Raw genomic sequence first — 56,546 nt, forward strand, 5'->3', positions numbered from 1 at the left:
CTGCGGCCCGGGAGGCCTCCCTCCCGGGCCGCAGCGTTCCGGTGTCCGGGCGCCCGTGCGCCCCGGATCCTCGGCGTCAGCGCGACGGGCGGAGCGTGACCACGGCGGTGACCCCGCCGGCCCGGACCAGCACCTCGCGCGGACCGGCCCCCTCCAGCAGCGCGGCGTCGTAGCGGTCGAGCACCGTGTCACCGTCGACGGCGGCCGAACCGGCGAGGCAGACCAGCAGGACGGTCGCCCCCGGCGGGACGTCCGCGACGGCCGGTGCGGACAGCACGTCCACGGCGGCGGCGACCCGGTCGCGACGGGTCATCACGTTGAAGTCGACCACCGGGCCGGCCGACAGCCGGCAGTCCGTCACGGCGTCACCGGGGAAGGCGAAGGGGCGGAAGGGCGCGTCGACCAGCTGCTCGGCGCCGTCGACGGTGAGCGTCATGCCGGGGCCCTCGACCAGGGTGATCACCCGGTCGACGCCGGGGAACGGCGAGAACGGCCCGGCCGACGCGACGTCCGCGAGGCTGACCCGCCAGTCGAAGGCGTCCAGCCCGGCCCCGACGGGGAAACCGGCGACCTCCCTGGTCACCCCGCCCCCGTTGAGCCACGCCGTGGCCGGGCGCTCGGCCGCCCGCAGTACCTGGATCCGTCCGCTGCTCGTCATGGCCCGCATCCTGCCACCACGTCCGCGCGCGGCCGCGTCGGGCGTCGCCCGGGGCCGTCGGCGGTGGGGTCGGTCGGACCGGCCGTGCCGACGACCCGGGTGCTCCCGTCAGCGCCGACGGACGGTCAGCGCCGGCGGGCGGCCAACGCCGACGGACGGTCAGCGCCGACGGACGGCCAGCGGTAGGAGCGCCGCCGCCGTGGCCGCCACCGCGACGGTGGCCAGGGCCATCGGCAGCCCCGCCGCGTCGGCGAGGAAGCCGATCACCACCGGACCGATCAGCATGCCGCCGTACCCGAGCGTCGAGGCGAACGCGACGCCCTGCGGGCCGCCCGCCGCACCGGCCCGGGCGATCGCGAGGGGGAAGAGGTTGGCGAGGCCGAGGCCGACCAGGACGAACCCGCAGACGGCCAGCGGCACCACCGGGGCGAGGGCGGCGACCAGCATGCCGGCCGCCGCGGTCAGGCCGCCGAGCAGCATCAGCCGGGTCTGGCCGAGCCGGATGGACAGCCAGGTGCCGCCGACCCGTCCGCTGGTCATGGCGAAGGCGTACGCGGCGTACCCGGCGGCGGCCGTCCCGGGGCTGGCGTGGACGTCGTCGGTGAGGTGGAGGGTGGTCCAGTCGGCGATCGCGCCTTCGCCGTACGCGGTGCACAGCGCGGTGAGGCCGAGCAGCAGGACGAGCAGCCGCAGGTGCGGGGCGGCGCGGCCGGCCGTGGCGCGGGTGCCGTGGCCGTTCGCGTCGTCGCCCGTGGCGTCGCCGTCGCCCGTGCGGCCGGGCGCGACCAGCGGCGCGGCCGGGCTGCGCAGCAGGACGACGCCTGCGGCGGCGGTGACGGCGAGGCCGAGCAGACCGCCGAGCGCGAGCGCCCAGGCGGTGCTCAGCGCACCGGCGAGGAGCCCGCCGAGGCCCGCGCCGAGCAGACCGCCGAGGCTGTACCCGGCGTGGAAGCTCGGCATGACGGGCCGTCGCAGCTGCGCCACCAGGTCGACGGCGGCGCTGTTCATCGCGACGTTGGCGCCGCCGTACCCGGCGCCGAAGAGCAGCAGCACGCCGCCGAGCGCGGTGACCGAGTGGGCGTGTGCGGGCAGCGGGACGGCGAGGCTGAGCAGGGCGAGCGAGCCGACGGTCACCGGGCGCGAGCCGTACCGCAGGCACAGCCGCCCGACGAGCGGCATGGTGAGGACGGCGCCGATCGACAGGCAGAGCAGGGCCAGCCCGAGGGCGCTGTGCGAGGCGTTGACCTGGCTGCGGATGTCCGGGATGCGGACCACCCAGGCGGCGAAGAGGAAGCCGTCGACGGCGAAGAACGCGGTGAGTGCGAGCCGTGCCGAGCCCCAGGGGCTGTCCGTGCCGGGGGGTGTGCTGAGAGACTGGGGGGAGGTCTGGTCGGGTCGAGGACGCGGGCGGATTTTGTTTCGAAGCGGCACAAAGTCACAATAGGGGCGTGCAGCTCTCACCTTCAAGTCCGCGACCAGGTTCCGGAACCGACCTCGAAGCGCAGCGCGACGCCCACCGCCGCGCGGCCCCCGATCGCGGTCGGACGCTGCTCGGCCCCGCGCTCTCGCTCATCCACACCGGACAGACGCCCACCCGCTCGGCGCTCACCCGCGCGCTGGACGTCACCCGGGCCACCGCCGGGGCCGTCACGGCCGAACTGGAGGCGCTCGGGCTGATCACCGTCGACTCGCGCCCGGCCGGCGGCGGACGCGGACGCCCCTCGCACCGGCTCGCGATCGACCCGCAGGGCCCGGTCGTGGTCGCCGGGCAGATCCACGCCGACGGACTGAGCGTCACCCTGGCCGGCCTCGGCGGCCTGCTCGACCCGCCCGTCCACCTGCCGCTGCCCGCCGCCACCGACCCCGTCCGGATGCTGCGCGCCGTCGCCGAGGCGGGCGCCGAACTCGCCCGCGCGACCAGCCGGCGCTGCCTCGGCGCCGCGCTCGCCCTGCCCAACCCGGTCACCGAACCCGACGGCGCCGCGCTCGCCGCACTGCACTTCGCCTGGCCCAGCGGCACCCCGGTCGCCGACCTGTACGACGTCGAGGTGGGCCGCGCCGACCACGGCCCCGGCGCCCGTCGGCCACTGCCCACCGCCCTCGCCAACGACGCCAACCTCGCCGCGCTCGCCGAGTACCGGCACGGTGCCGGGCGCGGTGCCCGTCACCTGCTCCTCGTCACCTCCGGCCACCGCGGCGTCGGCGGTGCGCTGGTGATCGACGGCCACCTGCACACCGGCAGCGCCGGGCTGGCCCTGGAGGTCGGCCACCTCACCGTCGACCCGCAGGGCCGGCTCTGCCCGTGCGGCAACCGGGGCTGCCTGAACTCCGAGACCGACCCCGACGCACTGTTCGCCGCCGCCGGGCTCACCCCCGAACCGGGGCGTCCGCTGCTCGACCAGGCGCGCGAACTGTGCCGGGCGGCCGCCACCGACGAGCGCGCGCGGGCCGCCGTGGAACACGTCATCGACCGGCTCGGGCTCGGACTCGCGGGCGTCGCCAACATCCTCAACCCGGACCGGGTGGTCCTCAGCGGGCTCCACCTCGACCTGCTGGAGGCCGCGCCCGAGCGGCTGCGCGCGGTGGTCGCCGAGCGCAGCCTGTGGGGGCGCAGCGGACGGGTGCCGATCGTCGGCGCGGAGCTGGCGCACGGTGCGCTCGCGGGTGCGGCGGAGCTGGGCTGGGGGCCGTACCTGGCGGACCCGCAGTCGGTGACGGCGGGCTGAACCCGGGGCCGGGCGTCGGGCTGGGGGCGACAGGTCGGACCAGGGGCGATAAGCGGAAGCTGGGACTGTGAAAACGGTCACTTATCGTGACTCTCATACACTCGTAGTGAGCAGTGGGGGGTCGTAACGAGGGAGAGTGGCCATGAGCACCCAACCCGGCGGGACCCAGTCCGGCGGAGCGAGCGGCATCGAGTCGACCGCGAGCGTCGAGCCGACCGTCGAGCCGACCGTCGACGTCGCGCCGACCACCGGCATCGAACCGACCGTCGACGTCGACCGGACCGACCCGCAGTACCGCGCCTGGCTCAAGGAGGCGGTGCGCAAGGTCCAGGCCGACGCCAACCGCTCCGCCGACACCCACCTGCTGCGCTTCCCGCTGCCGGGCGAGTGGGGGATCGACCTCTACCTCAAGGACGAGTCCACCCACCCGACCGGCTCGCTCAAGCACCGCCTGGCCCGCTCGCTCTTCCTCCACGGGCTCTGCAACGGCTGGATCCGCCCCGGCAAGCCGGTGATCGAGGCCTCCAGCGGTTCCACCGCCGTCTCGGAGGCGTACTTCGCGCAGCTCGTCGGGGTGCCGTTCATCGCGGTCATGGCCAAGAGCACCAGCCAGGCCAAGATCGACCTGATCGAGTTCCACGGCGGCGAGTGCCACCTGGTCGACCGCTCGGACGAGGTGTACGAGGCCTCCGCCCGGCTCGCCGAGAGCACCGGCGGGCACTACATGGACCAGTTCACCTACGCCGAGCGGGCCACCGACTGGCGCGGCAACAACAACATCGCCGAGTCGGTCTTCGCCCAGCTGCGCCTGGAGCCGCACCCCGAGCCGGCCTGGATCGTCGCCACCGCCGGGACGGGCGGCACCTCGGCGACCATCGCCCGGTACGTGCACTACATGCAGTACGACACCCGGATCTGCGTCGCCGATCCGGAGAACTCCTGTTTCTTCGACGGCTGGGTGCACCACGACCCGGACGCCGTCTGCGAGCGGGGCTCGCGGATCGAGGGCATCGGACGGCCCCGGATGGAGCCGAGCTTCGTCCCGGGGGCGATCGACCGGATGATGAAGGTGCCGGACGCCGCCTCCATCGCCGCCGTGCGGGTGCTGGAGCAGGTGCTCGGGAAGAAGGCGGGGGCGTCCACCGGGACGGGGCTGTGGAGCGCGCTGAAGATCGTCGCCGAGATGCGGGCGGCGGGGCGGCGGGGCAGCGTGGTCGGTCTGATCTGCGACCCGGGCGACCGCTACCTGGACAAGTACTACTCGGACGACTGGCTGGCCGGCGAGCGGATCGACATCGCGCCGTACCGGGCCGTGCTGGAGTCCTTCCTCGCCGGCGGTGCCTGGACGGGCTGACGCCGAGGTCGCCGGCCGCCCGCTCGCCCGCCTGCCCACCTGCTCGCGTTGGCGGCGGCGAACAAATGACCGCGAACAGATAACAGATAACAGCTTTCAGATAACAGATTTCAGACTCTGTTATCTGTTCGCCGCCCTCCCCGCCCGACGCCACAGCGCCGAGCCCCCCGGCGTCAGGGCAGCGGCGCGCCCGGCAGGTCGGCCGGGACGAGGAGTTGGAGCTCCTCCGTCGAGGGGTCCGCGAGGTGGGCGACCCGCATCGCGTGCCGCTCGACCATGGTCTCGAAGACCTGCCGCGCAGTGCGTCCGTTGCCGAAGTTGGGGCCGCGCTCCAGCCGGGCGAAGTGGTCCAGCAGCACGCCCTCGGTCGCCTCGGCGAGCGCGTACTCGTGCTCGGCGCACTGGGCCCGGGCGATCTCCAGCAGCTCGTCCGCCGTGTAGTCGGGAAAGGTGACGGTGCGTGAGAAGCGGGACGAGACACCGGGGTTGGCGGAGAGGAAGCGCTCCATCTCCAGGGTGTAGCCGGCCACGATGACGACCACTTCGTCCCGGTGGTCCTCCATCAGCTTGACCAGGGTGTCGATGGCCTCCCGCCCGAAGTCGCGCGCGCCGTCCTCGGGGGCGAGCGCGTACGCCTCGTCGATGAAGAGCACCCCGCCGCGCGCGCGGTCGAAGGCGGCGGCGGTGCGGATCGCGGTGGAGCCGATGTGCTCACCGACCAGGTCGACCCGGGCCACCTCGACCAGGTGTCCGCGCTGGAGCACCCCGAGTGAGGCGAGGATCTCGCCGTAGAGCCGGGCGACGGTGGTCTTGCCGGTGCCGGGGGCGCCGGTGAAGACCAGGTGCCGGCGCAGCGAGGGCGCCTTGAGCCCGGCCTGGCGGCGGCGCTTGCCGACCGAGATCAGGTCGATGAGTGTGCGCACCTCCTGCTTGACGGTGGCCAGCCCGACCAGCGCGTCCAGTTCGGCGAGCGCCTCGTCGGCGGGCCGGCAGTCCGGGATCGGGGCGATCGCCGAGGTGGCGGCCGACGCGGCGGCGGTGCCGGCCACCCCGGCCTTCCCGGCCCTCCCGGCCAACGGGGTGCTGGTGGAGGCCAGTTGGGCGGCCCGCGGGCCCGGCACCTCGGCCGCACCGGCGGCCGGTGCGACGTCGTCCGAGGTGCAGCCCTCGGCGACCGGCCCGGGCTCGGAGAACTCGAAGCCGGCCCGCTCGTTCTGCTCGGCCCGGCAGCGGGTCAGTTGGGTGCGGCAGCCGTCGATGATGTGGAAGCCGAAGCCCTTGCCGTGCGAGACCCGGCAGTCCTCGAAGGTGCCCCGCCCCTGCGCCGAGACGTACACGCCGGCGTCGGTGCTGGCCCGGACGGTGCAGTCGCGCAGCACCGGGTCGGCGCCCTTGGTGACGATCACCCCGGTGGCCACGTCGGAGATCTCGCAGCCGGTGAGCAGGCCGCCGCTGCCGTGGTCGCGGAACCACAGGCCGGTGCCGGCCTCCTGGACCCGGCAGCCGGTGAGGGTCACCGCCGCGCCGCCGCTGACCGAGACCGCCGAGCTGCGGATCCGGCTGAAGGAGCAGTCCGCGGCGGTGGCGGCGGAGTCCCGGTCGAGGACGAACAGCGCGTCCGGCAGGTCGTACAGCGAGCAGTCGGTGAGGGTGAGCCGGGCGCCGTCGCTGACCCACAGCGCCGGGTACTCGCCGGTGGAGCCGTGGATCTGGCAGGACTCGGCGACGGCCTCGGTGCCCTGGTCCCAGACCGAGAGCGCCCCGCGCCCGAAGTCCCGGACGGTGCTGTGGTTGAGGCTGAGCCGGGAGCGGCCGCGCAGGTCGGCGCCGTTCTCCGGCAGGTCGTGCACCCGGCAGCCGGTGAGGACGAGTTCGGCCTCGCCGTCCAGGGTCAGGCCGTTGCCGGTGACCCGGTGGATCTCGCAGTCGACGAGCCGCCCGCGGGCCTGTGATTCGGCCTGGACGCCGCTGCCGCGGATCTCGTAGATCTCGCAGCCGGTCAGTTCGGCGGCGCTGCCCGGGTCGGAGAGCAGGACGCCGGCGCCGACGGCGTGGTGGACCCGGCAGCGGTCGAGGGCGGCGGTGGCGCCGCCGAGGACGGCGAGTCCGGCCTGCCCGGCGGCGGCGACCTCGCAGTCCTCCAGGGCGGCGGCGGTGCCGGGGCCGCGCAGGCGCAGCCCGAGTCCGGCCGGGTTGGCGACGACGCAGCCGCGCAGGGTGGGCCGGGCACCGTCGGTGATCTCGATGCCGGTGGCGGAGCGGGTCTCGATCCGGCAGCCGCTGAGCGAGGGTGCGGTCTGCGGCCCGGTGATCAGGACGGCCGGGGTGGAGCTGTCGCCGCCTTCGACGACGAGGTCGCGGACGATGGCGTCGGCGGTGACGGTCAGCGCCACTCCGGACGGCGGGTCGATCCGGACGGTGCCCGGGCCCTGGGCCGGGACGATCGTCACGGGCTTGTCCAGCAGTACGTTCTCCCGGAACGTCCCCGGCCGGACGGTCACGGTGTCGCCCGGTTCGGCGGCCGCGAGGGCCTCCGCGAGGGTGTCGTACTCGCCTGCGCGGCGGCGCCAGCGGGATGCGCTGTCCTGGGTGACCCGGACCCTGTGCTCTGCCATGACGGTCTGTCGTCCCCACCTTCGTCGAGCCGGCGTTCAACGGGCCGTACGCGCGGGCCGCCCGCCCACCGTAGCGCGCCTCCATGGGTGGTCCGGTCGGCCGCGGTCGCGCGGGCACCGGGGGCTCGCGCCTTCGCCACAGGTTCCGACCACATGTTCAACGAGCGCGCACACCTGTGGTTCCGAGACGGGGACGCGCCGCAGGGGCGGCGGCGGGGGGAGCCGGTGAACCGGAGCGCCGCCGGTTCACCCCCGCGCGTCGGCGGGCCACTGCGCCCCGTCCTCCAGCACCTCGACCCGGTCGCCGACGCGCAGCGTGCCGAGCACGTCGCCGGTGGTGCCGGCCGGCCGCTCCGGGATCAGGTTCTGCCCGAACGCGGCCTTCTTCAGCAGCCGGTGGTGCCGGGCCAGGGTGCGCAGTGGTTCGGGGCCGCGCCGCTCGCCGCTCTCCTGGTCGGTGGTGGTGATGACGCAGCGGCCGCAGGGCTTGACGACCTTGAAGGTGAGGTCGCCGATCCGGATCCGGCGCCAGCCGTCCTCGGCCCACGGCTCGGCGCCGCCCACCACGGCGTTGGGGCGGAAGCGCTCCATCGGCAGCGGCTCGTGGCCGTCGGGGTGCTCGGCGGCGATCAGTTCGTTGAGCCGTTCCAGCGAGGCGGTGGTGGTGAGCAGCAGGGGGAAGCCGTCGGCCATCGAGACGGTGGTGCCGGGCTCGGCGTAGTCGGGGTCGGCCGGCCGGGCGTGCGGGTCGTCCAGGTGGACCAGGCGGTAGTCGCCGAGGTGTTCGGCGATCCACCGGTGCGCTTCCTTGGCGGCCTCGGCGGCGCGGAAGCGGGTGCCCCAGACCTCGACCTCGGCGAGCGGGTCGCCGGCTGCGACGGCGGGCGCGGGGACCTCGATCCGGGAGCCGTCGGGGGCGGTGAGGGAGAGCGCGCCGTCGGGGAGCAGGTCGGGCCGGATCTGGCCGAGGGCGGCGTTCTCGCGCTGGCTGACGAAGCGTCCGGTGGTGTCGGCGAGCATCCAGCGGCGGTCTCCGGCCAGGCCCCAGGGTTCGACGGCGGCGGTGTCGGGGCTCAGGCGGTACATGGACTTGACGGGGTAGACGTGGAGTCCGGTGAGCTGCATTCCCCCATCCTGCCAGCCGGTTCCCGGCGGTCCGCAGGGCCCCCGTACGCGCACGGACCGCCCGGGACGCCGTGGGGGGCGTTCCGGGCGGTCCGTGGATGACCCGTTTCTCCGTACGCCCGGCGCGGGGAGCGCGCCGGGTGGTGCTCAGGTGGTGCGGGTGCGGGCCGGGTGGGGTCCGGCCCTGGAGGTCAGTGGCTCAGTAGCCCTGGCCCTGCTGCTGGTAGCCGCCCTGCTGGCCCCCCGCGTTGTAGGCGTTGTGGCCGGGCTCGCCGTACGGGCCCGGGCGCTGCGGCTGCATCGGGCGGACCGGCGCCATGGCCGGGCGCAGCTGGGCGCCGCCGAAGCCCTGGTCGCCGCCCTGGCCCTGGAAGCCGGGGCCGGCCTGGCCGGGGCCACCGAAGGACTGCTGGCCGCCGAGGCTCTGCGGACCGCCCTGCGGCTGGCCGCCCGGCTGCCCGGGGCCGAACGCGCCCGGACCGCCGATCGGCTGGGCGCCGAAGGACTGCTGGCCGCCCTGGCCGCCGATGAAGGTGTTCTGGCCGCCGAAGCTCTGGCCGCCGGTCGGCTGGTAGCCGCCGCTGGCGGTCTGGGCGAAGGCCGGTGCGGCGGGCTGCGGCCGCTGGTACTGCTGGGGGGCGCCGTAGCCGGGGACGGGCGGCTGGGGCGCGGAGGCGTACGCCGGCGCGGGCTGCGCGGGGATGTACGCCGTGGCGGGACCGGCGGAGGGGCCGCTGCTCGGGCCGGGGCCCAGGGCGAGGCGGGCGGGCGGCAGCGCGGGGAGGTTGCTGCCGGCGCTCTCGTACCCGTTGCCGTACCGGTTCTCGTAGGACGGGCCGGCGCTGGCCCCGTAACCGGACGACATGGCCGGCGGAAGGGCCGCCGGCACGTTGATGGGTGCGATCTGGGGGACGCCGCGCTCAGCCACGAGGCTGTCGTAGATCGGCGTGCCGGAGGAGAAGGACGGAGAGGGGTAGCCGACTCCGTCGTAGGAGCGGGGCGAGGTCATGGGGCATACGGTAAGCCCACAACGCGCCTGCTGAGGAGAGCGGGAGGGGGAGCAGTTCGACTGTTTACACAGTCTTCGCTCGCACAAAGGTTTCGAAAGTAGGAAGAACGGACATACCGGCGTTCAGTTCCGGACAACCTTGGCGTGCCGTCAGTGATCGAACAGTACCCGGACGGCGGCGCGGCGAACCCTTGCGGTGACCGGGCGGTGGACGGTTCGGGGCCCGCCGGAGAAACTTTTGCGGACAGGGCGTGCGCCGGCGCATTCGAGCCCCCGCCGACGGTCCGACGAGGGCTCGTGAATGTTTCGGGAATAAAGTCCCCGTCAGCGGCCTCGGGCCAGTGGTCAGCTCGCCTGCAACGCCTGCGCCTGCGCCGGGAGGCCCGGCCGGCCCGCGACCTCCGAGGTGCAGAAGGAACAGCGGGTCGCCGCGGCCGGAATCGGGCTCAGGCACTCCGGGCAGTCGACCTTCACGACCGGCGCCGGCTTGGCCGACTCGAAGCGCGCCTGCAGCCTGCCGACCGGAAGCACCACGGCGAAGTAGATCACCGCGGCGACCAGCACGAACCCGATCAGCGCGTTGACGAAGACCCCGTACGGGAACCGGGTGCCGGCCACCTCGAAGGTCTTCTGGGTGAAGTCGCCGACGGCGCCGGTGGCGACCCCGATGAGCGGGGTGAGGAAGGCGGTGACGAACCCGGTGACCACGGCGGTGAAGGCCGCGCCGATCACGATGCCGACTGCGAGGTCCACCACGTTGCCGCGCAGCAGGAAGCTGCGGAATCCCTTGAACACCGGGTGACTCCAAATCCGTACGGGGAGGGGGGAGATGAGGCGGCGCGACGGGCGCCCCGGCCGGACATCCTGCCGACCGGGCCGGGCCGAGGTCCAACCGCCTTCACCCGATCCGCGTAACCGGCCGCAGGACGCGCCGGCCGGATCCGGGCGCAGCCCGGGCGCTCCGCGTACGGGTCGATCCGGCCGCCGCCGGGTCGCAGGGGTCAGAGCGGCCGCACCCGCAGCGCGCGCTCGTAGAACTCGACCATGTGCGCGGACACCTGGGACAGCGTGAACGAGGCCAGGAACCGTGCCCGCGCGGCCTTCGCCCGCACCCGCGCCGCCGCCCGGTCGTCCAGCGTGTCGACGACCGCCGCCGCCAGTTCGGCCGGCCGCTCCGGCGCCACCAGCCGGGCGTAGTCCTCCGAGCCGACCGTCTCGCGCAACGCCGGCACGTCCGCGCAGACCAGCGGCACCCCGACGCCCATCGCCTCGATCGCCGTGCCGCCCTGGCCCGCCCAGCGGGACGGCACGGCGAGCACGTCGGCAGCGGCCATCAGGTCGGCCACGTCCTCGCGCGGCCCGAGCAGGCGGACGCTCCCGGCGGACTCGGCGAGCGCCCGCAGCCGTGCGCTCTCCGGGCCCGCCGCGCCGGCGAGCAGCAGGACGGCCCCGGGCTGCGCGCGCCGGATCGCCGGCCAGGCCGTCAACAGCACGTCCAGGCCCTTCCGGTGGTGCTGGCCGGCGGCGGCCAGCACCACCGGCACGTCCTGCGCCAGCTCCAGCGCACCACGCACGGCGGCCCGCCGCTCCGGGGTGGCCGTGCCCAGCAGCTCCGGGTCGAGCCCGCGCGGCACCACGTCGATCCGGCGCCGGGGGACGCGCAGCCGCCGTGCCATCGTGCCGGCCACGTGCCGGGTGAGCGCGTGGAAGCGGCGGGCGCCCTGGGCGGTGGCCGCGTCCAGGGCCTGCGCGGTGCGCATCCGCCAGGGGCTCGCCCCGTGCGCCGCCGACTGCTCCGGTCCGTACGCCGGGTCGAGGAGGCTGGAAACCACCGGGGTGCGGGCGGCCAGGGCGGCGGCGCGGCCGAGCACGTCCGAGGCGTGGCGGGCGGTGTGGACGAGATCGGGCCGGCGTTCGCGGATCAGCCGGCGCAGCGCGGCGGCGGTGGCGGCCCCGGTCGGTCGGCCGACGCCGAACACGGCGGCGCCCGCCGCGGTCAGCTCCGGCTGCCAGCCGCCGGGGGAGTCGTAGAGGTAGGCGACGTCCAACGTGACGCCGGCGCGCACCAGTTGGGGAGCCATCGAGACCAGGGCGCGCTCCGCCCCGCCGGTCCGGTTCACGCTGTCGACCACCAGAAGCACCTGCACCGGCCACCCCCGCCCGCTGCGGGCGCGTCCGTTCTCCCGTGCCGGACGCCCCCTGACTGGTGATCAGCATCGCAGGTGGCCGTCAGGCCCGCCAGCCGTACGGCGGCCGGGGTCGGGCGCCGGGGTGCGGCGAGGCGAGGCAGGGCGAGAGGGGGCGGAACAGGGCGCACGACGGGAGCAACCGGCGCACGGCCGCAGTCGACCAGCGCACATCAGGTGTATTCACGCGGGCGCACGGGCCACCACCAGGTTGCGCGAAGGGGCTGTACGGCGCGGGGCGCTGTGCCAAGGTCGGTCCATGCCCGACCATACGTCGGCCGACCCGGCCGGAACCCGTCCCCGCGTCCTGCACCTGATCAGTGATCCACGCCGCGGCGGCGCCCAGAACTTCGCTCGTGACCTCCACCGGGAACTGCGCCGCCGGGGCCAGGCCTCCGCCCTGTGCGCCCTCGCCCCGCACCCGTCCCCCGGGCCCCCCGGTCCCGCCCTCCCCGGGCCCCGCGCCGCGGACCGCACCGGAGTTCGCGCCGGGGCCGGTCCGGGCGCCAGCCCCGACGGGCCCGACCGGCAGCCCGACCCGGACCCCGGCGCCTGCGCCGACGAGGAGGACTTACGCGCCGCCGTCCTCGGCTCCGGCCGCCTGCGCCCCGGCACCCTGCGGGCGCTGCGCGCGGCCGCCCGCGGCGCCGACGTGGTGCTCGCCCACGGCTCCGACACCCTGGCGGCCTGCGCCCTCGCCCTGGCCGGCACCCGCACCCCCTTCGTCTACGTCTCCGTCGGCCACCCCCGCTACTGGACGGCGAACCGGCTGCGCCGGGTGCGCGGCGGCGCGCTGATGCACCGCGCGGCCGCCGTCACCACGCTCACCGACGAGGCCCGCGCCGTCCTGGAGGGGCAGTTCCGGCTGCCCGACGGCAAGGTGCACGTGATCTCCAACTCCCGGGCCGCCGAGAGCTATCCGCCCGCCGACGGCCGGGCCGACCGGCGCGCCGCCCGGCACGCGCTCGGCCTGCCCGCCGACGTCCTGCTGGTCGCCTGGATCGGCGCGATCGCCCCGGAGAAGCGGCTCGACCTCGCCCTCGACGTCCTCGACCGGCTGCCGGACGTCCGGCTGGCCATCGCCGGGGACGGCCCGCTGCGCGAGACGCTGGCCCGCCACCCGGCCGCCTCCCGCGCCCACTTCCTCGGCGCCCTGCCCGATCCGGCGCCGCTCTACCGGGCCGCCGACGCGCTGCTGCTCACCAGCGACAGCGAGGGCGTGCCCGGCGCGCTGATCGAGGCGGCGCTGGCCGGCGTGCCCGCCGTCGCCACCGACGTCGGGTGGGTGCGCGAGGTGGTCCGGGACGGCGCGACCGGCGCGCTCGTCGCCCCCGGGGACCCGCTCGCCCTCGCCGAGGCGCTGGCCAAGGTGCTGGCGTGCAACCGTGCGGGCCTCGGCGCGGCCGCCCGGGCGCACGCGTTGGAGCACTTCGAGCTCGGCGCCGTGGTGGACGCCTGGCAGGGGCTGGTCGCCGAGGTGTGGGCGGGGGGTGGCCCGGGGGCGCGCACCGGTCCGTGACAGACCCGCGGCGGCGGGCCGGGCCGGGCGTCGGGTTGCGCGCCGGGCCGGGTGCTGGGCCGGGTGTCGGGTTGCGCGCCGGGCCGGGTGTCGGGTTGCGCGCCGGGCCGGGCGTCGGGCTGGGCCGATCGGGCGAATCCGGGCCAGCGTGCCCGGCCGAACTCGACGGTAACGAACCGCCGCCAGCACACTGCCCGGTGTGAACTCGAAGTCGCTGCTGCGGTCCACCGTCCTGCTCGCCATCGCCGCCGGGATCGCCGTATCCCCCCTCCAGGCCGGCGCGGTGAGTCACCAACCCCCCTCCGAGGGTGCCCAGTTCGTCAAGCTGGACCATCCGCAGCCGGTGCGCGAGAGCGTCCGCACGGAGGCGGCCGAGTTCTTCTGGTACGACTGCGTCCACTCCCAGCAGCTCGAACAGCCCTTGCAGGCCTGGGCCGAGAAGCACCGCGCGGACGTCGCCCTGCGGCGCGTCCCGGCGATCTGGCCGGGCGGCCCGGACGAGGGCGCCCAGCGCGGCCACGCGCGCCTGTACTACACGCTGGAGCGCCTGGGCCTGGTCGAGCGCCTGCAGAGCAGCGTCTTCCGCTCGGTGCGCACCGACCAGACCGACCTCACCACCGAGGCCACCGCCACCGACTGGGCGGTACGCCACGGCGTGGACGCCCAGCTCTTCCGCCGGACGTACCGCTCCGACGAGGTGGCGCGGTCGGTCGACGAGGCCGCCGTCGAGTTCGTCCGCTACGGCGTCAACGAGCTGCCGACGGTGGTCGTCCAGGGCGAGTACCGGACTTCGCCGAGCAAGGCCGGTGGCGTCGAGGCGATGCCCGAGGTGCTGGACTACCTGGTCCAGCAGGAGCAGCTGCGCGGGAACTGAGCCCGCCGCGGGCCGGGGTCGGACAGCCCTCCGGCGGCCCGCCCCGCCCGGCGGTTCAGTCCCGGCGCAGCAGGTACGTCACGAAGCCGAACGTCCCCCGGTAGCCGTGCAGCCACTCCCGCCGGTGCCGGTCCGCGGCCTCCCGGGCGGCCGCCGCGTCGGGGTCGTCCGGGTGCTCCAGCGCCCACTCGGCCAGCGCACCCGTCCACGCGAACTCGTAGTCGTCCCACTCCTGCGGGCTGCTCACGTAACCGGACACCGGTGTCCAGCCGTCCGCCAGCACCCGGTCCGTGGTGGTCGCCAGGTCCGCGTAGTCGTCCCGGGCCGCGCCCAGCCCGTCCAGGGCCGCCCGGGACGGCTCCCGCTCCCAGAAGCCCTCGCCGACCAGCACCCGCCCGCCCGGGGCCAGGTGCTCGCGGGCCGCCGCCAGCGTCGGCAGCAGCCCGCCGAAGGCGTGGGTGGCGCCCACGCACAGCACCAGGTCGAAGGGCTCGACCGAGTCGAACTCCCGCGCGTCCACGTGGTGCAGGCCGATCCGGCGCGCCACGCCGAGCACGGTCGCCGCCTCCCTGGCCCGGGTCAGCGCCGCCGCGTCCAGATCCACCCCCACCGCCCGCCAGCGCGGACGCGCCGCCAGCGCCCGGACCAGCCACGCCCCCTCGCCGCAGCCGAGGTCCAGCGCCCGGCCGTCCGCCGCCCCGGCGGTCGCGCGCTCCAGCAGCAGGGCCACCGACTCGTCCGTCAGCGGCGCCGCGATCGGGTGGTGGGCATGGGCGAGACGGGAGATCCTCTGGCGGTCCATTCGAGCAGTATGGAGCCAACCGGCCTGCCGTGCCCGCGAATTCGGGGCCCGGAACGCTCAGGCCCGCGAGTACGTCCGGCCCTTCCACGCCGCGCCCCGGCCCCGCCAGTGCTGCACCGCCGAGTCCACCGTCATCAGCAGGTACAGACCCGCCGTGAAGGGCAGCAGCAGCACGGCCGGCGCCGGCTGCCGGTAGTACCGCACCATCGGCAGGTAGGTGCCCGCCATCAGCGCCCAGGCCGCCCCGCCCGCCACCGCCACCGCCGGCGCCCCCGCGACCAGCCCGGCCGCTGCGGCCACCGGCGGCACCAGGTACACCAGCCCCAGCCCCAGCACCGTCCCGAGCAGTAGCAGCGGCGAATGCCGCAACTGGGCGTACGCGCTGCGCGACACCATCCGCCACAACTGCTCCAGCCGGGGGTACGGTCGGACGCTGTCCACCGCCCCGGCCAGCCCCAGCCAGGTCCGCCCGCCCGAGGACTTCACCGCCCGCGCCAGCGACACGTCGTCGATCACCGCACCCCGGATCGCGGCCACCCCGCCGGCCCGCTCCAGCGCCTCCCGCCGCACCAGCGAACAGCCGCCCGCCGCGGCCGCCGTCCGCCCACCGGGCCGGTTGCTCCAGCGGAACGGGTACAGCTGCGCGAAGAAGTAGACGAAGGCCGGCACGATCAGCCGCTCCCAGCCGGTCTCCACCCGCAGCCGGGCCATCTGCGACACCAGGTCCAGCCCGTTGCTCTCCGCTGCGGTCACCAGCTCCGCCAGCGAGTCCGGCCCGTGCGCGATGTCCGCGTCCGTCAGCAGCAGGTACTCGACGTCCGGACCGGCCAGCTCCACCCCGTGCCGCAGCGCCCACAACTTGCCCGTCCACCCCGGGGGCAACGGGGGAGGAGTCGTGACGGTCAGCTCCAGCCCGTCCATCGTCCGCAGCTCCGCCGCCACCGCGCCCGTGCCGTCCGAACTGTGGTCGTCCACCAGGATCACCCGCGCCCGCCCCGGGTACTTCTGGGCCAGCAGCGTCGGCAGGCTCACCGGCAGCACCTGCGCCTCGTCCCGGGCCGGCACCACCACCGCCGCCTGCGGCCAGCGCACCGGCGGACGGCGCGGCGGCAACCGCACGTCGGTGCGCCAGAACAGCCCGTGGCAGCACGCCAACCAGAGCCAGACCAGCAGGGAGAACGCGGCGATCCACAACAGGACGGTCACTCCCGCAGTTTGCCGCAGAACCGGCCGGATCGGGCGGATCGACTAAAGTCTTGCCCCGTGAAGATCGCACTGATGGACTCCGGAATTGGCCTGCTGGCCGCCGCCGCCGCCCTTCGGAAGCTGCGCCCGGACGTCGATCTGGTGCTCTCCTCCGACCCGGCTTCGATGCCCTGGGGGCCGCGCACCTCCGAAGAGGTCACCGACCTCGCCCGCGGCTGCTCGCTCGCCGCCGCGGCGCTCGAACCGGACGCGCTGGTCATCGCCTGCAACACCGCCTCCGTGCACGCGCTCGCCACCCTCCGGGCCGAACTCGAACCCGGACTGCCCGTCGTCGGCACCGTCCCGGCGATCAAGCCCGCCGCCGCCCTCGGCGGCTCCGTGGCCATCTGGGCCACCCCGGCCACCACCGGCAGCGCCTACCAGCACGGCCTGATCCGCGACTTCGGCGGTACCGCGGACGTGACCGAGGTGGCCTGCCCCGGCCTCGCCGACGCCATCGAACACGGCGACGACGCCGCCATCACCGCCGCCATCGCCGACGCCGCCGCCCGCACCCCCGCCGGCACCGCCGCGATCGTCCTCGGTTGCACGCACTACGAACTGGTCGACGACCGCATCCGCGCCGCCGTCGCCCCCACCGCCTCCCCGGCGCTCACCCTGCACGGCTCCGCCGACGCCGTCGCCGCCCAGGCCCTGCGCCGGGTCACCGACCCCACGCGCACCGGCGCCGGCACCATCACCGTGCTCCACGCCGGCGCCCCTGCCGCCCTCCCCCCGGCCGCACTCCTCTATCCCCAGGGGCGCACCCTCGCCGCCCTGATGTGCAGCACGCTGCCGGCGTGACACCCACCGCCCTCGCGGAGCACTTCGCCCCCCGGCGAGCCGCTGACGGGCCCCCGCCGAGCCGCCGCCGGGCCAATTTTCGCCCGCCGGCGGTCCACCCTTCAGCCCGCGCGGAAGGCCACCGCAGCTGATCCCCATCCGGGGCAGCCGAGAGCAGGCTCTCTGTCATGAGCTGAGGGGCAAATCTTTGCCCTCCAACCTCGGGGGTCGGTCGAGGAGTCCCGTGGTGGCCGGCCGTCCCGGTCTTCCGCGGAGGCTGCCTGTCCGGGGCGGCTGATGCAGGAAGTCGGCCTGCCCGACGGTCTGTGCCCGTGAGGCAAGGCCTTGCCCCACGGGCGGGTGGTTTGCCGCTGAGGCGGGGCCAAATTTCGCCCCCAGAGGTCCGGTACCTCTCCCCGACAGGGCTCATTTTTGCTCCTGAGCGCTCCTGAGCGCTCCTGAGCGACCCTGAGTCCCTCTGCGTCCCCTCGCGCGCCCCGGCCGGTCAGGCGACGGCTTGGCGGCGCCAGCGGCGGTAGGCGGGTTCGAGGCCGGAGAGGATGGTGTCGAAGCGGCGGGTGCTGGTGGTGGAGTCGACCTGGAGGCGGCTGATCTGGAGCGGGTGGGAGGGGATGCGGGGGCCGAGCCGGTGGTCGGAGAGGAAGCCGAGGCGGTAGCCGAGCTCCTGGAGGACGGTTTCGGCACGCGGGTCGTGCCCGCCGTCCGGGTAGGCGAAGGCGATCGGGGGTTCGCCGAGCCAGCGGGTGAGGGCTTCGTGGGCGCCGGTGATCTCGGCGCGGACGGTGGCGTCGTCGCAGCGGCCGAGGCAGGGGTGCCCCTGGGTGTGGTTGCCGATGGCGACGCCGCCGTCGCGCAGGGCGAGCAGGTCGGCGGGGGTGAGCTGCTCCTGGCGAGGCGGGCGGCGGTCGGCGCTGACCCGTAGCTCGTGCAGGCTGCGCCGCCGGTCGGGGTCGGGCATGGCCTTGAGCCGGGGGAGCAGCTGGGAGGGGTGCCCGCAGTCGAGCGAGCGGGCACGGCCGCCGTGCCGGGCGAGAAAGTCGGCCTCGTGCCACCAGAAGGGGCGTTCGGTGCCGATGAGCTCGGAGATGACGAAGGCGGTGGCGGGGATGCCGCGGGCGTCGAGGGCGGGCAGGGCGTGGGTGAGGACGCTGCGGTCGGCGTCGTCGAAGGTGACCAGGACGCTGCGGGGCGGCAGCGGCCGCTGTTCGGTGACGGCTTGGAGGACGGCGGTGAGCGAGACCGGGGTGGCGAGTCTTCGGAGCCGGTCGAGCTGGGCGCCGAAGGACCGGTGGTCGGTGACGCCGTGGTAGGCGAGGACTGCGAGGCGTTGTGCGGCGCGGGCGCGGAACAGGGGTTGGACGGGGGCGAACCGCAGCCATTCGCCCCGCGCGTCCGGCCTGCCCCGGTCGGCGGTCGGGTGGCGGCGGGTGGCCGTCGGCAGCGGGCGCACGAACGGGACGGGCCTGGTGGGGGCCATGGAGATCGACGTGGTGGACTGGGACTGCGGCACGGTTCCCCCTCGGTCGCCGAGCGGCGTGGCGGTACCGCCGGAGGACGGAGCCCGGCCTCCGACTCCAGGCGGCGGCGGCTCCGCCTCCTGGGTATTCCGGTCCGCGGTGGGGGGCTCGCACCCTTCCCGCGAACGGCTCCTGGATCGCTCAATGCCATTGAGACCGCTGCACCGAGCGGATGGTTGTACCGGGGGGACGAGGATTTTTCGTGGACTGATGTGAACTGATGTGAACTGAATGTGGAGCCGGAATGCACGACCGGGGCCGGTCCGCGACCTGCTCGGGCGAGGTCGGCGGGCCGGTCGCACCGGGTGGTCGAACGTTCACTCCCTGCGGGCTGCCTCCGGCGTTCGCCGGGGGTACCTTGGGCTCATGGCAGATGCGGACCGTGATCCCTTCCACCTGCACGGCGCGACCAGGATGGCCCGTGCGTGGAGTGGTGGCGCCCTGGTCACCCACCAGCTTCTGCTGGCGGTGGTGGGTTTGGCCTGTCTCGCGCTGGGCATTGTGGTGGCGGTGATCGTTCCGGACAGTGACGGTCCGGCCTGGGCGATGGCGGTGGCGGGCTGTCTGGCCGCGGGAGTGCTGCTGCTCGGCCGGATCGCGTTCGGGCTGCTGCGTTACCGCCGGGGCGCCGCGCTCTAACCTCCTCAGCGACCGGCCGGCCTTCGGTGGACGGCTGTACTTCGATTGCCCTCGGCATTCCGAGCGGCAGATCGAGCAGCAGATCGAGCAATATTGGTCAGATCGACCGAATTTCGGCCTGTCGGACAATCCTCTGCCCACTTCTTTCACCATTCCCGGGCGACGGCTCCAAGGCGCCTTTACTGTGAATGCGTTCTTGCGGCTCGACGGTGCCGTGGACTCGACGGTGCCGTGGAGGGGAAGAGATGGGCGGCAGCGCCACGTCCGATCCGGGCGGAGAACCGGGCGGAGAACCCGGCAGGAAGCCGGACGGCGCACCGCGCACCACCGTGTCCGCCGGATGAAGCGCGGCGGGGACCTCGCCCTCGCCGCCCTGGCCGGGATCGTCGCGCTCCCGTTGGCCCTGGTGATCGCCGCCCTGCTCCGCTGCACGGCGCGCGGCCCGGTGCTCCTGCGGCTGACCCGGGCCGGACAGCACGGCCGGGAGTTCCAGGTCCTCCGCTTCCGGACCAGCCGGGGAGGACGGCTCGGCGTGCTGCTCCGCCGGACCGGCCTGGACGAGCTGCCCCGGCTGTGGAACGTCGCCCGCGGCGAGATGGGGGTGATCGGCCCCCGGCCCGTCCGCCCCGACCAGGTGGTCCGCTACTCCCGCCGCGAGCGCGGTCGGCTCGCCGTCCGGCCCGGGCTGACCGGCTGGGCCCAGCTCCAGGCCCGCCGCCCGCTCGCCCGGCCGGACTGGGCCGAACTCGACCTCTGGTACGTGGAGCACCGCTCGCTCCGGCTCGACCTGCGGATCCTCGGGCTGACCGTGCTGGCCCTGCTGCGCCCGGAGGGCGGCCTCGCACGATGAGCCCGCGCGTCGCGAGTCGCACGTCGGTGGCGGCGGCCCGGGAGCCTGCCGGACAGGGCCTAGGCTGCGGCGTATGGCCATTCCCCCGTTCCTCGCCGATCTCCGCGCCCTGGTGGGCACCCGCCCGCTCTGGCTGACCGCCGTCGTCGCCGTCGTCCTGGACGACCACGGCCGGGTGCTGCTGGGCCGACGGGCCGACGACGGGAGGTGGGCGCCGGTCGGCGGCATCCTCGACCCCGGCGAGCAGCCCGCCGACGGCGTGGTGCGCGAGTGCCTGGAGGAGACCGGGGTGGTGGCCGTGCCCGAGCTGCTCGCCTCGGTCACCGTCTCGCCGCAGGTCACCTACCCGAACGGCGACGTGACGCAGTACCTGGTGCTGACCTTCCGGTGCCGGGCGGTCGGCGGCGAGGCGAGGGTGAACGACGACGAGTCGCTGGAGGTCGGCTGGTACCCGCTGGACGGGCTGCCGCCGATGATCGAGGTCGAGCACGAGCGGCTGCGCCACGCGCTGGAGTGCGAGGGGTCGGCGGTCTTCGTGTGGGAGGGCAAGGGGCGCCCCTGACCGGCGCACGGCGGACGGTCCGCATCCTCGCCTCCCCTCCCCGGGCGGGCCGGGAGCCCGGGCCCTTCGCCGATGGTAGCCGTCCGGTCACCCCGGGTGGGGGGAATTCGCGAGGCCGCTCAGCCCTTGCGCTGCCGGTAGGCCTCCTCCGCGGCGTCCAGGACGGCGGCGAGGTCGCCGCCCGCGGTGGCGGTGGCGGTGGCCGCCACCGCGCCCTCGACGAACGGCGCGTTCGCGAAGCGGACCGGGAACGGGAGGCCGTGCTCGTCGGCGTCGGACAGCAGGGCGCGCACGGTGGTGACGGCGCTGCCCAGGTCGGCGAGCACCACGACCCCGTGGCCCTGGTCGACCCGGCGGGTGGCGGCGGCCACCAGGACCGCGCTGATGCCGGGACCGTCCTGGTCCCCGCCGGTCGCGGCGATCGGGGCGGGGGAGTCGGATCCGGTCAGTGCGAGCGCGAGCGCGCGCACCGCGATGGCCAGTTCCTGGCTGTGCGACACCAGGACGATCCCGACCCGGCCGTGCGTGGGGGGCCGGCCGGAGGCGGGCCGGGGCAGCGTGGCGGGCGCGGGTGGCGTGCGGGGCGCCGGGGGGTGGGCCGAGGGGGCGTCGGAGATGGGGATGACATCGGCGCGGGTGCCGTCCCGGCGGCTCATCGGCTGCTCCCTCTGGGCGGTGGCGGGTGGTGGTGGGCGGTGCTGGGCGAGGTGGTGCGGGCCGCGTCCGGTGCGCATCGGGTTCGCGGGGCCGGGGCGGGCCGTCGAGGGCCGTCGAGGGCCCGTGTACGGCCGGCGGGGGTGGTCCCCCGCGCTGCCAAGCACTCTGGCAGCTCCGGTGGCCCCCGTCGGGCGGGACACGCGTTGAGCGGGCCTCCTGCGGCGTCCGGGCCCGGCTGGTGGAGTCCTCGTCAACCCGCTGACCGGGGCGGGCGGGTGTGGTTAGGCTGGCCGGGAAAGCCGTCGGGAGGAGACCGGGTAGTGGCAGTCAACAGTGGGATCGACGTGGAGGCGGGCGGCGCGGAGCCGCAGCTGGCGCCGAGCGGGAAGCCGAAGGTGGACTTCAGCGGGGCGAAGTGGCTGTGCAGCAGCCAGGGCGTCGGGGATGTCCAGATCGCGTTCGTGGACGGGTACATCGGGATGCGGGACGGCCGCCAGGAGGACGGTCCGGTCCTGGTGTTCACGCCGGGGGAGTGGCGGGCCTTCGTGCTCGGTGCCCGGGACGGCGAGTTCGACCTCACCTGAGCCACCGTCGCACGACCGCGGAGCGGGCCCCGTCGGAACGGGGCCCGCTCCGCGGTCGATTTCGGCCCCGAACATCACAACTGATGATCTATTGAACGTGCCCCGTCAGAATTTCTGTTGACTGTTAGACAAACGCAGCTCAGAGTATGAGCACAGGCAGACGCCGTGCCCACCGCCCCCACGCGGCCAGACACGGCGCCTGCTGTGCGACCCGGCAGCGTTGCCAGGCCATCCTCCCAGTCATCCCCTGCGCACCGGGGTGCGTCGGCCGGTCCCGGCCCACGAGGGGCCGGCAGTCGCCGGGAGGCTGGCGTCGACGCCGAGAGCGACTCGGCGGCGACACCGTTTGCTCGGGACCCGCACGCCCCCACGCGGCGGCGTCCCGAGCAAGATCCGCGGGAGCGACGGGCCGGGGCCCCGCGGATCTGGCTTGTGGTGATGGAACTGTTGGCTTGTCTGCTGTGCTGTGTGCGACGACGAAGCTGGGTGCTCGGCAGTTCGGCACGACGATGTGCACAGTGAGGGAAACGCGTGTAGGGCCGCGTTGCGACATGCCGTCCCCCCGGAGGGTGAAACCCAGAACGGCTGTCGTGCTGAACCGAACGTAGCCCGGACGGTTGCTCAGAGTCAACATTGGTCTCTGAGCGTCGATCTCCCGACGGTGCCCCACCCACCTCGCGAGCGTGGTGTGCCGGGCACGTACGATGTTCCCATGTCTTTTCTCCGCCGTCGCTCCGGACAGCCCGCCGGCCCGGACTTCGACGTGCTCGCGATGGACCCGGGTGACTGGCCCGGCGACTTCGGTGCGGCCATGATGACCGGCCCGGACGGCTCCTGCCAGGGGATTTTCCTGCGCTACGACCTGTTCGGCGGCAGAGGCCCGGCGATGTTCATCGGCAACCTCCCCGAGGGCTCGCCCGCCCGGGAGACCGGCGACAGCGTGCCCTTCGAGGTGCGGCAGCTGCTCGCGGCGCTGGAGAACGACGAGCCGGTCGACTTCGTCTCGGCCGAGGACTTCCCGGTGATGCTCGGGGACGACCTGCTGATCGTGAAGAAGGTCAAGGTCAGCGAGGAGCGGGTGTTCTGCGCCCAGTTCGGGCGCAGCGACGGCGTCCAGGTCACCATCGCGTCCTGGGACCGACCGATTTCGGACGACCTGTATCAGCTGTTGAAGCCGCTCCCGGCCGACATGTTCCAGCAGGGCTGACCGGCCTCGACCGGGGCTCGGACGCCGCTTGACGGTTTCGATCACAGGTTCGTACAGTCGCGAACATGTCGTGCCGTCTTCCGCTGCTGACCCGTCGCAGCTATCTGGACCTGCGGCGCACCGCCAGCGCGGTGTGTCCGGGCCGCTGAGGGGGATTCGTCCCCGAGGCGGCGGGCGGCCGGCCGTTCGTGGCCGGCGCCGAATCCGGGGGCGGGCCGTGAACTGACCTCCGAGGCCGCCCGTCCGGTACCGCGCGCCCGTCCGGCGTGCCGCCCGCATCTGCCGCGCCCACGCTGCCGCCCGGAGGCCCCAGCACCATGACGACCACCGCCGCTGACCGTTCGCCCGCGGACCGCCCGTCCGACACCGCGACCGCCGCCGTGCCCGGCACCGCCTCGGGAGCGTCGGATTCCGGCCACCCCGCGCCCGATCCCGCGCCCGACCGCTCGGCCGTCGTCGCGGCCCTCGCCGGACTGCCCCGGGTGGTCGACCTGCTCTCCGCCCGCGCCGAGGAGCACGACCGCGACGCCACCTTCCCGTACCAGGGCATCGAGGCGGTGCACGAGGCCGGACTGCTCACCCTGACCGTCTCCCAGCGGTACGGCGGACCGGGCGGCACGCTCGCCGACACCGTCCGGGTACTGGCCCAACTCGGGCGCGGGGACGCCTCGGTGGCCGTGGTCACCGCCTTCACGCTGCTCCAGCACGCCGAGCAGGCCCGCCGCGCCTCCTGGCCGACGGCGGGCTACCGGCGGCTGCTCACCGAGTCCCGGCGCGGGCCCGCCCTGGTCAACACGCTGCGCGCGGAGCCCGGCGGCCGACCCGGAGCGCTGCCGGACACGGTGGCCCGGCGGGACGGCGAGGGCTGGTTGTTGACGGGCCGGAAGACGTACTGCACCGGCGCCGAGGCGCTGGCCTGGATGGCGGTGACGGCACGGACCGACGAGCCGGAGCCGAGGCTGGGGACGTTCCTGGTCCGCGGCGAGAGCGAGGGCCTGGAGATCGACCCGACCTGGGACCAGGTCGGCCTGCGGGCCAGCGCCAGCCACGACGTGGTGCTGGAGCAGGTCCGGGTGCCGACCGAGCTCGCACTCGGCCTCACCGCTCCCAAGGGCGGCGCGGCGGACGCGGCCGGGGCCGCCGAACTCTCCCTCGCCTGGCACGACCTGGCGCTCTCCGCGGTGGCGATCGGGGTGGCTCGCGCCGCCCAGTCCTGGCTGATCCGCTTCCTCAACCAGCGCACTCCGGCCAATCTGACCGAGCCGCTCGGCACCCTGCCCCGCTACCGCTGCGCCCTCGGCGAGATCGAGGCCCAGCTGATCGGCGCCGAGGAACTGGTCGAGGGGCTGGCCCCCCGGGTGGACCGGGGCGAGCCGGACGCGGTCGCCCGGACCGGCCCGGCCCACCTGCTGGCCACCCGGGCCGCGACGGCGGCGGTCCAGCAGGCGGTCTCGCTCACCGGCAACCCCGGCCTGAGCCGGCGTCACCCGCTGGAGCGCTACCTGCGGGACGTGCTGAGCAGCCGGGTGCACCTCGCCCCGGACGAGGCCGTCCTGGAGGCCGCCGGCCGGGCCGCCCTGGAGCGCGGCGGCCGGCCGTAGCGGATTCCGGGCCCCGGGGGCTCGGGGCCCGGAGCCTCAGCGGGTTCCGACCGCGGCCCGGACGGCCCGGCGGGCGAGCGCGGCGTCGTCGTAGAGCCGGCGGATCATGATCCGCTGCTCCTCGCCGGCGCCCGGCACGTCGTACAGCCGGATCTCCCGCATCAGCACCAGCACCAGGTTGACCAGGAACGCGTCCCGGGCCAGCGTGCCGCCGCTCTGGGCGAGTTGGCTGATCTGGCGGCGCGCCGCGGTGTCGCCGGACAGCACGCTCCACAGCACCGCCAGGTCGTAGCCGGGCAGGTACCAGCCGGCCTGCTCCCAGTCCACCAGCACCGGGCCGGACGGCGCCAGCAGCATGTTGCTGAGCAGGGCGTCGCCGTGGCAGAGCTGGAGCGGGGTGTGGCCGAGGCCGTGCAGCAGGCCGCGCAGGTCGCCGGCGTCCCGGTCGGTGAGCTGGCCCACCGAGTGGTAACGGGCGATCTCCATCGGGTAGTCCATGCGTGGCTGGAACACGTCGGTCGGCGGCCGCCACAGGTTGAGCGTCCGGACGGCGGTCAGCAGCGCCCGCACCTCGCCCGGGGTGGGCGCGTTGACCGGGTGGCGCTCCCGCGCGGCCGGGCGCCCGGGAACGCGCTCCATGACGAGCACGCAACGGTCGTGGTCGGCGGCGACCAGCCGGGGCAGCCGCACCGGCGGGCGGTGCCGGACGAACGCCCGGTAGACCGCCACCTCGTGGTGGAAGTCGGCCACCAACTGCTCGAAGTAGCCACTCCGCACCGCCTGCGGCGCCAGGCACTTGGCGACCACCGGGGCCCGCCCGATGGTGCCCGCCACCAGGATGTGGCGGCTGCCCTCGCGCAGCACCTGGCGCGGGGTGAACGCGGGACATATCCGCGCGACGCTCGCCAGCGCGGCCCGCACCGCCGGGGTCTGCAGCGCCGACGGGTCGATCCGCTCGGGGCCGCCGACCTGGCCGGGCCGGTGCGGCGGGCGCAGCACCCGGCCGTCGGCCTGGCGGGCGAGCGGGAGCCGGCCGCCGACGGGCGGGGCCGCTTCGGGGCCGCGGAGCCCCAGCGCCGTACGGCCGGACGGGACCCGGGCGTCCGTGGACCGGCCGTCGGTGCCGTGCGGGGCCACCGGGCGGCTCGACGGGGGCACCTGCTTCGGCCCGGGGCGCCCGGCGGCCGCGGTGGGGGGGCGCAGCGCGGTGCGGGTCGCGGTCGGCGAGGGGGTCGTCGCTGAGGAGTACATGGGGTGAGGGTGGTCCCTTTCTGTCCGTCGGCAGGTGCGCCCCGCGGTGCGGGGAGGGCCGGTGCCGCGTGCTTCCTGGCGTGACGGCGGCCCTGACTCGGTGCGGTGGGTGGTGCGCGGGCGCCGGGCACGGACGCGGGGTCGGAAGACCCGGACGACGGCGGTGCTCCGGCCGTCCGCACCCTGGGGAGTACGGTCGGCCGGACTGCCGTGGCCGTGCCCGGCGCCCCCGCGCCACCCGGCCGCGCCACCCCCTCGGGTGAGGACCGGGAGCGTCCCGTGCCACGGTCGGGGGACTGCCCCGACGCCGGTGGGACGCCGCCCGACCCGGGGGCGAGGTGGCGCACCCCTACAACACACCCGCGGCGCACTGGCTTAGTAGTCTGGCGGGCCCTGGCGAACGGTGGCGAATGCTCGCCTGGCACTTGCCGGAGCCTCTAGCCTCGAATCAGCCGAGGAACCTGGGGGCTTCGTTGAGCAGGGAACCCAACACCCGACTCGCTGACTTGTTCGTCCTGACCGGTTGGTCGAAGGGCGAGCTCGCGCGGCTGGTCAACCGTCGGGGTGCCGCGATGGGGCAGCAGCAGCTGTCCACCGACACGTCGAGGGTACGGCGCTGGATCGAGCAGGGGGAGATCCCCCGGGATCCGGTGCCGAGGGTGCTGGCGGCCGTGTTCACGGAGCGGCTCGGCCGTGTCGTCACCACTGAGGACCTCGGTCTGGAACGACACCGGCCCACCAGGTCCGGAGCGGCGCAGTCCGCAGCAGTGCCATGGTCGCCGGATCGAACGGCCGCGGTCCTCACCGAGTTCACGGGAATGGACCTCATGCTGAACCGACGTGGATTGGTGGGCGCGGGTGCCGCGCTCACGGCCGGAACGGTCATCGCCGATTCGTTGAAGGGCTGGCTCGGGGGGGACGCGGTCGCGTACGCGGCCTCGGTCCCCGGGCCGCGCCAGGTGATCACCCAGGGCGGGGCGCGCCCCGCGGTGGACGTGTACGACGCGGGCCCGGTCGGGCTCGACGAGGTGGAGTCGCTGGAGCGCTCGGTCCAGGTGTTCCGCGCCTGGGACGCGGCGCGCGGCGGCGGGCTCCAGCGCAAGGCGGTGGTCGGTCAACTGAACGAGGTGGGAGGCCTGCTGACGCACCGGCACCCCCCGGCGGTGGAGCAGCGGCTGTGGCTGGTCGCGGCCAACCTGGCGGTGCTGGCGGGCTGGATGTCGCACGACGTGGGCCTGGAGCCCACCGCCCAGCGGTACTTCATGATCGCGGCGGAGTCGGCCAAGGAGGCCGGCGACCGGCCGCGGGCCGGCGAGGCGATCTCCCGGGCCGCGCGGCAGATGGTCCACCTGGGCCGGGCCGACGACGCGATCGACCTGATGTCGGCGGCCAAGGCGGCCGGCGGCCGGGTGCTGCCGAGAACGCGCGCGATGCTGAACACCGTCGAGGCCTGGGCGCACGCCTCGATCGGGCACTCCCAGGACACCTGGCGGCTGCTCGGCGAGGCCGAGGACCTGTTCGCCGAGGGGGCGCCGGAGCCGCCGCCGTCCTGGATGCAGGTATTCGACGAGGCCGAACTGCGCGGCATGCAGGCGCTGGTGCTGCGCACGCTGGCGGAGCACGACCCCTCGGCGGCGGCGCAGGCGCAGCGGCACGCGGAGCGGGTGATCACCTTGCGGGAGGGCACCGGACAGCTGCGCTCGGCGCTGTTCGACCGGATCACCCTGGCCTCGGTGCACTGGCTGAGCGGAGAGCCGGACGCGGCGGAGTTCCAGGCCAAGATGGTGATGAACCTGATCGGCCAGAACTCCTCGCACCGGACCTGGGACCGGCTGCGTGAGATGTACCGGCTGACCGCGCGCTACCGGGGCCTGCCGGTGGTGGACGAGCTGCGGGCCGAGCTGGGGCGGGAGTTGCGGGCGGCGGACGCGAAGAAGCGGCCGAAGCGGTCCTGAGGCCCGGGGGTCCTGAGACGTGGAGGTTGTGCGGCCCGGAGCTTTTGAGGCCCGGAGCTTCTGAGGCCCCGGCGGGCCCCGGTCAGTTCGGGGGTGCCGGCCGCAGCAGCATGCGCAGGGCGGTGACGGTGCCGTCCGTGCCGAGGACGGGCTCGCCCGCGCACTCGACGCTGGCGTGCGGGGCGCCGTCGCGGCGGATCCGCAGGGTGCCGGCGGAGATACGGCCGTGGATCAGGGCGTCGGTCATCATCCGGCGCAGCACGGGCCGGTCGGCCTCGGGGAGGCGGTCGGGCAGCCGGTCCAGGCTGAGCGGGCCGTTGCCCGGGTCGCAGCCGAGGAGCTGGTAGGTGTCCGCGTTCCAGTGGACGCGGTCGGTGAGGAGGTCCCATTCGGCTGAGCCGATGAGGTGGTCGCGGCCGCCGTCGGCGTCGGGTCCGTCGCCGAGGTCGGGGTTCTTGGACGGCTCCTGCGCCGTGCCGTCCACTCTGCCGTCCGTTCCGCTGTCGGCGTCGCCGCTCGGTTCGCCGCGCGCGCCGTCGTCCGTCGCGCCCGCAGGGGCGCCGTCCACCGTGGCGGTGTCCGGCGGGCGGGCGGCGCCTATGGGCATCTTCATGGCGGGTCCATGGCTCGGGGGTGGCCCGCCGCGTGCGGGCCGTCGGTGGTGAGAAGACTGTGGCACAGCGCCCTCGCCCCTGCGGGCGATTTGGACATAACGCAGGCAAAATTCCCCTGGCATATGCCACTGTGGCAGCAGCCTTCGTCGCCCTGTGTGCGGAAGGTGGCGCGAGGCGGTAACCTTCGGTGATTCCGGCGCCCGGGCGCCCACCGCAGTACCGACCAGAGACCCCGGCGACGGAAATCCCGTTGCCACTACGACCGCCGCAACGGATGCTGACCTCATGTTCGAGCCAGTGATAGCACCCAGTGCCAGCCTCCTCGGCCTCCTGCAGCGAGGCCGCGGTGACGGGCAGCTCCACGCGCTGGCCGCCGACCGTACCGAGGCCATCGCCGCGCTGGAGGAGTGCGTCACCAGGGATCCGCGAGCCGACTGGCAGGTCGAGAACCGCTCCCTCTACTACGCCCGCCTCTACATGGAGCTGGAAGCCCCCCTCGACGGCATCGAGGACCACCTCCACTCCGCCGAGGACCTCGTCAGCGACGACGAGAACCGCACCGGCCTCGCCCTCTCCGTCCTGGGCCACCTCGCCGCGTACGGCCGGCGCGACGCGCTGCTGATGCTGCGCGAGTACACCGCCACCGGCGCCAACTGGGCCTGGGCCCTCGACGAGCTCGCCCTGCGCGACGACGACCGCGGCCTGCTGCTGCTCGGCACCGCCGTCCTGGACCGCTTCGCCCCGGGCCCCGAGGGCGACGCCGAGCTGCGCGAGTTCATCCGCAACGCCTACGAGCCCCGGCCCTGGCGGCTGTGGGCGGCCTACCACCCGAGAGTGGCGGCGGCCAGCGAGCAGTCACCCTTCGACCTCTGGCAGCGCCAGCTCAACCGCGGCGGCGTCACCCCGGGCTGGTCCACCGCCGACGTCCTGGCCTGGGCCGACCAGGGGAGCCTGGGCGCCCTCGGGGCCGGCGCCTTCCTCGGCGGAGCCGACAGCCGGCCCGAGCCCGCGCCCGACGCCGCCGATCCGGCCGCCCCCGACGCCGTGGACCGCCGGGCCGCCGCGGCCGCCCGCTGCCTGACCGCCGTGGTCCGGCCCGAGGACCGCCCCGCCGTGCTGGAGGCCGCCCGCGGGGGCCTGCCCGGTGCCCGCCGGGCCGCACTGCGCTACCTGGTCGACCAGCGCGACCCGGCCGCCGTCGAGCTGATCGAGGCCGCCGCCGTGGACGTCGACGACCGGATCGTGCGCGCCGCCCTGGAACTGGTCGGCCGGATGCGCGGCCCCGAGGTCCTGGCGCAGGCCCGCCGCTGGGCCGACCCGGCCACCGGGGGCGCGGACAGCGCGCTCGGCGAGGCCGCCGTCAAACTGCTCGCCGACGCCGGGGAGCCGGCCGACGCACCGCTCGTCGTCGACGGGTTGCGCCGCTGGGTCTCCGTCCGCGGGGTCAGTGGTACCGGGCTCGGCTCGCTGGTCGACGGTGCGGGGCGGCTGGTCGCCGCCGACGCCGTCCCCGTGCTGCGCCACATCTACGGGGAGGCCGCCTCCTCCGAACTGCGCGGCCGCGCCGCCCGGGCGCTCGCCGTGACCGATGTGCACTTCCCCGAGGGCCCCGCCGTCGAGTGCCTCTGGGACTGCGAGGAGTCCACGCGGGAGCTCGCCGCGCGCCATGTCGCCACCACGGGTGACGCGCGCGTGCTGGAGCGCCTGCGCCGGCTCGCCGCCGATCCGGCCGAGGAGGCCGAGGTCCACGCCGCCGTCCGCGGTCGGCTGACCGCCGCCCGGGAGTTCGGGCGGTAGGGGCCTCTCTTTCGGATCACGCCGGGCGCGCGACGCCGGAGCACGCACCTCGCCGCGTTGTCGTCGGTCGCCGATGCTCCGCATGGACTCCCTCCTCCGCCTTGCGATGCACGCACTCCGACGCCGCGCGCTGATCCGACGTGATCCGAAAGAGAGGCCCGCAGGCCCCGCAGGCCGGTGGCTGCCTCCCCGATCCTGGCGAACGACGGGCCGGGACACCCCCTCGGGTGTCCCGGCCCATTGCTGTTCCGGGGTCCTGCTGGAACGCGGGTCCTGGTGGAACGCGGTTCTACTTCACGACGCCTGCGTCCGGGGCCAGCACACCGCCGGCCACCAGTCCGATGATCAGGACGCCGAGCAGCACCCGGTAGACCACGAACGGCAGGAAGCTGTGGTGCGAGATGTACTTGAGGAACCAGGCGATCGCCGCGTAGCCGACCGCGAAGGCGATCGCGGTGGCCAGGATGGTCGGCCCCCAGGCCGGCGCCGGGCCCTCGCCGATCTTGAACAGCTCCAGTGCCCCCGAGGCGAGCACCGCCGGGATCGCCAGCAGGAAGGAGTAGCGGGCCGCCGCCTCCCGGCTGTAGCCGAGCAGCAGGCCCGCGCTGATCGTGCCGCCGGAGCGGGACACCCCCGGGATCAGTGCGAGCGCCTGGGCGAGGCCGTAGACACCCGCGTGCGGCAGGGTGAGGTCGGTGATCGGCCGGGCGTGCCGGACCGCGCGGGTGCGGTCGGCGAAGGCCAGCAGCAGGCCGAAGACGATCAACGTGGTGCCGATGATCCGCAGATCGCGCAGGTGGGTCTCGATGGTGTCCTGGAACAGCTTGCCGAGGATGCCGATCGGCAGCGTGCCGATGATCACGAACCAGCCCATCCGGGCGTCCGGGTCCGAGCGCAGCGCCGGGCGGAACAGCGACAGCGTCCAGGTCCGCACGATCGAGACGATGTCCCGGCGGAAGTAGATCAGCACCGCGGTCTCGGTGCCGAGCTGGGTCACGGCGGTGAAGGCCGCGCCCGGGTCGTCCCAGCCCAGCAGGGCGGAGAAGACCCGCAGGTGGGCACTGGAGGAGACGGGCAGGAACTCGGTGAGCCCCTGGATCAGACCGAGAACGGCCCCGTGGAACCAGTCGATCACCAGACACCCACCAGGGGTATCCGTGAGTCGTCGTACATGTGCGGTCCTCGCAGGTCGGAGCGGGCGTGCGGGCAGGCGGACAGGCCGCGACCCGCACGGCCATCGGGCCGTGCACGGGCGGGCGCGCGGCCGATGGTACGGGGTGAAGATGACTATTCTTTGTTCACCCTTTGACCCGGCTTTGCCCGTCGGCCCTTCCGCGACCCGCTGACTCCTCCGCCGACCCTTCCGCCTGGCCTTCTGCCTGGCCTTTCGCCTGCCCTTCCGCCGCTCAGCCGGCGGGCCGGACGCGGACCCAGGTGCGGTCCTTGGTCAGGTAGCTCTCGACCGTCAGACCGGCGTCCGCCAGCGCCCGGTCGAACGCGGCGGTGGTGAGCGGCCGGGAACGGAAGGTGTGCGTCCAACGGCCGTCCGGGAACTCGTACTCGGCGTGGACGGAGTTCACGCCGTCCCCGACCGGCGTCGAGGAGACGATGCGCGACACGCCGTCGGTGCCGAGCCTGCCCTCGCGCGGCACGTTGAGGTGCCAGTCCTCACCCTCCCGCTGCATCAGCACGCAGCCGTCCGCGGCGACGTGGCGGCGGCAGGTCTCCAGCAGGCCCTGGCGGACCGCCTCGTCGCCCGCGTGGATCAGGAAGGAGGCGAGCAGGACGACGTCGAAGCGCTCGCCGAGGTCCAGTCGCTCGATCGGGCTGCGCACGGTGCGGATGCCCGCGCGAACCCTGGCCAGCATCTCGGGAGACTCGTCCACCGCCGTCACGGTGAAGCCGCGATCGGTCAGCGGGTGCGTCATCCGGCCGACGCCGCAGCCCAGTTCGAGGATGGTGGCGCCGGCCGGTACCGCGGCCTCGATCACGTCCGGGGCGTCGCCGGCGGGGAGCCGGGCCCAGAGCTCGACGGCGCAGCCGTCCGGGGTGATCGCGCCCGGGCCCGTTCCGTCGTGCCCCTCGCGTCGTACGTTGCCGGTGTGCGTGTCGTTGGCCATGGGCGTCATCGGAACACGGGCAGGGCGGGGAGGGAAGGCGCCGCAGCGGGTTTTCGGTCAGTCCGTCAGTCGGTCAGTCCGGAAGCCTGTCGGCCCGTCACCGTCAGCCTGTCGGTACGTCTTCCAGTTCGGCCAGGGTGGCGTGCAGCCAGGCGAGTTCGGCCTCGCTGGTGGCGCGGGCGATCAGCAGCAGGCCGCGGCGGAACGGGTCGGCGAACTCCTCGGCGCCGACCGGGCGGTCGCCGTCGTAGAAGAAGCTCGCCGGCTCGGAGAGGAAGGCCAGGCGGCGGCGGAGCACGGCGGCCTGTGCGGCGGGGTCGTCGAGGTGGCGCAGGAAGGCGAGCAGGGCGAACCAGCGGTTCTCGTCGCTGATGTCCAGCGGCTCGGGCTCGCGCAGCTGGTCGAGCAGTGCGGTGCGGCCGGCCTCGGTGAGGTGGAGGGTGTGCCGGGGTGCGGCGGCGCTGCCGGGCTCGGTCTCGCGGACCAGCAGGCCGTCGGCCTCCAGGCGCTTGATCGCCGGGTAGAGCGTGCCGTCGCTGATCGGGCGGACGTGCCCGGTGAGTGCGGCGAGGTGGCGGCGCAGCTGGTAGCCGTGCAGCGGGCGGTCGTAGAGGAATCCGAGGATCGCGAGCTTCAGCATGGGGCCACTCTCGCAGATTCGTCCCTCGGAGCTTCGGTATATCGATTCCGCTATACCTCGATGGCGATGTATGGTCTGGGCGTTCCCAGCCCCCGATGGAGGAGGAGTCCCCGTGCTGCGCCACGCCCCCGTCACCCCGAACGGCGACCGGATCCGATGGGTCGAGCTGCCCGGAGCCGAGCCCGCCCGGCTCTACCTGCACGGCCTCGGCGCCAGCTCGCCCGCCTACTTCGCGGCCGCTGCCGCCCACCCGGGGCTCACCGGGCGCCGCTCGCTGCTGCTCGACCTGCTCGGCTTCGGCCTCAGCGACCGGCCCGCCGACTTCGGATACACCCTGGAGGAGCACGCCGACGCCGTCGCCGCGGCGCTGGCGGAGGCCGGGCTCGCCGGAGTCGAGGTGATCGGCCACAGCATGGGAGGCGCGATCGCCGTCGTCCTCGCCCACCGGCATCCGGAGTCGGCCTCCCGGCTCGTCCTGGTCGACGCCAACCTGGACCCGGTCACCCCCGGCCGCCGGCCCGGCAGCAGCGGCATCGCGAGCTTCACCGAGGAGGAGTTCCTGGCCGGCGGCCGGGACGAGGTCGCCGCGTGGGTCGGCCCGTCCTGGTGGTCCACGATGCGCCTCGCCGGGCCCGAGGCGCTGTACCGCAGCGCCGTCCACCGGGCCCGGGCGACGGTGCCGACGATGCGCGAACTGCTGCTCGGCCTCGACCTCCCGCGCGCCTTCCTGTACCCGGAGGCGGACGGCGAGCCGCGCGGCGCCGACCAACTCCGGCAAGCGGGCGTACGGTTGGCGGCCGTCCCGGACTGCGGGCACAACATCATGCTCGACAACCTCGACGGCTTCGTTTCGGCGGCCGGCCTCGAACCTCGACCGTAGGCTGGGAAGTCGGAGAGGAGCCCACCTGATGCCTGTTGACGTCCCGCCCGCTCTGACCGCGTCCCTGGAGAATTCCCTCGGCCCCGAAGGTCGCGCCTGGGCGGCCCGACTCCCCGCGCTGGCAAGAGAGTTGCTCGAACGCTGGGAGCTGCGCCCGGACGGCCCGCCGGCGCACGGCGTCGTCGCCCTGGTGCTGCCGGTGCGGCGGGCCGACGGCGCGCCCGCGGCGCTCAAGCTCCAGCCGGTGGACGAGGAGACGGAGGGCGAGCCGGCAGCCCTCCGGGCCTGGGGCGGGCGAGGGGCCGTGCGACTCCTCGGCCACGAACCGGCCTCGGGCTCGATGCTGCTGGAACGCCTCGACCTGGGGCGTTCACTGCTGGATGTCGCGGACGACCGCGAGGCGCTGCACGTCCTCGCAGGCTTGCTGAGGGAATTGACTGGACGTCAGATCGAAGCTCCGGACCTGCGACGGCTGGCGGACCTCGCCGACGGTCTGCTCGCGCGGGCCCCGGCGGCCGCCGCAGCCCTCGCCGACCCGGCCGAGCGGCGCTTGCTCACCGACTGCGCCGCGGCCCTGCGCGAGGTCTGCACCGAGCCCGGCGACCGGCTGCTGCACTGGGACCTGCACTACGGCAACGTCCTCGCCCCGCCCGAGGGCGGCGGCCGCGCCCCCTGGCTCGCCATCGACCCCAAACCGCTCGTCGGGCACCCCGGCTTCGAACTCCTCCCGGCGCTGCGCAACCGCTGGGCTGACGTACTGGCCACCGGCGACGTCGCCCGGGCGCTGCGGTGGCGGTTCGACGTCCTGGTGGAGGCACTGGAACTGGACCACGAGGCGGCGGTCGGCTGGACGCTCGCCAGGGTGCTGCAGAACGCCGTATGGACGGTGGAGGACGGGGAGTCGGCGCTCGACCCGGCGCAGCGGGTGGTGGCGGAGCTGCTGTCGGGGCGTTGAGCGGAGCGCGCGCAGCGGGCGGAAAACAGCGGGCGGCAAACCGCGAGCGGAAACAGCGGGCGGAAACAGCGAGCGGAAACAACGAAGGCAAGGAGGTCACCGACTCTCCTTGCCACTCTCAAGGTATAGCGGACTGGGGGGCTTGCGGCAAGGCCCCGGTCGTGCCGCAGAATGACCGGCCGAAGCCGGGATCTGCGGGCATACCTGGGGGTTTGTGATGATTGACGTGATCGTGGTCGGTGCCGGACCGACCGGGTTGATGCTGGCCGGCGAGTTGCGGTTGCACGGCGTGCAGGTACTCGTGCTGGAGAAGGAGGCGGAGCGGCCCCTGCCGGCCCGGGCGCGCGGTCTGCACGCGCGCAGTCTTGAGGTGATGGACCAGCGCGGGCTGCTGGAGCGGTTCCTCCCGCTCGGCCGGAAGTTCGAGGTCGGCGGCTTCTTCGCCGGCATCGGCAAGGAGTGGCCGGAGCGGCTGGACACCACCCAGGCGTACGTCCTGGCCATCCCGCAGGCGGTCACCGAGCGGCTGCTGACCGAGCACGCGACCGAACTCGGCGCCGAGCTCCGGCGCGGCCGCGAACTGGTGGGGCTGAGCCAGGACGAGGACGGGGTGAGTGTCGAACTGGCCGACGGCACGCGGCTGCGCTCGCGCTACCTCGTCGGCTGCGACGGAGGCCGCAGTGCGGTGCGCAAGCTGCTCGGCGTCGGCTTCCCCGGCGAGCCCTCCAGGGTGGAGACGCTGCTGGGCGACATGGAGCTGGCGGAGGAGCCGGAGACGATCGCCGCCGTCATCGCGGAGGTCCGCAGGACCCAGCTGCGGTTCGGCGCCATCCCCGAGGGGGACGGGGTGTACCGCGTCGTGGTGCCAGCCGAGGGGGTGGCCGAGGACCGTACGGCTGCTCCGACCTTCGAGGAGTTCAAGCACCAGCTGCGGGCCGTCGCGGGCACGGACTTCGGGGCGCACTCACCACGCTGGCTCTCGCGCTTCGGCGACGCCACCCGGCTGGCCGAGCGCTACCGGGTCGGCCGGGTGCTGCTGGCCGGCGACGCGGCGCACATCCACCCGCCGACCGGCGGGCAGGGGCTCAACCTCGGCGTCCAGGACGCGTTCAACCTGGGCTGGAAGCTGGCCGCCGAGGTCGACGGCTGGGCGCCGGAGGGGCTGCTGGACAGCTACCACGCCGAACGGCACCCGGTGGCCGCCGACGTGCTGGACAACACCCGCGCCCAGATCCAGTTGATGTCCCTGGAGCCCGGCGCCCAGGCGGTGCGCCGGCTGCTGGCGGAGCTGATGGAGTTCGAGGAGGTGAACCGGTACCTGATCGAGAAGATCATCGCGATCGGGGTCCGCTACGACCTCGGCGAAGGGCATGAACTGCTCGGCCGCCGGCTGCGCGACGTGCAGCTGAAGCGCGGCCGTCTCTACGGGCTGATGCACGGCGGCCGCGGGCTGCTGCTCGACCAGACCGGCGGGCTCTCGGTGGCGGGCTGGGCGGACCGGGTCGACCATGTCGTCGACGTCAGCGACGAGTTGGACGTGCCCGCGGTGCTGCTGCGCCCGGACGGCCACGTGGCCTGGGTCGGCGAGGACCAGCAGGGCCTGCGCGGCCACCTGTCCAGGTGGTTCGGCGCCCCGGCCTGAATGCACCGCCGCGGCTGGCCTCGGTGGTGCAGGAACCGCGATCGCGCCGGGAGGCGTGCTGTCGCGGCCGCTCAGCGCTCCCGCAGCAGTACGAAGCGCACCGGCGTGCCCGGGCGTGCCTGGGCGGCCGCCGCGAGGTCGGCGGCGGGGACGACGCCGATCACCGGGTAGCCGCCGGTGGTCGGGTGGTCGGCCAGGAAGACCACCGGCCGCCCGTCCGGCGGGATCTGCACCGCGCCCAACACCATGCCCTCGCTGGGTAGTTCACCCGCCCGGGCGCGGGTGACCGGCGGGCCCTCGGTGCGCAGCCCGATCCGGTTGCCGGCCGGGGAGACCAGGTACCCGTCGCGGGCGAGCCGGGTCAGCGCCGCAGGCTCGAACCAGTCCGCGCGCGGGCCGAGCCGCAGCCGCAGCACCAGTTCGGCCGGGGGAGCGGGCAGCGGCACCAGGTCGGGCCGGGGGCGGTCGGGTGGAGGCGGGCCGACCGGCAGCCGGTCGCCGGCGGCGAGTGGGGCCGGTCCGAGGCCGGAGAGCAGGTCCGTCGAGCGGCTGCCCAGGACCGGCGGGACGGCGATCGCGCCCGCGACCGCCAGGTAGCCGCGCACCCCGGCGGTCGCCGCCCCCACCTCCAGCACCGCCCCGGCCGGCACCGCGACCGGCGCACCCCACGCGGCCGCCCGCCCGTCCACCCGGACGGGCGAGGGTGCGCCGGTGACGGCCACGACCACCGGCCCGAGGGCGCGCAGGGCGACCCCGCCGAGCGTGGTCTCCAGCCCGGCGGCGCCCGGCTCGTTGCCGACCAGCCGGTTCGCCGCCCGCAGCGCGGGCTCGTCCAGCGCCCCGGCCCTGGGCACCCCGAGGTGGGCGACGCCGCGCCGTCCGAGGTCCTGGACGGTGGTCAACGGTCCGGGCCGCACCACCAGCAAACCGCTCAACGCCCCCACCCCGTCCGCTGCCGTCCCGTCCCTGGCCGCCCCGTCCGCCGTCGTCCGGGGCCCGCGCGCCGCCCGCCGTCGGCCCGCACCCCCGCTACGCCCGTTCCGCCGTGAACCGCACCCGCACCCCGGGCGCCAGCAGCGCCGCCGGCTCGCGCCCGGTGTCCCAGAGCGCGAGCCCGGTGCGTCCGATCAGCTGCCAGCCGCCGGGGGAGGAGCCCGGGTAGACGCCGGTGTACGGGCCGGCCAGGGCGACCGAGCCGACCGGGACGCTGCTGCGCGGGGTGGCCCGGCGCGGGACCTCGTACCGGGGCGGCAGCCCGGTCAGGTAGCCGAAGCCGGGCGCGAACCCGCAGAAGGCGACCACGTACTCGGGCCCGGTGTGGATCCGTACGGCGGCCTCCTCGGACACCCCCCACAGCGCGGCGACCTCGGCGAGGTCGGCGCCGTCGTACACCGTCGGCACCTCCACCAGCGGCCCGGTCGCCGCCGCGGCCGCCGACGGACGGGCCGTGCGCAGCAGGGCCGCCAGCGCGTCGACGTCCGCGACGCCGTCCAGCAGCACCGTGCGCGCGGCCGGCACGATCTCCTCGACCGCGCCGAGCGCCCGGCTCTCCTGCCGCTCGCGCAGCCATCCGTACAGCGCGGCGACCTGCGCCGTGTCGTCGAGTTCGACCAGCAGCGCCCGCTCGCCGACGCGCCGGACGGCGGCGGGCGTCACGTGAACGCCTCCACCCGGACCCCGGCGGAGGCGAGGGCGCCGCGGATCCGCCAGGCGAGCTGGGCGGCGCCGGGGGTGTCGCCGTGGACGCACAGGGAGCGGGCCTCGACGGCGATCCGTTCGCCGCCGACGGCCTCCACCGAGGCGTCCCGGGCGATGCCGACGGCTCGGGTGATCACCGATTCGGGGTCGTGCACCACGGCGTCCGGGTCGCGGCGCGGGACGAGGGTGCCGGCCCAGGTGTACGCGCGGTCGGCGAAGGCCTCGGCGACGACCGCCAGGCCGACGCCCTCGGCGACGGCGAGCAGCCGGGAGCCGGGCAGTCCGAGCACCGGCAGCGGTCCGTCGCAGACCGCCCCGGCCCGCAGCACGCCGGCCACCACGGCCTCGGCCTGTTCGGAGTCGGTGACCACCCGGTTGTAGAGGGCGCCGTGCGGTTTGACGTAGGAGACCCGGGAGCCGGCCGCGCGGGCGAAGACCTGGAGGGCGCCGATCTGGTAGGCGATCTCGTCGGCGAGCTCCTCCGGGGGGACGTCCATGGCCCGGCGGCCGAAGCCGGCCAGGTCGCGGTAGGAGACCTGGGCGCCGATCCGGACGCCGCGTTCGGCGGCCAGCGCGCAGACCCGGCGCATCGTCGACGGATCTCCCGCGTGGAAGCCGCAGGCGACGTTGGCACTGGTCACCACGGACAGCAGGGCCTCGTCGTCGGTCAGCGTCCAGCGTCCGAACCCCTCACCGAGGTCCGCATTGAGATCGATCACCGCATCGGCCACGCCCGTCCGCCTTCCAGCAGCTGTTGAGCCAGATGGTAGGGCCTGCGGATGAAGGCCGTTGCCCGTGACCCGGGCCCAGGGGGCCCACCGGCGTGCGACCCCTGGTCACACGCCCTGGGGCGGCGCTGGGCGGCTCCGACTCAGCTCGCGGCCGCCGGCCCCTGGAAGGAACGTTCCAGCGGGCGCAGCGCCCGCAGCACGATCAGCAGCGGGACGACGCCGACGATTCCGAACGACATGTCGATGAATCGCCAGCCCAGGGGGATCCCCCGCAGCGGCCCGCAGACCAGGGCCAGGGGGATGACGGCGCCGCAGGCGAGCACCGCCCAGCGGATCACCCAGATGTTGCGGACCGGGTCCTTGATCGGGCCCCAGAAGGCGGCGGCGATCACCAGGTGGGCGAAGGCGAGCCAGTCGGTGCCGTAGGCCAGGAAGGGGTAGTGGTCATTGGTCTCCGCGACGCCGGTGCGGACGCGTTCGATCCAGTCCAGGGCGGCCGGGAAGCGGTCGGCCAGCGGCGCGGCCGGCCCGGTCGCGAGATCGGCCAGCCAGCGGGTCTCGGTCTCCAGCGGGAAGGCCGTCAGGCCGCTCAGCGCCAGGCAGACCACGAAGATCCAGAGCCAGCGCCGGACTCTGCGCAGTACCGCCGCGGGATCGGTGCCCGGATTGGTGTCCATGGTGCGAACCTCCATGCCGAAGAGCAGGCGGGGCCTTGTCCCGTCTGTGCGGAACCGACTCTAGACCCTTGATTTGAACGCGTTCAACTAGCCCCTGACGTGCGGGCACGCCCCAGACGCCGGGCCGGTACGCGCCCCCGGACGCCGTGCGGGCGCGCACCCCCGGACGCCGGGCCGGCGCGCGCCCCCGGACACGCCGATGCCCGGGTGCCGGAGCACCCGGGCATCGGAACCGCCGGGACTACGCGGTGTACGTCGGGACTACGCGGTGTACGTGAAGGTCACCGGGGCGCTGGTGCCGCCCGCCGTGGTCACCGTGACGCCCACCGGGCCGGGGCCCGCCGCCGGGGAGGTGGCCGAGCAGAAGGACGGGCCGCAGGAGACGTGCGCGGCCGGCACCCCGCCGAACGCGACCGTCCCGTACGTCAGGTTGGTGCCTTGCAGGTACACCTGGGTGCCGCCGGCGGCCGGGCCGCTGGGGTAGGTCAGGTTGCCGACCGTCGGCGCGGGCGGGGGCGGGGGCGGGGCGCCCGTGTAGTCGAAGGCGGCCGGAGCCGCGACCGTGCCGCCGGGGGTCACCACGGAGACGGGTGCGCTGCCCGAGCCGCCGGGCGTGGTCACCGTGCAGGCGGTGTCGGTGCAGGTGCCGGCCGCCGGGACGCCGCCGACAAGCACCATGCCGTGCGCCAGGTTGCTGCCGCTGACGGTCACCGCGGTGCCGCCCGCGCCGGGGCCGGTGGTGGTGTCGAGGCCGTCGACCGTGGGCGGCGCCTGGACGACCGGCGCCGGGGTGGTCCCGTCGACCGACAGGGCCGTCACGTGGCCGGTCGGGTCGGTGTCGTTCGGATTGGACACGGTCACGACGATCTGGCCGGTCAGCTGCTGGGTGTAGTCGCGGCCCACGTTCAGCTTCATGAACTCGTAGCGCCCGGGCCTGCGGGTGCCGATGAGGACGGCGTCCAGGTGGCGCCCGTCGGGCGAGACGGACTCGGCGAAGGTGTAGTCGTACGGGGTGGAGTAGAACATGCCGAGCTCGGTGGTGAGCCCGGGCGGCAGGTCGACGGTGATGTGGGTCGGCCCGGTGAGGTCCTGGGTGCCGGCGGAGGTCCAGCCGACCGAGAGCTTGCCCGGTCCGGGAGGGGTGGTGCCCGGCAGGAAGCCGTTCAGGGCTGCGGTCACGTGCTGCCCCTGAACGGCGGGGGCGTCGGCGGGGGCGGCTGACGAGGCGGCGGCACCGGTGGCGAGGGTGGTCACGGACAGCGCGGCGGCGAAGCCCGCTTTGACCAGTCGAGTGATCATAGGCCGATCATCACGGTAGCGACGCGCAGTCTTCACGGGTTTGCCGAATATCGGTTCGGAATTGGCGGAATCCCGTCGAAATCCCGTTCTGAATTCACCCCCGACACGCCCTCCGGCCTGCCGCGCAGCCCGCCCACAAGGCCCGTTTCGGTCGATGTCGGTGCGAACCTCTAATCTTGTGCACCGTGACCGCCATCGCTGACCCGCCCACCCTGCCCGGCCCCCGGCCGCCCGCCGGGTCCGTCGCGGCGAGGCCCGCGCCCGGCCCCGCCGCCGACGAGGGCCTGGCCCGCCGGCTCAAGGCGCTGGCCTGCACCGCCCCCCTGCACGACCTGGACAACCGCAAGGTCAACCTGGCGGGCGAGTACGGCGGCTACGCGATGGCCGAGGTCGGTCTCGCCGCGATCGACCTGGTCACCCTGCACATGGACTTCGACACCGGCGCCGACCGCGACATAGTGCTCGCCCGCCTGCTGCCCCGGGTCGCCGCCCAGGCCGCCGGCCGCCCCGCCGCCGAGCACGAGCGGGTCGCCCGCTGGGTGCTGGAGTCGCTGATCAACGTCGGCAGCGTCGACCGGGGCTTCCGCGCCGTCTACGGCACCTTCGGCGCGGACGGCGCGTACGTCCGGCGCGACTACGACTTCAAGCTGATCGAGGAGGTCCCCGGCCCCGACGGCGGCGTCTACCTGCGCACCACCGACGAGGCGGTCAACGTCCTGGTCGGCGCGCTCGACACCGACGTCACCTCGGCCCAGATCGCCGCCGAGGTCAAGCTGGAGGTGCTGATCCGCCGCGGCCGCCTGGCCGACGCCCAGCTCGCCGCCGAGCAGGCCCGCTACCGCACCGTCCAGTACGCCGAGACGCTGCGCCGCGCCCTCGACGCGACCCGGCGCAACGTCCGCGCCGTCGACTGGATGCGCGCCATCCCGGACCTCATCGACGAGGCGCTGGACCACATCGCCGACCGCTACCGGCACGAGAACGCGATTCTCACCAACATCCGCAAGGCCCGCGACGAGGCCGAGCCGAACACCCCCGAAGGGGCCGAGAACAAGCGCCGCGCCGCCGAGCTGCTCGACATCGTCAAGGACTGCATCCGCCGCCACACCAAGCTGCAGACCCGCCTGCTGGAGGCCGGCCCGCTGTTCCGCGCCGAGCAGGACCGGCAGGCCTTCGCCACCCCCGGCGCCCGCAGCGGCATCGACCTCTACGGCCAGCTGCTCGCCCCCGTGCTGCGGCTGCCGGTCGAGCAGGCCGTCCGCCCCACCGGTGCCTTCTTCGCCCGCGGCGCCGGCCTGCGCACCCCCGTCTCCGTCCGGGTCGCCGACCTGGTCGACCTGCTGCTCACCCCGCCGGTCGAGCGCGAGCACCTCGGCGCCGAACTGCCCGACCCGGACCTGGTCGCCACCCCGGACGACAGCCGCTTCTCCGAAGCCCAGCTGGAGGCCGCGCTGCTCCTGCTCGACCTGCCCGCCGACGCCCCCCGCCGGCTCTCCGGCCTGCTCGCCGAGGCCCGCGGGCAGGACCCGGAGCTGCCGTACCTGGTCGCCCTGCTGGCCGTCCACGCGGCCAGCCCGCCGGTCGGCACCGCCTACCGGCAGGGCGAGGAGCGGCTGCTGTTCGCCGTGGACGACGGCACCCCGCTGCGCGACCCGCAGTTCGGCGGCGCCGACCTGATCGTCGGCAGCGCCCTGCTCGACGCGGCCGGCATGGCCGCCGACCGCAAGGACGCCGGCTGACGAAGCCGCCGTCTCGACGTACCACCAGATCACCCGTACTAGCAACAGCCCCGAGGAGCACCGCCCGTGACGACCCACCACGACACGTCCTGGGCGGCCGAGACCGAACCCGCGGCCCCCGCCCCGATCACCCCGGGCGACGTCGCCGACGCCGCCCGGCTGGTCTCCTTCGGCCTCCAGGCCAAGCTGCTCCCCGCCCGCGACGCCGAGTACGCCGAACTCGTCCGCCGCCACCGCGAGGACCCGCCGTTCGCCCGGCTCGCCGACGCCGTCGCCACCGGCATGGGCCTGGTCGTCCTGGAGGTCTCGCCGCGCGCCGGCATGGCCGTCGCCGCCGCCGAGGACTCGCTGTTCGCCGTCCGGATGGGCGACTACTCGCGCCGCGCCGCCACCGAGTCCACCGACCGCTTCCTGCACGGCCTGGCCCACCTCGCCGTCGCCGCGATGGCCTTCCCCCGGCCCGAGGACCTCGCCGACGACGGCTACCTCGGCCGGATCACCGTCAACGGCGTCGACGCCTTCGTCCGCCAGGCCTGCCGCCGCCTGGAGGAGCAGGCCGCGACCGAGGGCGACAACACCGACCCGCAGTCCGACGCCCCCGGCCTGGAGGCCGCCTGGCGGGTCTGGGCCCGGCGCACCGCCACCGGCGCCACCAAGGACGCCCGCCGGCTCTCCGGCTCCACCATCGGCATCGTCGCCAAGGCCGTGCTGTTCCTGGTCGACTCCGGCTTCCTGCAGAAGGTCTCCGACGACTCCGGCGGCACCTACCGCACCACCGCCCGCTACCAGCTCCAGGTCCGCGACCTGGCCGGCAGCGCGGCCATGGCCGAACTGCTCGACCTCGGCATCGTCCCGGTCTCCGACGGCACCGCCAGCCTGCTGCCGCCGGACACCGGCGACGAACTGGTGGCCGACGCAGGCCTGCCGTTCCACTCGCTCTGACACCCCTACCCGACTCGCCCACGGAGAACCGCCGCACATGTACGAGCTCAACCGGGTCCGCCTCTACTCGATCGGACCGGCCGGCGCCCGCTACGCCGACACGGTGCTCGACCTGCGCGGTGTCGGCGAGCCCGTCGCCGACCCGGCCCCGCAGCAGATCGGCCTGTTCGGCGAGGACACCGAGGGCCCGGTCCGCCGCCCCGCCCCGGCCGGCGTGCTCTTCCTGGAGAACGGCGGCGGCAAGTCCGTCCTGCTCAAACTGATCTTCTCGGTGATGCTCCCCGGCCACCGCAACACCCTCGGCGGCGCCAGCTCCGGCGTGCTGCGCAAGTTCCTGCTCGCCGACGACTGCGGCCACGTCGCGCTGGAGTGGCAGCACACCGTCACCGGCGAGCTGATCGTGGTCGGCAAGGTCAGCGAGTGGCGCGGCCGCCAGGTCTCCTCCGACCCGCGCAAGTTCGCCGAGACCTGGTACTCCTTCCGCCCCGGCCCCGGCCTCACCCTGGACTCGCTGCCGGTCGCCGAACGCATCGGCCTGGCCGGCGACCAGAAGGCCCGCGGCCGCCGCCGCACCATGAAGGGCTTCCGCGACGCCCTCACCGAGGCCGGCAAGGCCCACCCGCACCTCGACCTGGTCTTCGAGGACGGCCACGACCGCTGGACCGAGCACCTCGGCGAACTCGGCCTCGACCCCGAACTCTTCCGCTACCAGCGCGAGATGAACGCCGACGAGGGCGAGGCCGCCGGCCTCTTCGCGGTCAAGCACGACAGCGACTTCACCGACCTGCTGCTGCGCGCCGTCACCGACACCCGGGACACCGACGGCCTCGCCGACCTCGTCCACGGCTTCGCCGCCAAGCTCGGCCGCCGCGCCGAACTCACCGCCGAACGCGACTTCACCGCCGGCTCCCTCGACCTGCTGGAACGCATCGTCGAGGCCACCGGCGCCCGCGAGAGCGTCCGCGAGGCCCACCGCACCGCCGAACGCCGCACCCGCCGCCTCGCCCACGCCCTCACCTCCCGCGCCGCCGCCGAACGCGACCGCGCCCAGGACCTCGCCATCGAGGTCGCCGCCGCCGCGGGCGCCGTCACCGCCGCCGAGGCCGACCGCACCCGGCACACCCTCATCACCGCCGAACTCACCCACCGGCACGCCACCCTGGGCCTCGCCGCGGCCACCGCCGAGGCCGCCGCACTGCGCCGCGAACTCATCGACGCCCGCACCCTGCACTCCGCCTGGCAGGCCGCCGAGGCCGTCCTGCGCCAGCGCGCCGCCGCCGACCGGATCACCCGGGTCGCCGCCGCCATCCGCGAGGCCGAACTCGACGCCGCCCCCGCGCTCGCCGCCCGTGCCCGCGCCGCCACCGCCCTGGCCCGCGCCCTGGAAGGCGCCGCCGCGGCCGCCGAGGCCCGCGCCGACACCGAGGAGCAGCGCGCCGGCGAGCTCCAGGACGACGGCGCCAAGGCCCAGTCCGACGCCACCGAGGCCGCCACCGCCGCCCAGAAGGCCCGCAGCGAGGTCGACCACCTGCGCCAGCGCCTCGCCGAGGTCGAGCAGGAGACCGCCGCCGCCGTCGAGGCCGGCTTCATCGACGCCGACGGCGACGTCGACCCGGCCCGCGCCGCCCTGCACGCCGCCGACGTCGAGAAGGCCGCCGGCGCCGCCCTCGCCCAGGCCCGTACGGCCGCCGAGGCCTGCGCCGCCCGGCTGCGCGAGGCCGCCGCCGCCACCGGCCGCGCCGAACTCGCCGCCGAACGCGCCGGCGACGCCCGCACGGCCGCCGCCCGGGCGCTCGCCGCCGAGCAGCGCACCGCCGCCCTGCTCGCCACCGAGCAGCGCCTCTCCGATCTGCTCTCCCTGACCCCCGCGCCCACCGACTGGAGCGACGACGGGTCAGGGGCCGAGGAGGACGCCGGCTTCCTCACCCCCGCCGTCCTCGACCGCAACGCCGAGTACCTGCGCGAACTCCTCGACGAGTCCATCGCCACCGCCGAACGCACCCTGTTCGACCTGCGCACCGCCGCCGCCGACGACTCCCGCATCCTCGCCGCCCTCGGCGACGGCGGACTGCTGCCGCCCGGCCCGGACGTCCTGGCCACCGTCGAGTACCTCGCCGAGCACGGCATCCCCGCCCTGCCGGGCTGGCGCTACCTCGCCCAGTCCGTCGACCCGGCCGACCACGAGGCGATCCTCGCCGCCCGCCCCGAACTCGTCGACGGCGTCGTCGTCACCGACCCGGCCTCGCTGGAGCGGGCCCGCGAGGCCCTGCAGGCCGCCGCCCTGCTGCCCCGCTCCACCGTCGCCGTCGGCGCCGCCGCCTCCCTGATCGCCCCGATCACCGACCAGCCCGCGTTCTTCCTGGTGCCGCCGAACCCGGCCATGCACGACGAGTCCGCCGCCGACGACGAGCGCCGCGAACTGCGCGCCCGGGCGAGCGCCCGCGAGGAGCACATCCGCGAACTCGCCGCCCGCCTCGGTGCCGACCGCGCCCTCGCCGCCCGCCTCGCCTCCTGGCACGCCAGCTGCCCGCCCGGCACCCTCGCCGAACTCGCCGCCGCCGCCGAGGCCGCCCGCGAGCACGCCGAGCAGGCCGCCGCCGCCCTGGCCACCCTGCGCGCCGACCACGACGAGGCCGAGACCGACCACGCCGCCGCGGCCGCCGCCCACGAGGAGCACCGCGAGGCCGCCCAGCGCGCCCGCCGCCGCGCCGACGCCCTCTCCGGCCTCGCCTTCCGGCTGCGCGAGCGCGCCAACTGGGCCCGCCGCCAGCGCGAACTCGCCGAGGACGCCGCCGAGTGCGACCGCCGCCAGGCCGTCTGCGCCGAACGCGCCCGCACCTGCGACGAGGACCGCCGCGCCGCCCAGCGCGCCGCCGACGACGCCCGCCGCACCGCCCGTACCGTGCGCGCCGAACGCGCCGAGATCCCCGCCGCCGAGCAGGCCGACGAGCCCTCCGAGTCGGCCCCCGCCGCACTGCCCGCCCTGCGCGAGGCCTACCGCGCCGCCTCCCAGCTGTACGAGAAGGTCGGCGTCGGCGCCGACCTGCGCGCCGAGCAGGCCCGCGCCGAGGGCGACGAGGCCGCCGCCGCGACCGAACTCGACCGCCTCACCAACAAGGTCCGCACCCGCGCCGAGGAACTCCTCGGCAGCCCTGACGGCGCCGACGGCCCGGCCCGCCAGGCCGCGGCCGCCCGCGCCGAGGACCTGGTCGCCACCATCGAGGCCCGCTCCGCCGCCGCCAGCGAGCAGCTCGGGCGTCTGCGCGGCGAGGCCGAGCGCTCCGCCCCCGCCGACGGCGAGGCGCACACCGAACTGCCCGAGGACCTCGTCCCCGCCGACCCCGAGCACGCCCAGGTCCTGCTGCGCACCGCCACCAGCCGGCTCGCCGAACGCCGGGAGGCCCTGGACGCCGCCCGCACCGCGCACGCCGACCTGCAACGCACCTTCGACGCCGCCCAGTCGGCCGCCGCCGACTTCGACGAACTCGCCGGCCAGCTGCGCGACGGCCTGCGCGAGCAGCAGGAGGACGACGGCCAGTCCGCCGAGCCCTACCTCGGCTCACTGCCGGAGGCGCGCGGCACCGCCGCCGAGGCCCGCCGTGCCCTGCGCACCGCCGCAGGCGAGCTGTCCTCCGCCGAACTCGCCGTCCGCGACGCCTCCGACGCCCTCGTCCGGCACGCCAACGCCGCCCGCTACGAGGCCGTCCGCACCCCCGCCCGCCAGCAGATCCGCGAACTGCCCGCCGCCGCGCTGCCCGAGCACGCCGCCGCCTGGGCCGCCGCCTTCGCGCCCCGGCTGCGCGTGCTGACCGACGAACTCGCCCAGTTGGAGCGCAACCGCGGCTCGATCGTCGACCGCCTGCGCGGCCTGGTCGAGTCCTCGCTCACCACCCTGCGCGCCGCCCAGCGGCTCTCCCGGCTGCCCGAGGGCCTGGGGGAGTGGTCCGGCCAGGAGTTCCTGCGGATCCGCTTCGAGGACCCGGACCACACCACCCTGGTCGAGCGCCTCGGCGAGGTCATCGACGAGGCCACCCGCGCCGCCGTCCGCAAGAACAGCGACCTGCGCCGCGACGGCATGTCCCTGCTGTTGCGCGGGGTCGCCGCCGCGATGGGCCCGAAGGGCGTCAGCGTCGAGATCCTCAAGCCGGACGCGGTGCTGCGCGCCGAGCGGGTCGGCGTCGGCCAGATGTCCGACGTCTTCTCCGGCGGCCAGCTGCTCACCGCCGCCATCGCGCTGTACTGCACGATGGCCGCGCTGCGCGCCAACGACCGCGGCCAGTCCCAGCTGCGGCACGCCGGCACGCTGTTCCTGGACAACCCGATCGGCCGCGCGAACGCCACCTACCTGCTGGAGCTCCAGCGGGCCGTGGCCGATGCGCTCGGCGTCCAACTGATCTACACCACCGGCCTGTTCGACACCACCGCGCTCGCCGAGTTCCCGCTGGTCATCCGGCTGCGCAACGACGCCGACCTGCGGGCGGGCCTCAAGTACATCTCGGTCGAGGAGCACCTGCGCCCCGGTCTGCCCGCCCCGCAGGACCCGGACGGCCCGGCCATCCACGGCGAGATCACCGCCACCCGGATGTTCAAGCGTCCGGCCGAGGTTCCGGCGCAGTCCTCAACTGACTAGCGTGGCGTGCATGCTGACGATCGCGCACTTCAGTGACATCCACCTCGGGCAGGAGCACCGCCGGGACGGCGGCAGGCGCGCCCGGCGGCGGGCCGGGCAGGTGATGGCGTACCTCGACGCCCTGCCCGGCCCGCTGGACGCGGTGCTCGTCACCGGGGACCTCGCCGACCACGGCCTGCCCGCCGAGTACGAGCAGGTGGCCAAGGTGCTGGACTCCCGGTACCCGGTGCTCATTTGCCCCGGCAACCACGACCGCCGGGCGCCCTACCGGGAGGTGCTGCTCGGCGAGGCCCCCGCGGACGGCCCGGTCAACCGGCTGCACCGACTGCCCGGCGCCGACGTGCTGATGCTGGACTCCTCGATCCCCGGCCGCGACGACGGCCTGCTGGACGAGGAGACGTTGGCCTGGCTGGACGCCGAACTGGCGGCCGGACGCGCCGACCTGCCGGCGCTGGTGGCCTTCCACCACCCGCCGGCCGTCCTGCACCTGCCGAACGTCGACCCGATCCGCCAGTTCGGCGAGGAGGCGCTGGGCGCGGTGCTGGCCCGGCACCCCCGGGTGGCCGGCCTGCTCTGCGGCCACTCCCACACCGGCGCCGCCACCACCTTCGCCGGACTGCCCCTGCTGGTCGCCCCGGGTGTGGTCTCCACCGTCACGCTGCCCTGCGAGGGCGGGCCCGGCATCTCCTTCACCCAGCCGCCGATGCTCGCCTTCCACGTCCTGGACGACACGGGCCGGCTCACCACCCACTACCGGGCCGTCCCGGGGGACTGATCCGCAGCGTCGGCCGCAGGTGTCCTACGCGGCCGGCAGTCGCGGCTGGCGCTGCGGCCCGCCGGGGCGGGGGAGCGGCCGGGCGGTCAGCGGGTCGGGCGCCCGGCTGCCCGCCATCGGGTGCGCGGAGCCGGGCGCGCGCTGCCGCTGGGCGGCGACCTGGCGCGAGATCAGGATCTCCAGCAGGCACCACATCGTGCCGAACACCCCGAGCCCCATCGCCATCAGCGCCGGCGTCATCAGCCAACTGTCCGCGTACGAGGCGAGCGTGGCGACGACCACGCCGACCAGGGTGAAGGACAGGCAGAGCACCGCCCGGACGGCGGCGGCGCGCACCTCGTCGGGCAGGCGGCGACGGCGGCGTGGCACGGACATCGATCGACCCCCAGGCGCGGACTCGGCGGCGGACACGGGACGGGCGCACGCGAAACGCGCCCCCTTGCCTCACTCTGCCCCGCCGAACCAGGACTATGCGTCCGAATCCACCGAACTGCCGTCAAAGCGCGTGATCCGGGCAGCCGGCAGCGGGCGGCCCGCCGCCGGGGGAGGTCAGCCCAACTGCTGGTTGAGCTCCTCCAGGGCGCCCGCCACGATCGTCCGCATGGCCTGCTCGGCCTGGACGGCGTCCCCCGCGCAGATCGCGTCGGCGACTTCGCGGTGCAGTCGGATCGCGTACGGCTCCGGCTGATGGGGCATCAGATGGTACTCGGTCCGCCCGGTGAGCACCGCCCCCACGGTGTCGCCGAGGTGGGCGAACATCTCGTTGCCGGAGGCGCGCAGCACGGTGGCGTGGAAGTCGATGTCGTGCCGGAGGAAGGTGGTGAGGTCGGCGGCCCGCGCCGATACGGTCAACTCCACGGCCAGCGAGCCGAGTTGGCGCCGGTCGTCGTCGCTCGCGTGTACCGCGGCGAGCGCGGCCGCGGCCGGTTCGACGGCCACCCGCAGCGAGCCGAGCGAACGCAGCTGGGCCGAGCGGTCCGCGCCGGCCAGCCGCCAGCGGATCACCAGCGGGTCGAAGACGTCCCAGAGCGACCTGGGCTGCACGGTGATCCCGACCCGCCGCCGGGACGCCACCAGGCGCATCCCCTCCAGGATCCGCACCGCCTCCCGGACGACCGTCCGGGATACCCCGAACCGCTCCTCCAGTTCCTCGCCGCGCAGCACCGCACCCTCGGGAATCTCTCCCGACGCGATCGCGGGCCCGAGCTCGTCAAGCAGCCGACCGGGCAGCCCCTGGATCTCCATCCGCCCAGCGTAGACGCCCACCCCGCCGCCACCACCGGCGCGTACCGGGTCCCGCGCCCTGCGATCTACCCCACAGCTCAAAAGTATGACGATTTGGTTTCCACCACTTGAATACGTCATATCTTTGAGGCGATAGTGGCGGCCAGGCAACGAAGGAGCACCACCCATGGCTCTCAGCGTCGAGAACCACGACCTCCCGGCAGTGACACCGGCGGGCCCTCTCACCATCGTGGTGATGGGCGTCTCCGGTGTCGGCAAGACCACCCTGGCCCGCCTGCTGGCCGAACGACTCGACCTCCCCTACGCGGAGGCGGACGACTTCCACCCGGCGGCCAACATCGCCAAGATGTCGGCCGGCATCCCGCTGGACGACGAGGACCGCGCGCCCTGGCTGCGCGCCCTCGGCGCCTGGCTCAAGGAGCGGGCCGAGGACGGCACCGGCGGCGTGGTCACCTGTTCGGCGCTGAAGCACCGCTACCGCGACACCCTGCGCGCGGCCTGCCCGGGTGCCTACTTCCTGCACCTCAGCGGCGGTCACGAGCTGGTCGAGGACCGGCTCGCCCACCGCACCGGCCATTTCATGCCGCCGTCGCTGCTCGACTCCCAGTACGCCGCCCTGGAACCCCTGGGCGCGCACGAGCGCGGCGCCGTCCTGGACGTCGGTCCGTCCCCCGAAGAACTCGTCGAGATGGCCGTGGCGCTGCTGCGGCCGGTCAATGGAGACCTCGCGTGAGTATGTCCCCCACTCTGCTCGCGGCCGCCCCACCGGCCCTGCCGCACACCAGCAGCGACTCCCAGCTGCTGATCGCGGTCCTGCTCAGCATCGGTGTGATCGTCCTACTGATCACCAAGCTGAAGCTGCACCCCTTCCTCGCCCTCACGCTCGGCTCCGGCCTGCTGGCCGCCGTCGCGGGCGCCCCGTTCGACAAGCTGCTCAACAGCTTCTCCACGGGCTTCGGCTCCACCGTGGCCGGCGTCGGCCTGCTGATCGGGCTGGGCGCGATGCTCGGCAAGCTGCTCGCCGACTCCGGCGGCGCCAACATCATCGCGGACACCGTGCTGGCCCGGTCGGGCAACAAGGCGCTGCCCTGGGCGATGGCGCTGATCGCCGCCGTCCTCGGCCTGCCGCTGTTCTTCGAGGTCGGCGTCGTCCTGCTGATCCCGATCGTGCTGCTGGTCGCCCGCCGCGGCAACGTGCCGCTGATGCGGATCGGCATCCCCGCGCTGGCCGGCCTGTCCGTGCTGCACGGCCTGGTGCCCCCGCACCCCGGCCCGCTGGTCGCCGTCGACGCCCTGAAGGCGGACCTCGGCATCACCCTGGCGCTCGGCCTGCTGATCGCCGTGCCCACCCTGATCGTGGCCGGCCCGCTGTTCTCCCGGCTGGCCGAGCGCTGGGTCGGCCCGCTGGAGATCCCGAAGGCCACCGCCCCCGAGGAGAGCGCCAAGCCCGAGCACACCCCGTCCTTCGGCGCGGTGCTGGCGACCATCCTGCTGCCGGTCGTGCTGATGCTCGGCAAGGCCCTGACCGACGTGGTGATCGACAACCCGAAGGCGTTGGGCCAGCGGGTGTTCGACTTCATCGGCTCGCCGCTGATCGCGCTGCTCGCCGCGACCCTGCTCGGCATGCTGACCCTCGGCAAGGCGGCCGGCTTCGACAAGGCGCGGATCTCCGACACCGTCGGCAAGTCGCTCGGCCCGATCGCCGGCATCGTGTTCATCGTCGGCGCCGGCGGTGGCTTCAAGCAGACCCTGATCGACGTGGGCGTCGGCAACGCGGTGAGCGAGTGGTCCGGCAAGTGGCACATCTCGGCGCTGCTGCTCGGCTGGCTGATCGCGGTGCTGATCCGCCTGGCCACCGGCTCGGCGACGGTCGCCACCATCACCGCCGCCGGGATCGTCGCCCCGCTCGCCGCCGACATGTCCTCCACCCACGCGGCCCTGCTGGTCCTGGCGATCGGCGCCGGCTCGCTCTTCCTGTCGCACGTCAACGACGCCGGCTTCTGGCTGGTGAAGGAGTACTTCGGGATGAGCGTCGGACAGACGCTGAAGTCCTGGTCGGTGATGGAGACGGTGATCTCGGTCGTCGCCATCGCCCTGATCATGCCGCTCAGCCTGATCATCTAGGCCGGACAGCGCCTGGCGCCGCCGACATCCGCCGAGGGGCGGCACCCGTACCGCACGGGTGCCGCCCCTCGGGCGTGCCCGACGGCCGGGGCCCAGCCCAGCGGCCCCGACAGCTAACGCAGCACGACCCGCCAACCGTCGCCGCCGTCGCGGCCGCCGGGCCGGAGCACCAGCTCCTTCACCTGCCCGGTGTCGTGGAAGGTCAGCACCACGGTCTGCCGCTCGGCAGGGTCGTCCTGGAAGTCGGCCGTGACGGCCCCCTGGGCGCCCCGTCCGTACTCGCGGACCCAGGCCGCCGAAGCGTCCCCGCCGTCCCCGCCGTCCCCGCCGTCCGAGGGGCCGAGCTCCGCCAGCCGCCCCTCGGCCCCTTCGGCGAGCCGCCACACCAGCTGCTGGACCACGCCGAGCGTGCCGGTGGACGGGTACCCCGTCACCCGCAGGTGCGGATGGGCGGCGTAGTCGGCCTTGTACGCCAGCTCGGCCTCCGAGGCCCCGCCGGAGCACCCGGTGAGCAGCGCGACCGCGAGGCCCGCCGCAGGCAGACCTGCGGCGCGGCGGGCGGTCCGAAAACCAGACAAGATCATCATCAGGGAGAATCATGCGCGAAGGGCGGGCACCCGGAAAACCCGGGTGCCCGCCCTTCGCGAGGCTGCGCCTAGCTGGCTGTGCCTACTTCGTTCCGCGCTTCGCGAGGCTGTGCCTACTTCGTTCCGCGCTTCGCGAGGAAGGCCTCGACCTCGTCCCGGATCTCCGGCGTGTCCAGCCCGCGCACGGTCATCGTGGTGCGGCGCCGCAGCACGTCGTCCGCCGTGTACGCCCACTCGCTGTCGGCCGCGTAGGCGACCTGCGCCCAGACGTCCGGGCCGTCCTCGTGGATCGGCCGGCCCAGCTCCGGGTTCTCGTCGATCATGCGGGCGATCTCGAAGGACAGCGTGCCGTAGTGGCTGGCCAGGTGCTTGGCCACCAGCGGCTCCATCCGGGAGCCCGGGTCGCGGTCGATCAGCAGCCGGTGCGCGACGGCGTTCGGCGCGCCGACGCCCGGCAGCGGAACGGTCGCCGCGATCGGGGACATGTCCTCGCCGAGGCTGGTGCCGGGCACGTGCGCCAGCTTCTCCAGCACGGTGCGGCCGATGTGACGGTAGGTGGTCCACTTGCCGCCGGCGACCGACAGCATGCCGCCCTTGCCCTCGGTGACGACCGTCTCGCGCTTGGCGGCGGCGGTGTCGCCCGGGCCGCCGGGCAGCACCCGCAGGCCGGCGAAGGAGTAGGTGATCAGGTCGCGGTCGAGGTGCTCGTCGCGGATGGCGTGCGCGGCCTCGCCCATGATCTGGTCGATGTCCGCCTCGGTGGCCCGGACGTCCTTCGGGTCGCCGGTGTACTCCTCGTCGGTGGTGCCGAGCAGGACGTGGTCCTCCCACGGGATGGCGAAGGAGACGCGGTACTTGTCGATCGGGATGGTCAGCGCGGCGCGCCACGGCGCCCGGCGCTTGACCACCACGTGGGCGCCCTTGGAGAGGCGGATCGACGGCGCGGCGCCGGCGTCCTCCATCTTGCGCAGGTGGTCCACCCACGGGCCGGTGGCGTTGAGCACCAGGCGGGCGTCGATGCCGAACTCGGTGCCGTCCAGGCGGTCGCGCAGCTCGGCGCCGGTGACCCGGCCGCCGGTGAAGCGCAGGCCGGTGACCTCGGCGTGGTTGAGCACCACGGCGCCGGCGTCGACGGCGGCGCGCACGGTCATCACGGCGACGCGCGAGTCGTTCATCTGGTGGTCGCCGTAGACGGCCACCGAGCGCAGGCCCTCGGTGCGCAGCGCGGGCACCTGCTGGGCGGCGTGCGCGGCGGTGGAGACCCGGCCCATGCCGTCGCGGAAGGCGGACAGCGCGGAGTACAGGAAGACGCCGGCGCCGAGCTTGGGCGCGCTGTGCGGGCCGCCCTTGTAGACCGGCACGAAGAAGGTCAGCGGGTTGACCAGGTGCGGCGCGACGTCGGTGGCGAGCGCGCGGCGCTCCTTGTGGTTCTCGGCGACGAGCTTGACCGCGCCGGTCTGCAGGTAGCGCAGACCGCCGTGGACGAGCTTGGAGGAGGCGCTGGAGGTGGCGCCGGCGAAGTCGCCGCCGTCGACCATGGCGACCTTGAGTCCGGCCTGGGAGGCGGTCCAGGCGACGGCCGTGCCGAGGATGCCGCCCCCGATCACCAGCAGGTCGTAGGTGGCCTTGCCGAGCAGCTCACGGGTCTCGGCGCGGGAGGCGGTGCGGCCGGCGGTGCGCTCGGCGCCCAGGGTCGGGATGGTTGCCATGGTGGTTGTGTACGGCGCGCGGGTCAGGCGGCGCCGTTACTCCTCTCGTGTGCGGTGCGGCCTCTGCTGAGAGGCCGGTCGGCCCGGTGCGGCGGGCCGGTGAAACGCGGCGACACCCGCTGCCGGAACGGCGGGCGGCCGGTCGGGGCCCGGGGCCCCGACCGGCTTGTCGGTCAGTCGGTCTCTTCTTCCTCCACCCACCCCATGGTGCGCTCCACGGCCTTGAGCCACTTCTTGTACTCGCGCTCCCGGGTGGCCTCGTCCATGCGCGGGGTCCATTCGGCGGCGCGGTGCCAGTTGGCCCGCAGGGTATCGAGGTCGGTCCAGAAGCCGACGGCGAGTCCGGCTGCGTAGGCGGCGCCGAGGGCGGTGGTCTCGGCCACGTACGGGCGCTCGACCGGGACGTCCAGGACGTCGGCGATGTTCTGCATGAGCAGGTTGTTGCTGGTCATGCCGCCGTCGACCTTGAGGGCGGTGAGCTCGACGCCGGAGTCCTTCTGCATGGCGTCGACGACCTCGCGGGTCTGCCAGGCGGTGGCCTCCAGGACGGCCCGGGCCAGGTGGCCCTTGGTGACGTACCGGGTCAGGCCGGCGATCACACCGCGGGCGTCGGAGCGCCAGTACGGGGCGAACAGGCCGGAGAAGGCCGGGACGAAGTAGGCGCCGCCGTTGTCCTCGACGGTGTTGGCGAGGGTCTCGATCTCGGCGGCGGTGGAGATGATGCCGAGCTGGTCGCGCAGCCACTGGACGAGCGAGCCGGTGACGGCGATCGAGCCTTCCAGGGCGTAGACCGGGGCCTGGTCGCCGATCCGGTAGCCGACGGTGGTCAGCAGGCCGTGGTACGAGTTGACGATCTTCTCGCCGGTGTTGAGCAGCAGGAAGGTGCCGGTGCCGTAGGTGGACTTGGCCTCGCCCTCGTCGAAGCAGGTCTGGCCGAACAGCGCGGCCTGCTGGTCGCCGAGCGCGGAGGCGACCGGGACGCCGGCCAGGTCGCCGACGGCCTCGCCGTAGACCTCGGCGGAGGAGCGGATCTCCGGCAGGACGGCCATCGGCACGCCGATCGACTCGGCGATCTTGTCGTCCCACTGCAGGGTGTGCAGGTTCATCAGCATGGTGCGGCTGGCGTTGGTGACGTCGGTGACGTGCTTGCCGCCGTTGACACCACCGGTGAGGTTCCAGATCACCCAGGTGTCCATGGTGCCGAACAGGATGTCGCCGGCCTCGGCGCGCTCGCGCAGGCCCTCGACGTTGTCCAGCAGCCAGCGGATCTTCGGGCCGGCGAAGTAGCTGGCGAGCGGGAGGCCGGTCTCGCGGCGGAAGCGGTCCTGGCCGACGTTGCGGCCGAGCTCGCGGCAGAGGCCCTCGGTGCGGGTGTCCTGCCACACCAGCGCGTTGTGGACCGGCTCGCCGGTGTTCTTGTCCCACAGGACGGTGGTCTCGCGCTGGTTGGTGATGCCGATCGCGCGGATGTCGTCCTTGGTCAGGCCGGCCTTCTCCAGCGCGCCGCGGACGACCGACTGCACCCGGGTCCAGATCTCGGCGGCGTCGTGCTCGACGTAGCCGGGCTGGGGGAAGATCTGCCGGTGCTCCTGCTGGTCGACGGCGACGATCCGGCCGTCGGCGCCGAAGATGATGCAGCGGCTGGAGGTGGTGCCCTGGTCGATCGCGGCGATGTAGTTGCCAGTGGAGGTCATCAGAGGGTCCTCGGCTCAGGATTCGGGGGTTCGGGGTGGGTGGGCCCGACGTAGTGGTCGGTCCCCGTGCTCGGCGGGTTCGAACCCGGCCCTTTAGAACATCGCGTTGTACAGACCGCCGGCCAGCGCGCCGCCGATCAGCGGGCCGACGACCGGAACCCAGGCGTACGACCAGTCGGAGCCGCCCTTGTTCGGGATGGGCAGCAGCGAGTGCACGATGCGCGGGCCGAGGTCGCGGACCGGGTTGATCGCGTAGCCGGTGGGGCCGCCCAGCGAGAGGCCGATGCCGACGACCGTGAGGGCCACGA

49 protein-coding genes (1 of these 49 running past the window's edge) are annotated in these 56,546 nt (G+C 74.7%); 22 read left to right on the forward strand and 27 right to left on the reverse strand.

Annotated features, from left to right (window positions below; all coding sequences use genetic code 11):
• Positions 1-76: 76 nt before the first annotated feature.
• Complete coding sequence (locus ACFWPI_RS29230; protein ID WP_380379318.1) at positions 77-658, reverse strand: HutD family protein; 582 nt, start codon at positions 656-658, stop codon at positions 77-79.
• Between the two features lie 159 nt (positions 659-817).
• A complete protein-coding gene (locus ACFWPI_RS29235) occupies positions 818-2,089 on the reverse strand; it encodes an MFS transporter (protein ID WP_380379316.1) in 1,272 nt (423 codons plus the stop codon).
• Positions 2,090-2,106: 17 nt separating this feature from the next.
• Between ACFWPI_RS29235 and ACFWPI_RS29240 the strand changes: the two genes are divergently transcribed.
• Both ACFWPI_RS29240 and ACFWPI_RS29245 read left to right on the forward strand, forming a co-directional pair.
• On the forward strand, positions 2,107-3,384 hold the full coding sequence (locus ACFWPI_RS29240) for an ROK family protein (protein WP_380379314.1): 1,278 nt from the start codon (positions 2,107-2,109) through the stop codon (positions 3,382-3,384).
• A gap of 142 nt (positions 3,385-3,526) precedes the next feature.
• Positions 3,527-4,738, forward strand: coding sequence for a PLP-dependent cysteine synthase family protein (locus ACFWPI_RS29245; protein WP_380379312.1), 1,212 nt, complete (start codon positions 3,527-3,529; stop codon positions 4,736-4,738).
• A 173-nt stretch (positions 4,739-4,911) separates the two neighbouring features.
• Here the strand turns inward: ACFWPI_RS29245 and ACFWPI_RS29250 are convergent, their stop codons facing one another.
• The 5 genes from ACFWPI_RS29250 to ACFWPI_RS29270 form a co-directional block, all read right to left on the reverse strand.
• Entirely contained in the window at positions 4,912-7,353 is a 2,442-nt protein-coding gene (locus ACFWPI_RS29250) for a right-handed parallel beta-helix repeat-containing protein (protein WP_380379310.1), read from the reverse strand.
• 246 nt (positions 7,354-7,599) lie between these two features.
• A complete protein-coding gene (locus ACFWPI_RS29255) occupies positions 7,600-8,478 on the reverse strand; it encodes an MOSC domain-containing protein (protein WP_380379308.1) in 879 nt (292 codons plus the stop codon).
• Positions 8,479-8,677: 199 nt separating this feature from the next.
• Positions 8,678-9,487: a DUF6643 family protein gene (locus tag ACFWPI_RS29260; protein ID WP_063350159.1), complete on the reverse strand. Its 810-nt coding sequence runs from the start codon at positions 9,485-9,487 to the stop codon at positions 8,678-8,680.
• Between the two features lie 345 nt (positions 9,488-9,832).
• Complete coding sequence (gene mscL / locus ACFWPI_RS29265; protein ID WP_063350160.1) at positions 9,833-10,282, reverse strand: large conductance mechanosensitive channel protein MscL; 450 nt, start codon at positions 10,280-10,282, stop codon at positions 9,833-9,835.
• Positions 10,283-10,488: 206 nt separating this feature from the next.
• Positions 10,489-11,619: a glycosyltransferase family 4 protein gene (locus ACFWPI_RS29270; RefSeq protein ID WP_380379306.1), complete on the reverse strand. Its 1,131-nt coding sequence runs from the start codon at positions 11,617-11,619 to the stop codon at positions 10,489-10,491.
• A 313-nt stretch (positions 11,620-11,932) separates the two neighbouring features.
• On the opposite strand from ACFWPI_RS29270, the gene ACFWPI_RS29275 reads away from it, so the two are divergent.
• Complete coding sequence (locus ACFWPI_RS29275; RefSeq protein ID WP_380379304.1) at positions 11,933-13,192, forward strand: glycosyltransferase family 4 protein; 1,260 nt, start codon at positions 11,933-11,935, stop codon at positions 13,190-13,192.
• A gap of 199 nt (positions 13,193-13,391) precedes the next feature.
• Positions 13,392-14,066 (forward strand): thiol:disulfide interchange protein DsbA/DsbL, encoded by a 675-nt coding sequence (locus tag ACFWPI_RS29280; protein WP_063350163.1) that lies wholly within the window; start codon positions 13,392-13,394, stop codon positions 14,064-14,066.
• A gap of 55 nt (positions 14,067-14,121) precedes the next feature.
• Here ACFWPI_RS29280 and ACFWPI_RS29285 read toward each other — a convergent pair whose 3' ends face one another.
• Positions 14,122-14,868, reverse strand: a complete 747-nt coding sequence (locus ACFWPI_RS29285) for a cyclopropane-fatty-acyl-phospholipid synthase family protein (protein ID WP_063350164.1) — start codon at positions 14,866-14,868, stop codon at positions 14,122-14,124.
• 57 nt (positions 14,869-14,925) lie between these two features.
• Positions 14,926-16,074, reverse strand: a complete 1,149-nt coding sequence (locus tag ACFWPI_RS29290; RefSeq protein ID WP_380379302.1) for a glycosyltransferase — start codon at positions 16,072-16,074, stop codon at positions 14,926-14,928.
• Between the two features lie 57 nt (positions 16,075-16,131).
• On the opposite strand from ACFWPI_RS29290, the gene ACFWPI_RS29295 reads away from it, so the two are divergent.
• Positions 16,132-16,917 carry a glutamate racemase gene (locus ACFWPI_RS29295; protein WP_380379300.1) on the forward strand — a complete coding sequence of 262 codons (786 nt, stop codon included), beginning with the start codon at positions 16,132-16,134 and terminating at the stop codon, positions 16,915-16,917.
• A 484-nt stretch (positions 16,918-17,401) separates the two neighbouring features.
• On the opposite strand, the gene ACFWPI_RS29300 is transcribed toward ACFWPI_RS29295, so the two are convergent.
• On the reverse strand, positions 17,402-18,427 hold the full coding sequence (locus tag ACFWPI_RS29300; RefSeq protein WP_244293515.1) for a polysaccharide deacetylase family protein: 1,026 nt from the start codon (positions 18,425-18,427) through the stop codon (positions 17,402-17,404).
• A 373-nt stretch (positions 18,428-18,800) separates the two neighbouring features.
• On the opposite strand from ACFWPI_RS29300, the gene ACFWPI_RS29305 reads away from it, so the two are divergent.
• From ACFWPI_RS29305 to ACFWPI_RS29315, 3 genes are all read left to right on the forward strand, one after another.
• Positions 18,801-19,073: a hypothetical protein gene (locus ACFWPI_RS29305; RefSeq protein WP_063350167.1), complete on the forward strand. Its 273-nt coding sequence runs from the start codon at positions 18,801-18,803 to the stop codon at positions 19,071-19,073.
• A 340-nt stretch (positions 19,074-19,413) separates the two neighbouring features.
• Entirely contained in the window at positions 19,414-19,923 is a 510-nt protein-coding gene (locus ACFWPI_RS29310; protein ID WP_380379298.1) for a sugar transferase, read from the forward strand.
• Positions 19,924-19,996: 73 nt separating this feature from the next.
• Positions 19,997-20,485 (forward strand): NUDIX domain-containing protein, encoded by a 489-nt coding sequence (locus ACFWPI_RS29315; RefSeq protein ID WP_380379296.1) that lies wholly within the window; start codon positions 19,997-19,999, stop codon positions 20,483-20,485.
• Positions 20,486-20,604: 119 nt separating this feature from the next.
• On the opposite strand, the gene ACFWPI_RS29320 is transcribed toward ACFWPI_RS29315, so the two are convergent.
• Positions 20,605-21,219, reverse strand: a complete 615-nt coding sequence (locus tag ACFWPI_RS29320) for a PTS-dependent dihydroxyacetone kinase phosphotransferase subunit DhaM (RefSeq protein ID WP_380379295.1) — start codon at positions 21,217-21,219, stop codon at positions 20,605-20,607.
• 294 nt (positions 21,220-21,513) lie between these two features.
• Between ACFWPI_RS29320 and ACFWPI_RS29325 the strand changes: the two genes are divergently transcribed.
• The 3 genes from ACFWPI_RS29325 (at position 21,514) to ACFWPI_RS29335 (ending at position 24,534) form a co-directional block, all read left to right on the forward strand.
• Entirely contained in the window at positions 21,514-21,726 is a 213-nt protein-coding gene (locus ACFWPI_RS29325) for a DUF397 domain-containing protein (RefSeq protein WP_208869206.1), read from the forward strand.
• A gap of 712 nt (positions 21,727-22,438) precedes the next feature.
• Positions 22,439-22,933, forward strand: a complete 495-nt coding sequence (locus ACFWPI_RS29330; RefSeq protein WP_063350170.1) for a hypothetical protein — start codon at positions 22,439-22,441, stop codon at positions 22,931-22,933.
• 317 nt (positions 22,934-23,250) lie between these two features.
• Positions 23,251-24,534, forward strand: coding sequence for an acyl-CoA dehydrogenase family protein (locus ACFWPI_RS29335; protein WP_380378587.1), 1,284 nt, complete (start codon positions 23,251-23,253; stop codon positions 24,532-24,534).
• 36 nt (positions 24,535-24,570) lie between these two features.
• Here ACFWPI_RS29335 and ACFWPI_RS29340 read toward each other — a convergent pair whose 3' ends face one another.
• Positions 24,571-25,785: an aminoglycoside phosphotransferase family protein gene (locus ACFWPI_RS29340; protein ID WP_107452966.1), complete on the reverse strand. Its 1,215-nt coding sequence runs from the start codon at positions 25,783-25,785 to the stop codon at positions 24,571-24,573.
• A gap of 473 nt (positions 25,786-26,258) precedes the next feature.
• Here ACFWPI_RS29340 and ACFWPI_RS29345 point away from each other — a divergent pair, with 473 nt between their 5' ends.
• Positions 26,259-27,740 carry a hypothetical protein gene (locus tag ACFWPI_RS29345; RefSeq protein WP_063350171.1) on the forward strand — a complete coding sequence of 494 codons (1,482 nt, stop codon included), beginning with the start codon at positions 26,259-26,261 and terminating at the stop codon, positions 27,738-27,740.
• A gap of 82 nt (positions 27,741-27,822) precedes the next feature.
• Here ACFWPI_RS29345 and ACFWPI_RS29350 read toward each other — a convergent pair whose 3' ends face one another.
• Entirely contained in the window at positions 27,823-28,353 is a 531-nt protein-coding gene (locus ACFWPI_RS29350) for a hypothetical protein (protein WP_063350172.1), read from the reverse strand.
• Between the two features lie 286 nt (positions 28,354-28,639).
• On the opposite strand from ACFWPI_RS29350, the gene ACFWPI_RS29355 reads away from it, so the two are divergent.
• Complete coding sequence (locus ACFWPI_RS29355) at positions 28,640-30,151, forward strand: HEAT repeat domain-containing protein (protein WP_380378584.1); 1,512 nt, start codon at positions 28,640-28,642, stop codon at positions 30,149-30,151.
• 289 nt (positions 30,152-30,440) lie between these two features.
• Here ACFWPI_RS29355 and ACFWPI_RS29360 read toward each other — a convergent pair whose 3' ends face one another.
• From ACFWPI_RS29360 to ACFWPI_RS29370, 3 genes are all read right to left on the reverse strand, one after another.
• A complete protein-coding gene (locus tag ACFWPI_RS29360; protein WP_063351584.1) occupies positions 30,441-31,283 on the reverse strand; it encodes an undecaprenyl-diphosphate phosphatase in 843 nt (280 codons plus the stop codon).
• A 274-nt stretch (positions 31,284-31,557) separates the two neighbouring features.
• Positions 31,558-32,271, reverse strand: a complete 714-nt coding sequence (locus ACFWPI_RS29365; protein WP_380378583.1) for a class I SAM-dependent methyltransferase — start codon at positions 32,269-32,271, stop codon at positions 31,558-31,560.
• A gap of 103 nt (positions 32,272-32,374) precedes the next feature.
• Positions 32,375-32,911 (reverse strand): PadR family transcriptional regulator, encoded by a 537-nt coding sequence (locus ACFWPI_RS29370; RefSeq protein WP_063350175.1) that lies wholly within the window; start codon positions 32,909-32,911, stop codon positions 32,375-32,377.
• 115 nt (positions 32,912-33,026) lie between these two features.
• Between ACFWPI_RS29370 and ACFWPI_RS29375 the strand changes: the two genes are divergently transcribed.
• The 3 genes from ACFWPI_RS29375 to rox all read left to right on the forward strand — a co-directional run bounded on the left by ACFWPI_RS29375 (position 33,027) and on the right by rox (position 36,388).
• Complete coding sequence (locus ACFWPI_RS29375) at positions 33,027-33,791, forward strand: alpha/beta fold hydrolase (protein WP_380378592.1); 765 nt, start codon at positions 33,027-33,029, stop codon at positions 33,789-33,791.
• A 28-nt stretch (positions 33,792-33,819) separates the two neighbouring features.
• Entirely contained in the window at positions 33,820-34,746 is a 927-nt protein-coding gene (locus ACFWPI_RS29380) for an aminoglycoside phosphotransferase family protein (RefSeq protein WP_380378581.1), read from the forward strand.
• 217 nt (positions 34,747-34,963) lie between these two features.
• A complete protein-coding gene (gene rox / locus ACFWPI_RS29385) occupies positions 34,964-36,388 on the forward strand; it encodes a rifampin monooxygenase (protein ID WP_380378579.1) in 1,425 nt (474 codons plus the stop codon).
• Between the two features lie 71 nt (positions 36,389-36,459).
• Here rox and ACFWPI_RS29390 read toward each other — a convergent pair whose 3' ends face one another.
• From ACFWPI_RS29390 to ACFWPI_RS29410, 5 genes are all read right to left on the reverse strand, one after another.
• Positions 36,460-37,323: a biotin-dependent carboxyltransferase family protein gene (locus tag ACFWPI_RS29390; RefSeq protein WP_363377279.1), complete on the reverse strand. Its 864-nt coding sequence runs from the start codon at positions 37,321-37,323 to the stop codon at positions 36,460-36,462.
• Positions 37,324-37,417: 94 nt separating this feature from the next.
• The gene (gene pxpB, locus ACFWPI_RS29395) at positions 37,418-38,044 is read right to left on the reverse strand and encodes a 5-oxoprolinase subunit PxpB (protein WP_063350179.1); all 627 of its coding nucleotides are present in this window, start codon (positions 38,042-38,044) and stop codon (positions 37,418-37,420) included.
• The gene (locus tag ACFWPI_RS29400) at positions 38,041-38,817 is read right to left on the reverse strand and encodes a LamB/YcsF family protein (protein ID WP_244293516.1); all 777 of its coding nucleotides are present in this window, start codon (positions 38,815-38,817) and stop codon (positions 38,041-38,043) included. The genes pxpB and ACFWPI_RS29400 overlap by 4 nt, the downstream gene beginning before the upstream one ends.
• A 140-nt stretch (positions 38,818-38,957) precedes the next feature.
• Positions 38,958-39,494, reverse strand: a complete 537-nt coding sequence (locus ACFWPI_RS29405) for a hypothetical protein (protein ID WP_380378577.1) — start codon at positions 39,492-39,494, stop codon at positions 38,958-38,960.
• Positions 39,495-39,755: 261 nt separating this feature from the next.
• On the reverse strand, positions 39,756-40,793 hold the full coding sequence (locus tag ACFWPI_RS29410; RefSeq protein ID WP_380378575.1) for an IPT/TIG domain-containing protein: 1,038 nt from the start codon (positions 40,791-40,793) through the stop codon (positions 39,756-39,758).
• Positions 40,794-40,978: 185 nt separating this feature from the next.
• Here ACFWPI_RS29410 and ACFWPI_RS29415 point away from each other — a divergent pair, with 185 nt between their 5' ends.
• From ACFWPI_RS29415 to ACFWPI_RS29430, 4 genes are all read left to right on the forward strand, one after another.
• Positions 40,979-42,532, forward strand: coding sequence for a hypothetical protein (locus tag ACFWPI_RS29415; protein ID WP_079136051.1), 1,554 nt, complete (start codon positions 40,979-40,981; stop codon positions 42,530-42,532).
• Between the two features lie 66 nt (positions 42,533-42,598).
• Positions 42,599-43,474 (forward strand): hypothetical protein, encoded by an 876-nt coding sequence (locus ACFWPI_RS29420; protein ID WP_063350182.1) that lies wholly within the window; start codon positions 42,599-42,601, stop codon positions 43,472-43,474.
• Positions 43,475-43,511: 37 nt separating this feature from the next.
• A complete protein-coding gene (locus tag ACFWPI_RS29425) occupies positions 43,512-48,104 on the forward strand; it encodes a hypothetical protein (protein WP_380425152.1) in 4,593 nt (1,530 codons plus the stop codon).
• Between the two features lie 10 nt (positions 48,105-48,114).
• On the forward strand, positions 48,115-48,879 hold the full coding sequence (locus ACFWPI_RS29430; protein WP_380378571.1) for a metallophosphoesterase: 765 nt from the start codon (positions 48,115-48,117) through the stop codon (positions 48,877-48,879).
• 24 nt (positions 48,880-48,903) lie between these two features.
• On the opposite strand, the gene ACFWPI_RS29435 is transcribed toward ACFWPI_RS29430, so the two are convergent.
• Both ACFWPI_RS29435 and ACFWPI_RS29440 read right to left on the reverse strand, forming a co-directional pair.
• Positions 48,904-49,254, reverse strand: a complete 351-nt coding sequence (locus tag ACFWPI_RS29435) for a hypothetical protein (protein ID WP_380378569.1) — start codon at positions 49,252-49,254, stop codon at positions 48,904-48,906.
• A 174-nt stretch (positions 49,255-49,428) separates the two neighbouring features.
• On the reverse strand, positions 49,429-50,124 hold the full coding sequence (locus ACFWPI_RS29440) for a FadR/GntR family transcriptional regulator (RefSeq protein WP_063350185.1): 696 nt from the start codon (positions 50,122-50,124) through the stop codon (positions 49,429-49,431).
• Positions 50,125-50,290: 166 nt separating this feature from the next.
• Here ACFWPI_RS29440 and ACFWPI_RS29445 point away from each other — a divergent pair, with 166 nt between their 5' ends.
• Together ACFWPI_RS29445 and ACFWPI_RS29450 are read left to right on the forward strand one after the other, a co-directional pair.
• Complete coding sequence (locus ACFWPI_RS29445) at positions 50,291-50,857, forward strand: gluconokinase (RefSeq protein WP_380378567.1); 567 nt, start codon at positions 50,291-50,293, stop codon at positions 50,855-50,857.
• Positions 50,858-50,859: 2 nt separating this feature from the next.
• Positions 50,860-52,248, forward strand: coding sequence for a gluconate:H+ symporter (locus tag ACFWPI_RS29450; RefSeq protein WP_380378590.1), 1,389 nt, complete (start codon positions 50,860-50,862; stop codon positions 52,246-52,248).
• A gap of 113 nt (positions 52,249-52,361) precedes the next feature.
• On the opposite strand, the gene ACFWPI_RS29455 is transcribed toward ACFWPI_RS29450, so the two are convergent.
• The 4 genes from ACFWPI_RS29455 to ACFWPI_RS29470 all read right to left on the reverse strand — a co-directional run.
• Positions 52,362-52,835, reverse strand: coding sequence for a hypothetical protein (locus ACFWPI_RS29455; RefSeq protein WP_380378565.1), 474 nt, complete (start codon positions 52,833-52,835; stop codon positions 52,362-52,364).
• Positions 52,836-52,948: 113 nt separating this feature from the next.
• Entirely contained in the window at positions 52,949-54,544 is a 1,596-nt protein-coding gene (locus ACFWPI_RS29460) for a glycerol-3-phosphate dehydrogenase/oxidase (RefSeq protein WP_063350189.1), read from the reverse strand.
• A gap of 173 nt (positions 54,545-54,717) precedes the next feature.
• Positions 54,718-56,238, reverse strand: a complete 1,521-nt coding sequence (gene glpK / locus ACFWPI_RS29465) for a glycerol kinase GlpK (RefSeq protein WP_363377288.1) — start codon at positions 56,236-56,238, stop codon at positions 54,718-54,720.
• A 93-nt stretch (positions 56,239-56,331) separates the two neighbouring features.
• Positions 56,332-56,546, reverse strand: partial view of an MIP/aquaporin family protein gene (locus ACFWPI_RS29470; protein ID WP_063350191.1) — the final stretch only. 523 nt of this gene lie beyond the right edge of the window; only the last 215 of its 738 coding nucleotides appear in the window; its start codon lies beyond the right edge, outside the window — the gene reads right to left on this strand; the stop codon is at positions 56,332-56,334.

The sequence above is a fragment of the Kitasatospora sp. NPDC058492 genome, assembly GCF_042720685.1.
In the GTDB taxonomy this organism is placed as follows: Bacteria; Actinomycetota; Actinomycetes; order Streptomycetales; family Streptomycetaceae; genus Kitasatospora.

Coding starts and splice junctions, on each gene's coding strand:
- ACFWPI_RS29230 (WP_380379318.1), bottom strand. CDS start 658: ATGACGAGCAGCGGACGGATCCAGGTACTGCGGGCGGCCGAGCGCCCG.
- ACFWPI_RS29455 (WP_380378565.1), bottom strand. CDS start 52,835: ATGATGATCTTGTCTGGTTTTCGGACCGCCCGCCGCGCCGCAGGTCTG.
- ACFWPI_RS29320 (WP_380379295.1), bottom strand. CDS start 21,219: ATGCGCACCGGACGCGGCCCGCACCACCTCGCCCAGCACCGCCCACCA.
- ACFWPI_RS29405 (WP_380378577.1), bottom strand. CDS start 39,494: ATGGACACCAATCCGGGCACCGATCCCGCGGCGGTACTGCGCAGAGTC.
- ACFWPI_RS29330 (WP_063350170.1), top strand. CDS start 22,439: ATGTCTTTTCTCCGCCGTCGCTCCGGACAGCCCGCCGGCCCGGACTTC.
- ACFWPI_RS29250 (WP_380379310.1), bottom strand. CDS start 7,353: ATGGCAGAGCACAGGGTCCGGGTCACCCAGGACAGCGCATCCCGCTGG.
- ACFWPI_RS29245 (WP_380379312.1), top strand. CDS start 3,527: ATGAGCACCCAACCCGGCGGGACCCAGTCCGGCGGAGCGAGCGGCATC.
- ACFWPI_RS29335 (WP_380378587.1), top strand. CDS start 23,251: ATGACGACCACCGCCGCTGACCGTTCGCCCGCGGACCGCCCGTCCGAC.
- ACFWPI_RS29285 (WP_063350164.1), bottom strand. CDS start 14,868: ATGGACCGCCAGAGGATCTCCCGTCTCGCCCATGCCCACCACCCGATC.
- glpK (WP_363377288.1), bottom strand. CDS start 56,238: ATGACCTCCACTGGCAACTACATCGCCGCGATCGACCAGGGCACCACC.
- ACFWPI_RS29275 (WP_380379304.1), top strand. CDS start 11,933: ATGCCCGACCATACGTCGGCCGACCCGGCCGGAACCCGTCCCCGCGTC.
- ACFWPI_RS29435 (WP_380378569.1), bottom strand. CDS start 49,254: ATGTCCGTGCCACGCCGCCGTCGCCGCCTGCCCGACGAGGTGCGCGCC.
- ACFWPI_RS29255 (WP_380379308.1), bottom strand. CDS start 8,478: ATGCAGCTCACCGGACTCCACGTCTACCCCGTCAAGTCCATGTACCGC.
- ACFWPI_RS29310 (WP_380379298.1), top strand. CDS start 19,414: ATGAAGCGCGGCGGGGACCTCGCCCTCGCCGCCCTGGCCGGGATCGTC.
- ACFWPI_RS29425 (WP_380425152.1), top strand. CDS start 43,512: ATGTACGAGCTCAACCGGGTCCGCCTCTACTCGATCGGACCGGCCGGC.
- ACFWPI_RS29460 (WP_063350189.1), bottom strand. CDS start 54,544: ATGGCAACCATCCCGACCCTGGGCGCCGAGCGCACCGCCGGCCGCACC.
- ACFWPI_RS29340 (WP_107452966.1), bottom strand. CDS start 25,785: ATGTACTCCTCAGCGACGACCCCCTCGCCGACCGCGACCCGCACCGCG.
- ACFWPI_RS29305 (WP_063350167.1), top strand. CDS start 18,801: ATGGCAGATGCGGACCGTGATCCCTTCCACCTGCACGGCGCGACCAGG.
- ACFWPI_RS29315 (WP_380379296.1), top strand. CDS start 19,997: ATGGCCATTCCCCCGTTCCTCGCCGATCTCCGCGCCCTGGTGGGCACC.
- ACFWPI_RS29365 (WP_380378583.1), bottom strand. CDS start 32,271: ATGGCCAACGACACGCACACCGGCAACGTACGACGCGAGGGGCACGAC.
- ACFWPI_RS29410 (WP_380378575.1), bottom strand. CDS start 40,793: ATGATCACTCGACTGGTCAAAGCGGGCTTCGCCGCCGCGCTGTCCGTG.
- ACFWPI_RS29355 (WP_380378584.1), top strand. CDS start 28,640: ATGTTCGAGCCAGTGATAGCACCCAGTGCCAGCCTCCTCGGCCTCCTG.
- ACFWPI_RS29260 (WP_063350159.1), bottom strand. CDS start 9,487: ATGACCTCGCCCCGCTCCTACGACGGAGTCGGCTACCCCTCTCCGTCC.
- ACFWPI_RS29445 (WP_380378567.1), top strand. CDS start 50,291: ATGGCTCTCAGCGTCGAGAACCACGACCTCCCGGCAGTGACACCGGCG.
- ACFWPI_RS29380 (WP_380378581.1), top strand. CDS start 33,820: ATGCCTGTTGACGTCCCGCCCGCTCTGACCGCGTCCCTGGAGAATTCC.
- ACFWPI_RS29450 (WP_380378590.1), top strand. CDS start 50,860: ATGTCCCCCACTCTGCTCGCGGCCGCCCCACCGGCCCTGCCGCACACC.
- ACFWPI_RS29350 (WP_063350172.1), bottom strand. CDS start 28,353: ATGAAGATGCCCATAGGCGCCGCCCGCCCGCCGGACACCGCCACGGTG.
- ACFWPI_RS29430 (WP_380378571.1), top strand. CDS start 48,115: ATGCTGACGATCGCGCACTTCAGTGACATCCACCTCGGGCAGGAGCAC.
- rox (WP_380378579.1), top strand. CDS start 34,964: ATGATTGACGTGATCGTGGTCGGTGCCGGACCGACCGGGTTGATGCTG.
- ACFWPI_RS29440 (WP_063350185.1), bottom strand. CDS start 50,124: ATGGAGATCCAGGGGCTGCCCGGTCGGCTGCTTGACGAGCTCGGGCCC.
- ACFWPI_RS29370 (WP_063350175.1), bottom strand. CDS start 32,911: ATGCTGAAGCTCGCGATCCTCGGATTCCTCTACGACCGCCCGCTGCAC.